This window comes from Agromyces salentinus (genome assembly GCF_009749395.1).
GTDB classification, from domain to species: Bacteria; Actinomycetota; Actinomycetes; order Actinomycetales; family Microbacteriaceae; genus Agromyces; species Agromyces salentinus.
The window spans coordinates 1-54527 of the sequence record NZ_WBIR01000008.1 but is presented as its reverse complement, the minus strand read 5'-3'; the positions used below and the strand labels follow the sequence as shown (position 1 = coordinate 54527).

Annotated in this window: 54 protein-coding genes, 3 tRNA genes and 1 pseudogene (1 of these 58 running past the window's edge); 40 read left to right on the top strand and 18 right to left on the bottom strand. The window is 69.2% G+C overall.

Going from position 1 to position 54527, the window contains the following annotated elements; translation table 11 throughout:
• The 7 genes in view from GQQ95_RS09900 to GQQ95_RS09870 are tightly spaced (each overlapping or abutting the next) and all read left to right on the top strand, a layout consistent with a single transcriptional unit that may run on beyond the window.
• A protein-coding gene (locus GQQ95_RS09900) for an ABC transporter substrate-binding protein (protein WP_157427507.1) crosses the window boundary here: on the top strand, positions 1-741 show its end. The gene continues 900 nt to the left of window position 1, outside the view; only the last 741 of its 1641 coding nucleotides appear in the window; the start codon falls outside the window, past its left edge; it ends in the stop codon at positions 739-741.
• Positions 719-1735, top strand: coding sequence for an ABC transporter permease (locus GQQ95_RS09895; protein ID WP_157427506.1), 1017 nt, complete (start codon positions 719-721; stop codon positions 1733-1735). Before GQQ95_RS09900 ends, GQQ95_RS09895 begins: the two co-directional genes overlap by 23 nt.
• A complete protein-coding gene (locus GQQ95_RS09890) occupies positions 1732-2592 on the top strand; it encodes an ABC transporter permease (RefSeq protein WP_157427505.1) in 861 nt (286 codons plus the stop codon). The genes GQQ95_RS09895 and GQQ95_RS09890 overlap by 4 nt, the downstream gene beginning before the upstream one ends.
• A complete protein-coding gene (locus tag GQQ95_RS09885) occupies positions 2592-4310 on the top strand; it encodes a dipeptide ABC transporter ATP-binding protein (protein WP_157427504.1) in 1719 nt (572 codons plus the stop codon). Before GQQ95_RS09890 ends, GQQ95_RS09885 begins: the two co-directional genes overlap by 1 nt.
• Positions 4307-5755 (top strand): NtaA/DmoA family FMN-dependent monooxygenase, encoded by a 1449-nt coding sequence (locus GQQ95_RS09880; RefSeq protein WP_157427503.1) that lies wholly within the window; start codon positions 4307-4309, stop codon positions 5753-5755. The genes GQQ95_RS09885 and GQQ95_RS09880 overlap by 4 nt, the downstream gene beginning before the upstream one ends.
• Positions 5752-6984, top strand: coding sequence for an acyl-CoA dehydrogenase family protein (locus GQQ95_RS09875; RefSeq protein ID WP_157427502.1), 1233 nt, complete (start codon positions 5752-5754; stop codon positions 6982-6984). The genes GQQ95_RS09880 and GQQ95_RS09875 overlap by 4 nt, the downstream gene beginning before the upstream one ends.
• Positions 6981-8393: an NtaA/DmoA family FMN-dependent monooxygenase gene (locus GQQ95_RS09870; RefSeq protein WP_157427501.1), complete on the top strand. Its 1413-nt coding sequence runs from the start codon at positions 6981-6983 to the stop codon at positions 8391-8393. Before GQQ95_RS09875 ends, GQQ95_RS09870 begins: the two co-directional genes overlap by 4 nt.
• A gap of 63 nt (positions 8394-8456) precedes the next feature.
• On the opposite strand, the gene GQQ95_RS09865 is transcribed toward GQQ95_RS09870, so the two are convergent.
• Entirely contained in the window at positions 8457-8789 is a 333-nt protein-coding gene (locus GQQ95_RS09865) for a DUF3467 domain-containing protein (protein WP_157427500.1), read from the bottom strand.
• A gap of 194 nt (positions 8790-8983) precedes the next feature.
• Here GQQ95_RS09865 and GQQ95_RS09860 point away from each other — a divergent pair, with 194 nt between their 5' ends.
• Complete coding sequence (locus GQQ95_RS09860; RefSeq protein ID WP_157427499.1) at positions 8984-11362, top strand: glycoside hydrolase family 65 protein; 2379 nt, start codon at positions 8984-8986, stop codon at positions 11360-11362.
• A gap of 45 nt (positions 11363-11407) precedes the next feature.
• On the opposite strand, the gene GQQ95_RS09855 is transcribed toward GQQ95_RS09860, so the two are convergent.
• Positions 11408-12256 carry an SDR family oxidoreductase gene (locus GQQ95_RS09855; RefSeq protein WP_246205364.1) on the bottom strand — a complete coding sequence of 283 codons (849 nt, stop codon included), beginning with the start codon at positions 12254-12256 and terminating at the stop codon, positions 11408-11410.
• 175 nt (positions 12257-12431) lie between these two features.
• Here GQQ95_RS09855 and GQQ95_RS09850 point away from each other — a divergent pair, with 175 nt between their 5' ends.
• Both GQQ95_RS09850 and GQQ95_RS09845 read left to right on the top strand, forming a co-directional pair.
• Positions 12432-13607, top strand: coding sequence for an alcohol dehydrogenase catalytic domain-containing protein (locus GQQ95_RS09850; RefSeq protein ID WP_157427498.1), 1176 nt, complete (start codon positions 12432-12434; stop codon positions 13605-13607).
• Positions 13604-14878, top strand: a complete 1275-nt coding sequence (locus GQQ95_RS09845; protein WP_246205362.1) for a cytochrome P450 — start codon at positions 13604-13606, stop codon at positions 14876-14878. The genes GQQ95_RS09850 and GQQ95_RS09845 overlap by 4 nt, the downstream gene beginning before the upstream one ends.
• Positions 14879-14912: 34 nt before the next feature.
• Here the strand turns inward: GQQ95_RS09845 and GQQ95_RS09840 are convergent, their stop codons facing one another.
• Positions 14913-15320, bottom strand: coding sequence for a DUF7882 family protein (locus tag GQQ95_RS09840; protein WP_246205360.1), 408 nt, complete (start codon positions 15318-15320; stop codon positions 14913-14915).
• Between the two features lie 69 nt (positions 15321-15389).
• Positions 15390-15872 carry a YciE/YciF ferroxidase family protein gene (locus GQQ95_RS09835; protein ID WP_157427497.1) on the bottom strand — a complete coding sequence of 161 codons (483 nt, stop codon included), beginning with the start codon at positions 15870-15872 and terminating at the stop codon, positions 15390-15392.
• A 231-nt stretch (positions 15873-16103) separates the two neighbouring features.
• Between GQQ95_RS09835 and GQQ95_RS09830 the strand changes: the two genes are divergently transcribed.
• The 3 genes from GQQ95_RS09830 to GQQ95_RS09820 are packed head-to-tail and all read left to right on the top strand — an operon-like array spanning position 16104 to position 18075.
• A complete protein-coding gene (locus GQQ95_RS09830) occupies positions 16104-16574 on the top strand; it encodes a transporter substrate-binding domain-containing protein (protein ID WP_157427496.1) in 471 nt (156 codons plus the stop codon).
• Positions 16574-17659, top strand: coding sequence for a cation diffusion facilitator family transporter (locus GQQ95_RS09825; RefSeq protein ID WP_157427495.1), 1086 nt, complete (start codon positions 16574-16576; stop codon positions 17657-17659). The genes GQQ95_RS09830 and GQQ95_RS09825 overlap by 1 nt, the downstream gene beginning before the upstream one ends.
• Complete coding sequence (locus GQQ95_RS09820) at positions 17656-18075, top strand: DUF6098 family protein (RefSeq protein ID WP_212275383.1); 420 nt, start codon at positions 17656-17658, stop codon at positions 18073-18075. The genes GQQ95_RS09825 and GQQ95_RS09820 overlap by 4 nt, the downstream gene beginning before the upstream one ends.
• A gap of 69 nt (positions 18076-18144) precedes the next feature.
• On the opposite strand, the gene GQQ95_RS09815 is transcribed toward GQQ95_RS09820, so the two are convergent.
• From GQQ95_RS09815 to GQQ95_RS09805, 3 genes are read right to left on the bottom strand one after another with little or no spacing between them, the layout of a single operon-like run.
• Positions 18145-18663 (bottom strand): tetratricopeptide repeat protein, encoded by a 519-nt coding sequence (locus tag GQQ95_RS09815; RefSeq protein WP_157427494.1) that lies wholly within the window; start codon positions 18661-18663, stop codon positions 18145-18147.
• Entirely contained in the window at positions 18660-19088 is a 429-nt protein-coding gene (locus GQQ95_RS09810) for an arsenate reductase ArsC (RefSeq protein WP_157427493.1), read from the bottom strand. The genes GQQ95_RS09815 and GQQ95_RS09810 overlap by 4 nt, the downstream gene beginning before the upstream one ends.
• A gap of 22 nt (positions 19089-19110) precedes the next feature.
• The gene (locus tag GQQ95_RS09805) at positions 19111-20013 is read right to left on the bottom strand and encodes a metalloregulator ArsR/SmtB family transcription factor (RefSeq protein ID WP_157427492.1); all 903 of its coding nucleotides are present in this window, start codon (positions 20011-20013) and stop codon (positions 19111-19113) included.
• 93 nt (positions 20014-20106) lie between these two features.
• Between GQQ95_RS09805 and GQQ95_RS09800 the strand changes: the two genes are divergently transcribed.
• A complete protein-coding gene (locus tag GQQ95_RS09800; protein ID WP_157427491.1) occupies positions 20107-20817 on the top strand; it encodes an AIM24 family protein in 711 nt (236 codons plus the stop codon).
• Here the strand turns inward: GQQ95_RS09800 and GQQ95_RS09795 are convergent.
• From GQQ95_RS09795 to GQQ95_RS09780, 4 genes are all read right to left on the bottom strand, one after another.
• Positions 20814-21689, bottom strand: coding sequence for a potassium channel family protein (locus GQQ95_RS09795; RefSeq protein WP_157427490.1), 876 nt, complete (start codon positions 21687-21689; stop codon positions 20814-20816). The genes GQQ95_RS09800 and GQQ95_RS09795 overlap by 4 nt on opposite strands.
• Before the next feature lie 599 nt (positions 21690-22288).
• Complete coding sequence (locus GQQ95_RS09790) at positions 22289-22999, bottom strand: PIN domain-containing protein (RefSeq protein WP_170297034.1); 711 nt, start codon at positions 22997-22999, stop codon at positions 22289-22291.
• Positions 23000-23071: 72 nt separating this feature from the next.
• Complete coding sequence (locus tag GQQ95_RS09785) at positions 23072-23527, bottom strand: helix-turn-helix domain-containing protein (RefSeq protein WP_157427488.1); 456 nt, start codon at positions 23525-23527, stop codon at positions 23072-23074.
• A gap of 355 nt (positions 23528-23882) precedes the next feature.
• Positions 23883-24422: a hypothetical protein gene (locus GQQ95_RS09780; RefSeq protein WP_157427487.1), complete on the bottom strand. Its 540-nt coding sequence runs from the start codon at positions 24420-24422 to the stop codon at positions 23883-23885.
• A 796-nt stretch (positions 24423-25218) separates the two neighbouring features.
• Here GQQ95_RS09780 and GQQ95_RS09775 point away from each other — a divergent pair.
• From GQQ95_RS09775 to GQQ95_RS09750, 7 genes are all read left to right on the top strand, one after another.
• Entirely contained in the window at positions 25219-25743 is a 525-nt protein-coding gene (locus GQQ95_RS09775) for a sigma-70 family RNA polymerase sigma factor (RefSeq protein WP_157427486.1), read from the top strand.
• Positions 25740-26396 carry a hypothetical protein gene (locus tag GQQ95_RS09770; protein WP_157427485.1) on the top strand — a complete coding sequence of 219 codons (657 nt, stop codon included), beginning with the start codon at positions 25740-25742 and terminating at the stop codon, positions 26394-26396. Before GQQ95_RS09775 ends, GQQ95_RS09770 begins: the two co-directional genes overlap by 4 nt.
• The gene (locus GQQ95_RS09765) at positions 26386-27393 is read left to right on the top strand and encodes an ImmA/IrrE family metallo-endopeptidase (RefSeq protein WP_157427484.1); all 1008 of its coding nucleotides are present in this window, start codon (positions 26386-26388) and stop codon (positions 27391-27393) included. Before GQQ95_RS09770 ends, GQQ95_RS09765 begins: the two co-directional genes overlap by 11 nt.
• A gap of 80 nt (positions 27394-27473) precedes the next feature.
• Positions 27474-27632 carry a hypothetical protein gene (locus tag GQQ95_RS19335; RefSeq protein WP_164863623.1) on the top strand — a complete coding sequence of 53 codons (159 nt, stop codon included), beginning with the start codon at positions 27474-27476 and terminating at the stop codon, positions 27630-27632.
• Positions 27633-27681: 49 nt separating this feature from the next.
• Positions 27682-27948: a multiubiquitin domain-containing protein gene (locus GQQ95_RS09760; protein WP_157427483.1), complete on the top strand. Its 267-nt coding sequence runs from the start codon at positions 27682-27684 to the stop codon at positions 27946-27948.
• Positions 27923-29125, top strand: coding sequence for a ThiF family adenylyltransferase (locus tag GQQ95_RS09755; protein ID WP_157427482.1), 1203 nt, complete (start codon positions 27923-27925; stop codon positions 29123-29125). Before GQQ95_RS09760 ends, GQQ95_RS09755 begins: the two co-directional genes overlap by 26 nt.
• Positions 29115-29510, top strand: coding sequence for a ubiquitination-like system serine protease family protein (locus GQQ95_RS09750; protein WP_157427481.1), 396 nt, complete (start codon positions 29115-29117; stop codon positions 29508-29510). The genes GQQ95_RS09755 and GQQ95_RS09750 overlap by 11 nt, the downstream gene beginning before the upstream one ends.
• Positions 29511-29678: 168 nt before the next feature.
• Here GQQ95_RS09750 and mobF read toward each other — a convergent pair whose 3' ends face one another.
• The gene (gene mobF, locus GQQ95_RS09745; protein WP_246205359.1) at positions 29679-32363 is read right to left on the bottom strand and encodes a MobF family relaxase; all 2685 of its coding nucleotides are present in this window, start codon (positions 32361-32363) and stop codon (positions 29679-29681) included.
• A 226-nt stretch (positions 32364-32589) separates the two neighbouring features.
• Between mobF and GQQ95_RS09740 the strand changes: the two genes are divergently transcribed.
• The gene (locus GQQ95_RS09740) at positions 32590-33891 is read left to right on the top strand and encodes a hypothetical protein (RefSeq protein WP_157427479.1); all 1302 of its coding nucleotides are present in this window, start codon (positions 32590-32592) and stop codon (positions 33889-33891) included.
• Positions 33892-33997: 106 nt separating this feature from the next.
• Here GQQ95_RS09740 and GQQ95_RS09735 read toward each other — a convergent pair whose 3' ends face one another.
• Positions 33998-35353, bottom strand: coding sequence for a hypothetical protein (locus GQQ95_RS09735; RefSeq protein ID WP_157427478.1), 1356 nt, complete (start codon positions 35351-35353; stop codon positions 33998-34000).
• 140 nt (positions 35354-35493) lie between these two features.
• A complete protein-coding gene (locus GQQ95_RS09730) occupies positions 35494-36231 on the bottom strand; it encodes a hypothetical protein (RefSeq protein WP_157427477.1) in 738 nt (245 codons plus the stop codon).
• 92 nt (positions 36232-36323) lie between these two features.
• On the opposite strand from GQQ95_RS09730, the gene GQQ95_RS09725 reads away from it, so the two are divergent.
• On the top strand, positions 36324-36521 hold the full coding sequence (locus GQQ95_RS09725; protein ID WP_022888509.1) for a hypothetical protein: 198 nt from the start codon (positions 36324-36326) through the stop codon (positions 36519-36521).
• Positions 36521-37750: a tyrosine-type recombinase/integrase gene (locus GQQ95_RS09720; RefSeq protein ID WP_157427476.1), complete on the top strand. Its 1230-nt coding sequence runs from the start codon at positions 36521-36523 to the stop codon at positions 37748-37750. The genes GQQ95_RS09725 and GQQ95_RS09720 overlap by 1 nt, the downstream gene beginning before the upstream one ends.
• 34 nt (positions 37751-37784) lie before the next feature.
• On the opposite strand, the gene GQQ95_RS09715 is transcribed toward GQQ95_RS09720, so the two are convergent.
• The 3 genes from GQQ95_RS09715 to GQQ95_RS09705 all read right to left on the bottom strand — a co-directional run bounded on the left by GQQ95_RS09715 (position 37785) and on the right by GQQ95_RS09705 (position 38132).
• Positions 37785-37860: transfer RNA gene (locus GQQ95_RS09715), tRNA-Phe, on the bottom strand.
• Between the two features lie 68 nt (positions 37861-37928).
• Positions 37929-38002 (bottom strand) — tRNA-Asp (locus GQQ95_RS09710).
• Between the two features lie 57 nt (positions 38003-38059).
• Positions 38060-38132, bottom strand: a tRNA-Glu gene (locus tag GQQ95_RS09705).
• A 218-nt stretch (positions 38133-38350) separates the two neighbouring features.
• Between GQQ95_RS09705 and GQQ95_RS09700 the strand changes: the two genes are divergently transcribed.
• Both GQQ95_RS09700 and GQQ95_RS09695 read left to right on the top strand, forming a co-directional pair.
• On the top strand, positions 38351-39649 hold the full coding sequence (locus GQQ95_RS09700; protein WP_157427475.1) for a M23 family metallopeptidase: 1299 nt from the start codon (positions 38351-38353) through the stop codon (positions 39647-39649).
• Between the two features lie 25 nt (positions 39650-39674).
• Complete coding sequence (locus GQQ95_RS09695; protein ID WP_157427474.1) at positions 39675-40982, top strand: C40 family peptidase; 1308 nt, start codon at positions 39675-39677, stop codon at positions 40980-40982.
• Between the two features lie 117 nt (positions 40983-41099).
• Here the strand turns inward: GQQ95_RS09695 and ppa are convergent, their stop codons facing one another.
• Positions 41100-41585: an inorganic diphosphatase gene (gene ppa / locus GQQ95_RS09690; protein WP_157427473.1), complete on the bottom strand. Its 486-nt coding sequence runs from the start codon at positions 41583-41585 to the stop codon at positions 41100-41102.
• A gap of 90 nt (positions 41586-41675) precedes the next feature.
• Here ppa and tilS point away from each other — a divergent pair, with 90 nt between their 5' ends.
• The 14 genes and pseudogenes from tilS (at position 41676) to GQQ95_RS09620 (ending at position 54431) form a co-directional block, all read left to right on the top strand.
• Positions 41676-42848 (top strand): tRNA lysidine(34) synthetase TilS, encoded by a 1173-nt coding sequence (gene tilS, locus GQQ95_RS09685; protein ID WP_157427472.1) that lies wholly within the window; start codon positions 41676-41678, stop codon positions 42846-42848.
• A gap of 137 nt (positions 42849-42985) precedes the next feature.
• Entirely contained in the window at positions 42986-43537 is a 552-nt protein-coding gene (gene hpt / locus GQQ95_RS09680; RefSeq protein ID WP_157427471.1) for a hypoxanthine phosphoribosyltransferase, read from the top strand.
• 101 nt (positions 43538-43638) lie between these two features.
• On the top strand, positions 43639-45657 hold the full coding sequence (gene ftsH / locus GQQ95_RS09675; protein ID WP_157427470.1) for an ATP-dependent zinc metalloprotease FtsH: 2019 nt from the start codon (positions 43639-43641) through the stop codon (positions 45655-45657).
• Between the two features lie 40 nt (positions 45658-45697).
• Entirely contained in the window at positions 45698-46312 is a 615-nt protein-coding gene (folE, locus tag GQQ95_RS09670; protein ID WP_157427469.1) for a GTP cyclohydrolase I, read from the top strand.
• On the top strand, positions 46309-47127 hold the full coding sequence (folP, locus tag GQQ95_RS09665; protein WP_157427468.1) for a dihydropteroate synthase: 819 nt from the start codon (positions 46309-46311) through the stop codon (positions 47125-47127). The genes folE and folP overlap by 4 nt, the downstream gene beginning before the upstream one ends.
• A complete protein-coding gene (gene folB, locus GQQ95_RS09660; RefSeq protein WP_246205356.1) occupies positions 47120-47491 on the top strand; it encodes a dihydroneopterin aldolase in 372 nt (123 codons plus the stop codon). The genes folP and folB overlap by 8 nt, the downstream gene beginning before the upstream one ends.
• Positions 47488-47976 carry a 2-amino-4-hydroxy-6-hydroxymethyldihydropteridine diphosphokinase gene (folK, locus tag GQQ95_RS09655; protein WP_157427466.1) on the top strand — a complete coding sequence of 163 codons (489 nt, stop codon included), beginning with the start codon at positions 47488-47490 and terminating at the stop codon, positions 47974-47976. The genes folB and folK overlap by 4 nt, the downstream gene beginning before the upstream one ends.
• Positions 47973-48446, top strand: coding sequence for a DUF3180 domain-containing protein (locus GQQ95_RS09650; RefSeq protein ID WP_157427465.1), 474 nt, complete (start codon positions 47973-47975; stop codon positions 48444-48446). Before folK ends, GQQ95_RS09650 begins: the two co-directional genes overlap by 4 nt.
• A 406-nt stretch (positions 48447-48852) precedes the next feature.
• A pseudogene (locus GQQ95_RS19815) lies at positions 48853-49143 on the top strand (PH domain-containing protein); the annotation flags it as partial.
• Entirely contained in the window at positions 49140-51011 is a 1872-nt protein-coding gene (locus GQQ95_RS09640; RefSeq protein WP_157427464.1) for a PH domain-containing protein, read from the top strand. The pseudogene GQQ95_RS19815 and the gene GQQ95_RS09640, both read left to right, overlap by 4 nt.
• Positions 51004-51759, top strand: coding sequence for a Rossmann-like and DUF2520 domain-containing protein (locus tag GQQ95_RS09635; RefSeq protein ID WP_157427463.1), 756 nt, complete (start codon positions 51004-51006; stop codon positions 51757-51759). The genes GQQ95_RS09640 and GQQ95_RS09635 overlap by 8 nt, the downstream gene beginning before the upstream one ends.
• A gap of 5 nt (positions 51760-51764) precedes the next feature.
• Positions 51765-52637 carry a pantoate--beta-alanine ligase gene (gene panC / locus GQQ95_RS09630; RefSeq protein ID WP_157427597.1) on the top strand — a complete coding sequence of 291 codons (873 nt, stop codon included), beginning with the start codon at positions 51765-51767 and terminating at the stop codon, positions 52635-52637.
• 77 nt (positions 52638-52714) lie between these two features.
• A complete protein-coding gene (gene lysS / locus GQQ95_RS09625; RefSeq protein ID WP_157427462.1) occupies positions 52715-54241 on the top strand; it encodes a lysine--tRNA ligase in 1527 nt (508 codons plus the stop codon).
• 40 nt (positions 54242-54281) lie between these two features.
• The gene (locus GQQ95_RS09620) at positions 54282-54431 is read left to right on the top strand and encodes a hypothetical protein (protein WP_157427461.1); all 150 of its coding nucleotides are present in this window, start codon (positions 54282-54284) and stop codon (positions 54429-54431) included.
• The last annotated feature ends 96 nt before the right edge of the window (positions 54432-54527 follow it).

The window sequence follows — 54527 nt, the reverse complement described above, 5'->3', positions numbered from 1 at the left end:
GACGAGAAGGTGCGACAGGCCTTCGCCTACGCCATCGACCGCGAGGAGATCGTCGAGTCCATCGGCCGCGGCGTGATCCCCTACGAGGGCAACGGCGGCGTCAGCCAGACGACCCCCGGCTACAGCCAGAAGGCGGCCGACTGGTACAGCCAGGACGTCGACAAGGCGGCCGAGCTGCTCGACGAGGCCGGGTGGACAGGTGAGGACTCCGACGGCACGCGCACCAAGGACGGCGAGCCGCTCCAGGTGACGCTTCCGTACTTCGCCGGCTCGATCATCAACGCCGACGGCGCTTCGATCCTGCAGGGCGTGCAGGAGCAGGCGGCGAAGTCCGGATTCAAGGTCGACCTGATCCCGGTGCCCCAGGCCGAGGCCTTCGCGGGTGCCTACAGCCAGCCCGACGAGCGCGACATCTACCCCGGCTACTGGACGGCCGTCACGAGCGGCATCCTCCACATCAACTGGGGTGCGGGAGCCGGCGGCGAGCCGAACAACTGGAACGCCTCGTTCACCGACTACCCCGAGCTGCAGGCCATCATCCTCGCGGCGAACTCGGAGCCCGACGTCGACGCGCAGAACGCGCTCTATGAGCAGGCGCAGGAGTACATCGCCGAACACGCACTCGCCATCGGCGTCTACGACCGACTCTCCACGCTGGCCGTGTCGCCGGGGCTCCAGGGCGTCTGGCAGGAGAACGCACAGGGAGGACCGACGTTCTATGACGCTCACTTCGTCCAGTGAGACGGATGCCGCGGTGCCCGGCCGTGAGGCAGGCGCACCGCGGCGGGGCCCGGCGACGCTGAGACTCGTCGCCGGGAAGGCGGTCGGCGCCGTGCTCGTGCTGCTCGGTGCCGCCACCGCGGCCTTCTTCGCCCAGGCCTCCCTGCCGGGGGACCGGGCGACCGTCATCCTCAACATCCGCGCCGGGCAGGCGATCGCACGCACGCCCGAGGAACTCGCGCCCATCAACGCCGAGTACCGCCTGCACGATCCGCTCATCGTGCAGTACCTGACCTACCTGAAGGGACTCGTGGTCGGAGACCTCGGGCTCTCCTACCAGCAGCACCGGCCGGTGATCGCGATCATCGCCGACCAGCTGGGGGCGACCATCGTGCTCACGCTCACCGCCCTCGCGTTCGCGTGGATCATCATGGTCGTCTGGGTCACCCTCACCGCCGGTCGCGGGCCGGTCGTGAACGCGCTCGGAGGGTTCTTCGACACGACGGCCGCGGGCCTGCCGCACTATTGGCTCGGCATCATCCTGCTGCTCGTGTTCGCCCTCACGCTCGGCTGGTTCCCGGTCATCGGCGGCACCGGTGCGGTGGGCATCATCCTGCCGGCCCTGACCCTCGCGATCCCGCTGGCCGGGTTCCTCGGGCAGGCGACGCGCACGGAGTTCGAGCGTTCGCTCGACTCGCCGTTCGTGCTGAGCGCGCGAATGCGGGGCATGAGCGACGTGGGCATCCGCCTGCGGCACGTGCTGCGGCACGCCGTGCTGCCGGCCGTGACGCTCTCGGGATGGGCGCTCGGGGCCACCATCTCGGGTGCCGTCGTCGTCGAGGCCGTGTTCGCGCGCCCCGGGATCGGCCAGGTCCTCGTGACGGCCGTGAGCAGCCAGGACATGCCGGTCGTGATCGGCATCGTCATGCTCGTCGCCGCCTTCTACGTGCTGGCCAACCTGCTGGTCGACATCGCCTACGTGCTCATCGATCCGCGCCTGAGGAGGGCATCATGACCGCGACCGCTGCTCCGCCCGCCGCCCGGCCGACGGCGCCCGCCAGGCTCCGCCGGCAGCCGTGGGACCTCTACGCCGCGCTCGCGGCGACCGCGGTGTTCGCGCTCGCCGCCCTCTGGCCCGACCTGCTGGCAACCCAGGGGGCCTTCACCATGGACCTGGCGAACACCCTGCAGCCACCGTCTGCGGCGCACTGGTTCGGCACCGACGAGGCGGGCCGCGACCTCTATTCCCGGGTCATCCACGGAACGGCGGCATCGCTCGGCATCGGCATCGGCGCCGCGGCGGTGAGCCTCACGCTCGCGGCGGTGCTCGGAGCGCTCGCGGCGCTCGGCAACCGAGCGACCTCGGCGAGCGTCGGCTGGCTCCTCGAGGTGGCGTTCGCCTTCCCGGCACTGCTGCTCTCGCTCCTGCTCATCGCGGTGCTCGGCCCATCGATCCTCACGCTCATCCTCGCGGTCGGCATCGGCACGGCGCCCGGCTACGCGCGCATGGTGCGCGGCCAGATCCTCGGCGCCAAGGACTCGCCCTACGTCGAGGCGGCGATCGCGCTGGGCCACTCGCGGGGCCGCATCCTCCGCCAGCACATCCTGCCCAACTCCCTGCGTCCGCTCGTGGCCGTGTTCGCGCTCTCGATCGGACAGTCGATCGTGTGGGCGTCGAGCCTCTCCTTCCTCGGACTCGGCATCGCGCCGCCGGCACCCGAGTGGGGCGCGCTGCTCGACGCGGGACGCCCGTACATCACCGTGGCCGGCTGGCTCACCGTGATCCCCGGCGTCGTGATCGTGCTGCTCGCGCTCACCACGACCACCCTCGGCCGCCACCTGCAGTCGTTCCTCGAGAAGGGGGAGAAGTGATGACCACCATCGAGACGGAGGTCGCCCGCCGCGACCTCGCATCCGAGATCGACGGGCTTCCCGGCTTCCGGCCGCGACTGAGCGTGGAAGGCCTGTCGGTCGGATTCGCCACGAGCGAGGGCCACCGGCCGATCGTGCACGACGTGTCGTTCGACCTGCATCCGGGTCAGTGCGTCGCGATCGTCGGCGAGTCGGGTTCGGGCAAGTCGGTCACCGCCCGAAGCATCGTCGGACTCGCCGGTCGCGGCGCCCGCGTCGAAGCCGAGGCGATCACGCTCCACGGTCGCGACGTGCGCACGCTCTCGCCTCGACGGTGGCGCGACATCCGCGGCAGGGAGGTCGGATTCATCCTGCAGGATGCGCTCGTCAGCCTCGACCCACTGCGCCCGGTGGGCGCCGAGATCGCCGAGGGCCTGCGCCTGCACGGCTGGGGGGATCGACGCGCTCGTGGGAAGCGGGTCGTCGAGTTGCTGGCCTCCGTCGGCGTGCCGAACCCCGAGCACCGAGCGCGCCAGCGGCCCGACCAGCTCTCGGGCGGGTTGCGTCAGCGAGCCCTGATCGCCTCCGCGCTCGCGCTGGACCCCGACGTGGTCATCGCCGACGAGCCCACGACGGCGCTCGACGTCACGGTGCAGGCACAGGTGCTCGAGCTGCTGGAGGCGTCCAAGCGTCGCGGCGCCTCGATCATCCTCATCAGCCACGATCTCTCGGTCGTCGCCCAGCTGGCCGATCACGTCCTCGTGATGCGGAACGGGCGCGTCGTCGAGCAGGGCGCCGCAGCGCAATTGCTCGGCTCGCCTCGAGAGGAGTACACCAAGGCGCTCATCGCGGCCGTGCCGAGCGAGGACACGCGCGGTGCCGCCCTCAGTCCCGGCGGTCGCCGCCTCCTGGCGGACGCCCCGCCTGCGCCCGAAGTGCTCGATGAGGTGGTGATCGAGGCGCGCGACCTGGTCCGGCGCTTCCGGGCGCCCGACGGTTCGGCGACGACCGCCGTCGGCGGTGTCTCCTTCGACCTGCACCGTGGTGAGACCCTGGGCATCGTCGGCGAGTCCGGGTCAGGGAAGAGTACGACCGGCCGCATCGCGCTGGCCCTGGAACGTGCGGATGCCGGCACCGTCACGCTGCTCGGCAAGCCGTGGTCGGGGGTGCCCGAGTCGGAGCGACGCGCGTTGCGCTCGCGCATCTCGGTGGTGTCGCAGGACCCGCTCTCGAGCTTCGACCCGCGCTGGAACGTCGAGCGCATCCTCCTCGACGCCCTGCCGAGGCAGGCCTTCCCGACGGCAGCCGCCCGCGCGGAGCGCATCCGTGCGCTGCTCGACCAGGTCGGCCTCGCGCACGCCGTGCTCCGGCGCTTCCCGCTCCGGCTGTCGGGCGGACAGCGCCAGAGGGTCGCGATCGCCCGGGCACTCGCCGAAGCCCCCGACATCATCGTGCTCGACGAGGCCGTCTCGGCGCTCGACGTCACGATCCAGGCCCAGATCCTCGACCTGCTCGTCGCGCTCCAGCGACGGCTCGGGCTGAGCTACCTCTTCATCTCGCACGACCTCGGCGTGATCGCGCACCTCTGCCATCGCGTGCTCGTGATGAAGGACGGCGTCGTCGTCGAGTCCGGAACGCCCGACGAGATCTTCCATCGCCCGCAGCAGCCGTACACCCGGCAGCTCATCGATTCCATCCCCGCCTTCGAGCCGAACCGCATCCAGGAGAAGACCGCATGACCATCCCGCTGCACTTCAACGCCTTCGTCATGAACACGAACTCGCACATCCATCACGGCCAGTGGCGTCGACCCGACGCGGGCCAGGTCGACTTCGACGATGTGCGGGTCTGGATCGACCTCGCCAAGAAGCTCGAGGAGGCGAAGTTCGACGCGCTGTTCTTCGCCGACGTCACGGGCGTGTACGGCGATGCCGATGCCGACTTCGACGTCTACATCCGCGAGGGCCTCCAGATCCCCTCGAACGACCCCATCCCGCTCGTCGCGGCACTCGCCGTGCACACCGAGCGCATCGGGCTGGCGCTCACCTCGAACGTGGCGCAGAGCCACCCGTACCAGTTCGCGCGCCAGGTCTCGACGCTCGACCACATCTCGAAGGGCCGGATCGCGTGGAACATCGTGACGGGCCTGCAGGACAACGGCGCCCGGAACTTCGGTTACCCCCGGCTGACCGATCACACCGAGCGCTACGCGTGGGCCGACGAGTACGTCGACGTGGCCTACAAGCTGTGGGAGGGGTCGTGGGACGAGGGCGCACTGCTGAAGGACCGCGAGCGCGGCCTCTACTCCGACCCGACGAAGATCCACAAGATCAACCACGTCTCGGAGCGGTACTCGGTGCAGGGGCCGCACCTGCCGTCGCCGTCGCCGCAGCGCACGCCCGTGCTCTACCAGGCGGGCTCGTCCGCGTCTGGCCGCGCGTTCGCCGCGAAGCACGCCGAGGCGACCTTCATCATCGCGCCGAACCCGGCGCTCGCGAAGGAACTCATCGACGACACGCGCCGCCAGGCCGTCGAGGCCGGTCGACGCCCCGAGGACATCAAGTTCTTCCAGGGCCTGTCGTTCGTGATCGGCGACACCGAGGAGGAGGCGTGGGCCAAGGCGGCCGAGTACGAGAAGTACGTCTCGATCGACGGATATCTCGCCCACTCGGCACTCGTCGACCGGACCGGTCGCGCCTACGACCCCGACACGCCCCTCAAGGACGTCGAGACGAACACCGCGAAGGGCTTCGGCGAGTGGGTCTCCAAGGCGATCACCGACCGGGAGCCGCTCGTGCGCGACGTGGCCCTGCTCATCTCGCGCTCGACGCGCATCGTCGGCACCCCCGAGCAGATCGCGGACGCCCTCGTCGAGTGGCAGGATGCCGGGGTCGACGGCATCAACGTCATCAACTGGGTGATCCCCGGCTCGTTCGTCGAGTTCGCCGACCACGTCCTTCCCGTGCTCCGCGACCGCGGTCTCGCCCAGCGCGAGTACGGCACCGGCACGACGCTCCGCGAGCAGCTCTTCGGTGCGCCGCGGTTGAACGAGCGGCATCCCGCCGCGAATTACCGTGGCGCGTTCGCCGTCGCGGATGCCGGGACCGCCGAGGGCGCAGGGGAAGCCGTCGAGGCCTCGGAGGGGAGCGTCGACGTCGCCCTCGCGCCCGGGGCGAGCCGATGAGCGGCGCGGCGACGGCCACGGGCCTGCCGTCCGTCCGCGAGCGGCTCGCGCCCGTCTTCGAGCGCATCGCCGCGAGCGCACCGCTGCACGAGCGCGCCGACTCGAGGCCCCACGCCGAGACGCGCGAGCTGGCCGCGGCGGGCTTCGGTGCCCTGCGGCTCCCCGTCGCCGCGGGCGGCGCGGGCCTCACGGTCGCCGAGTTCTTCGAGGTGCTCGTCGACCTCGCGGCGGCGGACCCGAACCAGCCGCAGCTCTGGCGCAACCACATCGCGTTCGTCGAGGATCGCCTCGCCGGCGGCACCGAGCGCGACCGCCTCTGGTTGCAGCGCATCGCCGACGGCGCGGTCATCGGTGGCGCCTGGTCCGAGACGGGAACCTCGTCGATCCTCGGCGAGACGCGACTGGAGCGCGTCGACGGCCGGTCGGTGGTGAACGGCACCAAGTACTACAGCAGCGGGTCGATCTACGCGGACTGGGTGGGCGTGCTCGCGCTCGCCGCCGACGGCGCACCCAGGATCGTCCTGGTCGACGCCCGCAGCGACGGGATCGAGCTCGTCGATGACTGGAACGGGTTCGGCCAGCGTTCGACCGGCAGCGGCACCACGAGGTTGCGCGACGTCGCCGTCGACGACGACGACGTCTTCGACTTCACCGACCGGTTCGTCGCGCAGGAGGCCGTCTACCAGCTCGTCCTCGTCGCGGCGCTGGCGGGCATCGCCCGCGCGGTGCGCGTCGACGCGGTCGAGGCCGTGCTCGCCCGCCGGCGCTCCTACCCCCACGGCCTGGCCGAACGGCCGAGGGATGACGCGCAGGTCCAGCAGGTGATCGGCCGGTTGGCCACGGACGCGGCGGTGGCCGAGGCCGCCACCGCACGCGGTGCCGCCGCGATCGATGCGGTCCTGCGGACGATCGAGGCGGGAGAGGACCCGCAGTCGTCCGCGCGGCGGGCCGCGGTCGCGGTCTACGAGGCGCAGGTCGCCGTGACGGATGCCGCGCTCCGGGGCGCGACACTGCTCTTCGACGCCCTCGGGTCCTCGGGCGTGGATCGCTCCAACGCCCTCGACCGGCACTGGCGCAACGCGCGCACGCTCACGTCGCACAATCCGCGCATCTACAAGGAGCGCGTGCTGGGCGACTTCTACCTCAACGGCGGCGACCCGCTGAACATCTACGCACCGGCAGACGCACCCGCACCCGCGGGGATCGCGTCGCCCCTGGAGGCGGCATGACCGAGAAGAAGCAGTTGATCCTGAACCTGTTCGAGATGGCGTGCATCAGCCACATCTCGCACGGGCTCTGGCCGTTGCCCGGCAACAACCGGCATCGCTTCGACGAGCTCGAGTACTGGCTCGAGTTGGCGGAGATCCTCGAGGACGGCGGGTTCGACGCGGTGTTCCTCGCCGACGTGGTCGGCGCATACGACGTGTTCCGCGGCGGCCCCGAGACGGCGCTGCGGGAGGGGCTGCAGAGCCCCAACCTCGACCCGTTGCTGTTGGTGCCGGCCATGGCGGCGGTGACGAAGCGGCTCGGGTTCGGCGTGACCTTCTCCACGACGTACGAGCCGCCCTTCGCGTTCGCGCGGCGCGCGTCGACGCTGGATCACCTCACGAAGGGCCGGTTCGGATGGAACATCGTGACGAGCTACCTGCCGAACGCGGCGCGCAACTTCGGCCTCGACGGCGAGATCCCGCACGACCGTCGGTACGAGCTCGCCGATGAGTACCTCGACGTGCTCTACAAGCTGTGGGAGGGCTCGTGGGATGACGACGCCGTGGTGTTCGACCGCGAGCAGCGGATCGCGACCGACCCGTCGAAGGTGCGCTACATCGATCATGCGGGGCCGACGCATCGGGTCGCGGGCCCGCATCTCGTGCATCCGTCGCGGCAGCGCACGCCGGTGCTGTTCCAGGCGACGGGGTCGCCCGCAGGCACCGAGTTCGCCGGTCGACATGCCGAGCTCGTCTTCACCGGCGGCCGCACGACCGAGGAGTTCCGCGCCAACAAGGGCGCGATGCAGGATGCCGCGGTCCGGAACGGTCGTCGCCCCGACGACGTGAAGTTCATCGCGAGCGCCGTCGTGGTCGTCGGGCGCACCGAGGAGGAGGCGGCCGACAAGTGGCGCCTGTACGAGCAGTACGCGAGCGTCGACGGCTACCTCGCCCATGCGAGCCTGCCGATCGACCTGACGAAGCTGCCGCGGGAGCTCACGGTCCGACAGGCGTTGACCCAGGCGGGCAAGGACCTCGATCGCGTTCCGATGCTGCCCCTCGACGTGCCGGTCGGGACCCTGCTCGACGGGCTCCGCGGCGGGCGCCGCGAGCGCTTCCACGTCGTGGGGACGCCGAGGGTGGTCGCCGACGAGATCGAGCGGTGGCTCGACGAGGACGGTGTCGACGGAATCAACCTGCGGCAGTACCACTCGTTCGACACGGCGCAGGACTTCGCCGAACTCGTCGTGCCCGAACTCCGGCGGCGCGGACGGCTCGGCGACGCGCCGGCGACCTCGCTGCGCGACCGGCTGTTCGGGCGAGGGGACCGGCTGCCCGACACGCACTTCGGCGCGCGGTACCGCGGTGGCGCGAACCTCGGCTCCGGTGTCGCCGATCTCGCGCCCGCGACCAGGACGGATGCCGCCTAGCCGTCTTCCCCAGCCGGGGCGGGTGTTCGCGAGGGCGGATGCCGCGGCATCCGCCCTTCCGGACTACGGCGCGGAGTGCCCGCCGAACAGGGGCTTCTCGGGCGGCTTGCGCCCGGTCTCCTGCTCCCAGGCCTCGAGCTGCTGGGTGAGCGCCTTGGCGAGCTCGAACACCTGCTCGGGTGGGATCCGGATGCGGCTCACGATCTGCCCGGGCACGGCGACCGCGCGCGTGCCGTCGGGGTCCTCGACCTGCGCCGGCGGCTGGGTGAGGGCGACGTAGTCCATCACGAAGACGTTCGGGGTGTGCCAGACCCGGGCGAAATCGGCGAAGACGCCCTGCGCCCGGTCGGCGGGAAGGTCGATCTGGAAGCGACGTGGAAGGTGGTCGTCGGTCATGGTGCCCCTTCGAGTTCGGATGCCGCGGCTGATCATCGCGCCGGACGCCGGTGTCACGACGATACACGCGCCCCCGGCGAGCGGCGCCGTCTTGCACGGATCCGAACGAGTCGTCAACGGATCGATCGCAGGGCGCCGCGCTGGTAGACGTGGAAGCACCCCCTGACCGTCCACCCGCCGCTGAGGAGCACCGCATGAGCAGTTCACTCTCGTTCGATCTCGACCCCTGGAGCATCGGGCTCAGCGGTGTCGATCCCGACGAGCTGGAGCGGCGCGAGTCGGTCTTCGCGGTGTCGAACGGCCACGTCGGCTGGCGGGGCACGCTCGACGAGGGCGAGCCCTGCGGCATCCCCGGTACCTACCTGAACGGCGTGTTCGAGCGGCATCCGATGCCCTACGCGGAGGAGGGCTACGGCTACCCCGACTCGGGGCAGAGCGTCGTGAACGTGCCCGACGGCAAGCTGATCCGGCTGCTCGTCGACGACGAGCCGTTCGACGTGCGGCGCGGCGACCTGCACCGGCACGAGCAGCGCCTCGACTTCCGGGCGGGCACGTTGCACCGCGAGCTCGACTGGACCTCGCCGGCCGGGCGACGGGTGCGCGTGACCTCGACGCGGCTCGTGTCCTTCGAGCACCGGTCGGTCGGTGCCGTGCGGTACCGGGTCGAGGCAGTCGACGCGGAGGTCACCGTGACCATCCAGTCGGAGCTGGTGGCCAACATCGACCACCTCGGGGTGCATCACGACCCGCGGGTCAAGGAGACGCTCGAGGATCCGTTCGTCCCGCTCGCGCACGCCGGGCTCGGCACGAGCGCGACCCTCGTGCACCGCACGCGGCACAGCGACCTGGGCCTGGCGGTCTCGATGGACCACCTGGTCGAGGCTGCGCCGGAGTGCGACGTGCGCACCGACGTGTCCGAGGACCTCGGGCGCACGACCGTCACCGCTCGCCTCGCGGCCGGGGAGGCGGTCGAGGTCGTGAAGGCGGTGGGCCACGAATGGTCGGCGTCGGACTCGGCCTCGCCCTCCGCACTGCGGGACCGCGCCGAGGCGGCCGTGGCCGAGGCCCTCCGCGGTGGGTGGAGCGAGCTCGCCGACGGGCAGCGCCGACGACTCGACGAGTTCTGGGCGTGCGCCGATGTCGAGGTCGAGGGCGACCCGCGCCTGCAGCAGGCGGTGCGGTTCGCGCTGTTCCACGTCTTCCAGGCGGCCGCGAGGCTCGAGGTCCGCTCCGTCCCGGGCAAGGGCCTCACGGGAGCCGGGTACGAGGGTCACACGTTCTGGGACTCCGAGGGCTTCGTCCTCCCGCTGCTCACCTACACGGCACCGGATGCCGCGCGCCAGGCGCTGCTCTGGCGGCGGTCCACCCTCGACCTCGCCCGCGAGCGTGCCGCGCACCTCGGACTCTCCGGAGCCGCCTACCCGTGGCGCACCGTCGACGGGCAGGAGAGCTCGGGCTACTGGCCGGCGAGCACCGCGGCCTTCCACGTGAACGCGGACATCGCGGCGGCGGTCGCCCTGCACGCCGCGGTCACCGGCGACCAGCGCTTCGAGGAGGAGTGCGCGCTGCCCGTCCTCGTGGAGACGGCCAGGCTCTGGATGTCGCTCGGGCACACCGACGACCACGGGACGTTCCACCTCGACGGCGTGACCGGGCCCGACGAGTACACCGCGGTCGTCGACGACAACACGTTCACGAACCTCATGGCGCAGCGCAACCTGCGCGCGGCCGCCGACGCGGCCCGCCGCCACGCCGAGGCGGCGCGGGGCCTCGGCGTCACCGTCGAGGAGATCGGCGGGTGGGAGGTCACGGCGGATGTCGTGGCGGTGCCGTTCTCCGAGGAGCTCGGCGTGCACGAGCAGTCGGCGGGATTCACCAGGCGGGAGCGGTGGGACTTCGAGGGCACCGAGCCGGAGCAGTATCCGCTGCAGGAGCACTTCCCGTACTTCGACCTGTACCGCAAGCAGGTGGTGAAGCAGGCGGACCTCGTGCTGGCGCTCGTCTTCGCGCACGACGCGTTCACCTTCGAGGAGAAGGCTCGGGCGTTCCGCTACTACGAGGAGCTGACGGTGCGCGACTCGTCGCTCTCGGCCGCGGCCCAGGCCGTCATCGCCGCCGAGGTCGGGCACCTCGACCTCGCCGTCGACTACCTCGCCGAGGTCGCGACGCTCGACCTGGACGACCTGCGCGAGGACACCGCGGAGGGACTGCACATGGCCTCGCTCGCCGGCATCTGGATGGCCCTGGTGGCCGGCTTCGGCGGCATGCGCCACGGCGCCGACGGCCTGTGGTTCGCGCCGCGGCTGGCGGCACCGATGACCGGCCTTCGCTTCGGCGTCAAGGTCGGCGGCCGCACCCTGCGGCTCGAGGTGCGGCCGGATGCCACGACCTATCGCCTCGCGGAGGGTCCAACCCTGCGGGTGCACCACTTCGGCGAGCCGCTCGACCTCGAGGCCGGCGTCGAGGTCGTCGCCCCCACGCCGGCCCCCGTCGATGCCGGTCCGCGGCCGACGCAGCCTCGTGGACGGACCCCGCGCACGGTCGAGGTCGCGCTGGCGTCGATCTCGGACTGACCCGGCCCGCGGCGCGGACGGCCGTTCCGCCGCGCGACCCGGCGGTCAAAGGATCGGCTTGCCGCCGGTCACCGCGATCCGCGCGCCCGAGATGTAGCTGCCCTCGTCGGAGGCGAGGAGCACGTACACCGGGGCGAGCTCGGCCGGCTGCCCCGGCCGCCCCATCGGCACCTGCTCGCCGAAGCTCTCGACCTTCTCCGGCGGCATCGTCGAGGGGATCAGCGGCGTCCACACGGGGCCGGGGGCCACGCTGTTCGCCCGGATGCCGCGTTCGGCCAGCGACTGCGCCATGGATGCCGTCATGTTCGCGATGCCGGCCTTCGTCGCCGCGTACGGGATGAGCGTGGGTGACGGCATGTCCGAGTTCACCGACGACGACCCGATGATCGACGCCCCCTCGTGCATGTGCGGGAGGGCGGCCTTCACGAGGTGGAAGAAGGCGCTGAGGTTGACGGCGAGGGTGCGATCCCATTCCTCGTCGGGCACCTCCTCGAGCGTGGGGTGGTCCATCTGGAAGGCGGCGTTGCTGACCAGGACGTCGATGCGGCCGAACTCCTCGACGGCCCTCCTGATGACCTCTCGGCAGTGCGCCGGGTCGGCGAGGTCGCCGGATACGGCGACCGCCCGCCGGCCGGCTTCCTCGACGAGGCGGCACGTCTCCTTCGCATCCTCGTGCTCGTCGAGGTAGCTCACGAGCACGTCGGCGCCCTCCCGCGCGTACGCGATGGCGACGGCCTTGCCGATGCCGCTGTCGGCGCCGGTGATGACGGCGAACTTGCCCTCGAGCCGGCCGGAGCCGCGGTAGCTCTCCTCGCCGTGGTCGGGCTTCGGGGTCATCTCCTGCTCGGATCCGGGGAACTCCTGCTGCTGGGCGGGCTGGTTCACGATCGTCATTCCTTTCGTTCGGTCATTCCATTCCACGGATCGCTCCGAGCCCCGACAACCGGCTTGACAGACGGCCCGTGTGCGCGCAGTGCCGAGGTCGGGCGGCCGGCGACAGGGTCCGGCCGGCCGGCGCCGACTGTCAACCCCCTTGCCTGCGCCGCGGGTGCTCGGAGAGGTTCGAAGCATGAGAGCACTCACCTGGCAGGCGACCGGCAAGGTCAGCGTCGAAGCAGTACCGGACCCCCGCATCGAAGAGCCCACGGACGTGATCATCCGGGTGACGTCGACGGCGATCTGCGGGTCGGACCTCCACCTCTACAACGTGCTCGGGCCGTTCCTGGCCAAGGGCGACATCCTCGGCCACGAGCCGATGGGCGTGGTCGTGGAGGTCGGTTCCGGCGTCGCGACCCTCGCGGTCGGCGACCGGGTCGTCGTCCCGTTCGTGATCGCCTGCGGCGACTGTCACATGTGCCGCATCGGCCTGACGACGCAGTGCGAGACCACGCAGAACCGGGACACCGGCACGGGCGCCGACCTGTACGGCTACACCGAGCTCTACGGATCGGTGCCCGGCGGCCAGGCCGAGTACCTGCGGGTGCGTCGGGCCGACGTGAACGCGATGAAGGTCGGCCAGGAGCTGCCCGACGAGCGGTACCTCTTCCTCAGCGACATCCTGCCGACCGCATGGCAGGGCGTCCAGTACGCGGACCTGCCAGACGGCGGCACGCTCGGCGTGCTCGGGCTCGGGCCCGTGGGGCAGTTCGTCGCGCGCATCGGACGCCACCTCGGCCACCGCGTGCTCGCCGTGGACCCGGTCCCGGAGCGACGGGCGATGGCCGAGCGGCACGGCATCGAGACCTTCGACCTCGAGGACGACCTGCTCGACCGGCTCCGGGACGAGACCGCCGGCCGCGGACCGGACAGCGTGGTCGACGCGGTCGGCATGGAGGCGCACGGCAACCCGGGCATCGAGTTCGTGCAGAAGGCCGTGGGCATCCTGCCCGACGGCGTCGCGAAGCCGATGATGCAGAAGGCCGGCGTCGACCGGCTCGCGGCCCTGCACTTCGGCATCGACCTCGTGCGCCGCGGCGGGACCCTCTCGCTGAGCGGCGTCTACGCCGGCGCCGCGGACCCGATGCCGTTCATCACGATGTTCGACAAGCAGATCGCGCTCCGCATGGGGCAGTGCAACGTGCATCGCTGGCGGGACGACCTGCTCCCGCTCGTCGAGGATTCCGCCGACCCGCTCGGCGTCGAGGACCTCGTGACCCACCGGGTGCCGCTGGATCGCGCACCCGAGATGTACGAGACGTTCAAGAAGAAGGACGACGGATGCATCAAGGTGGTGCTCGAACCGTGACGCAGACGATGCGCCGGCCGTCGGAGGCCGGCATCCCGCGTTCTGGTGCGCTGGACGACGGTCCCGGGTTCCTGCTCGACGGGTACACCTTCGGGCAGCGCCGCTTCCGGAAGCTGGGCACCGACGCCTTCACCACCCGGCTCGCCGGGCGGCCGGCGACGGTCGTGTACGGAGCGGACGCCGCCCGCATCTTCTACGAGGGCGACCGGTTCTCGCGCGAACGGGCGATGCCGACCTCCGTGCAGCACCTGCTCCAGGACGAGGGCAGCGTGCAGACGCTGGAGGGAGCCGCGCATCACCACCGCAAGACGATGTTCATGCAGATGCTGCGGCCCGAGGCCGTCGCCGGACTGACCCGCATCTTCGATGCCGAGTGGACCGCGGCGACGGTCCGGCACGCCGACACCACCCGGTCGCTCTACGACGTCGCCGTGGAGACGCTGACCCGTGCGGCCGTCGCGTGGTGCGGCATCCCGGAGGAAGCCGTCGACGTCCGGCAACTGGCCGGCGACCTCGCGGCCATGGTCGACCGGGCGGCGAGCTTCGGACCGCCGAACTGGGCCGCCCGCGCCCGGCGACGCCGGGCCGAGGCATCCGCTCGGTCCCTCATCGAGCGCGTGCGCCGTGGCGAGCTCTCCATCGCGGATGAAACCCCCGTCCGCCGCATCGCGACGGAGACCGACGCCGACGGCGGGCTCCTGCCCGTCGAGGTCGCCGCCGTCGAGCTGCTCAACGTGCTGCGACCCATCGTGGCGGTGAGCCGGTACCTCGTGTTCGGCGCCCATGCGCTGCACCACCACCCGGCCTGGGCCCGCGGCGTCGCGGCCGATGACGAGGCCGCCGTGCGGTTCGCGAACGAGGTTCGGCGACGCTACCCGTTCTTCCCCGTGATGGGCGGCACCGTGCAACGCGCGTTCGACTGGCGGAGCCGCACGTTCCAGCCCGGGGAGTGGGTCGTCCTCGACCTCTACGCGACGAACCACGATGCCCGCGCCTGGTCGGCACCCGAGCGGTTCAACCCCGACCGGTTCACGGGGTGGAACGGCGACCCGAACACGCTCGTGCCGCAGGGTGCTGGCGAGGTCGCGACGGGCCATCGGTGTCCCGGCGAGGCGGCGACGATCGCCCTGACCGCCGAGTTCGTGCAGCGCGTCGCCGCCGAGGCGCCCTTCACCGTGCCGCCGCAGGACCTGCGCATCGGCCTGCGGCGGATGCCGGCGCTGCCGCGCGACCGGTTCCGCGTCAGGTTCGCCGGCCCGGGCGCAGCCTGATCGTCGTCGGCCGCTCGGCCGGGCCCGAAGGCGCTCAGTCGGCCGTGCGGCCGGAGTCCGCCTCGTCGTCCTGCACGTCGACGCCCTGCACGTCGACACCCACCTGCACCGGCTGGTCGGCCTCCATGGGGATCTCGCTCGTGTCCAGCTGCTCGGGTACGAGCAGGATGCCGCCGGTCGTGTTGGCCGAGCGCATCAGCTCCTCGATCCACTTGCGGCTGAGCTCGGGCGCCTCGGGCTCGTCGAAGACGAAGCGCAGCGGGATGGTCGCGTGCACCCAGAGCGTGCTGCGGCCGCGCGGCTGGTCTTCCGTGTGCTGCCAGGACAGCGTGAAGGACTCGCCGCGCCGCAACTTGGTGATGACGGCGACCTTCAGGTGGGCGAGCGCACGATCCTCGATGCCGATCGGGGTTCCCGAGTCGCCGTAATAGAGCGTGCCCATCACGCCAGCTTACGGAATTCGCGGGCCGGCGGGGCCATCTGAGGGACAAGCGGCCCCGTCAGGCCGCGCTCAGGCGAGGATCTTCTCGAGTGTCGAGCGCAGCTCCTCACTGGTGTGCACCTCCTGGTCGAGGTTGGCCTGGAGCAGCGAGACCACGTCGGTGAGTCCGTGCGCGGTCGCGGGCAGGATGAGGCCCTCATAGGCGGAGATCTCGTAGTGCTCGTTGCCGAGCGCGCTCGAGACGGCGACCTGGTCGCGCAGCTTGGGCGCGCTCCGCTCGAGGAGCGAGGCGGCCTGCTTCGAGATGCCCTTGGTGCTCGGCGACGGCGCCGTCGACTCCTTGAAGCCGAGCAGCGTGAAGGCCTGCTGGAGGTTGGCGATCTGCTCCTCCGTCTCGGATGCGTGGTGCCGGAACAGCTTCTTCACCTCGGCGCTCTTCGCGGCCTTCGCGAGCTCGCCGAGCGCGGCGAGCGAGTCGTGCTCCATCGTCATCGCGGTTCGCAGCTGGAAGCGGAGGAGTTCCTCGGGTGTCGTGAGCGTCTGCTGGACCATGTGCCATCCTTCGGTCGTCGTCCCGCCGGTGCGGGCGCCCGCGAGTGCGGGACTCGACCATGCTCACGCCGACGGACGGTTCTCGGAAAGGGGGTTGACGGGGCTGGGCATCCGCCCCGATGCTCGTGCGAAGCACATGCCGGATCCGGTATCGACGCCCGTGTCTGAGCGAGCACGGAGTCCTTGTCAAGCCCGGCGCGGTGCCCCGGGCGCCCGCGTTATGGTCCCGGTATGGGACATCGCCGACGGCTCACCGTGCCACTGGCCATCGGGATCGTGCTCGGCCTCGCCGGGTGCGGCCTCCAGGTCCCGGCCGACCCGAACGGCACCCTCGAGCGCGTGTCCGACGGCACCCTCCGGGCGGGCGCGTCGCCCGACCGATCCCTCATCGAGGTGCGCGGTGACGAGGTCTCCGGTGCCGAGGCCGACGTCGTGGAGGCCTTCGCCTCCTCGCTCGACGCCCGCGTCGAGTGGACCGTCGGCAGCGAGGAGCAGCTCGTCACCGGGCTCGAGGAGGGCGACCTGGACCTCGTCGTCGGCGGGATCACCGACGAGACGCCGTGGATCGACCGCGCGGGCGTGACGCGCGGTTTCGCGGACATGCCCGGTGCCGACGGTCGCAACGTCGTGATGCTCGTGCCGCTCGGCGAGAACCGGTTCCTGAGCACCCTCGAGACCTTCCTCGACGAGGAGCTGGGCTGATGTCCCGGTTCGGTCGCACCGACCTGCCCGACGAGCAGGCGACGGATCTCCGCAAGGCCGTGAAGATCGAGGTCTTCACGATCTGCTACACGACGGTGACGATCCTCGTCGTCGCGCTCGTGCTCGGCAACTCACAGGCGATGAAGACCGCCTGGGTCGAGGACATCCTCTCGCTGACGCCGCAGGTCGCGTTCCTCGTCGCCCTCGTCTTCGTCCGCCGCAAGCCAACCAGGAACTTCCCGTACGGACTGCATCGCGCGATGAGCGTCGGGCACCTGGTGGCCGGCGTCGCGCTCTTCGTGGTCGGCGCCACGCTCGCGTACGAGGCGATCAGCGGCTTCCTGAGCGGCGACCACCCGACGATCGGCACGATCGTGCTCTTCGGGTCCTCCGTCTGGCTCGGCTGGGTCATGGTCGCGGTCATGGCGCTCATCGCGATCGGGCCGCCGTTCTACGGTCGGTACAAGCTCAAGCTCGCGAAGCCCCTCCACAACAAGCTGCTCTACGCCGACGCCGACATGGCGACCGCGGACTGGCACACGAACGCCGCGTCGATCGTCGGCGTGCTCGGCATCGGCGTCGGGCTGTGGTGGCTCGACTCCGCGGCAGCGCTGTTCATCTCGGTCGGCATCGTCTGGGACGGCGTGCGGAACACGCGCACGGCCATCCTCGGCCTGATCGACAAGCGCGCCACCACGTACGACGAGAAGGCGGTGCATCCGCTCATCGCCGAGGCCGCCACGATGCTCCGCGGCCTGCCCTGGGTGGCGGATGCCGCGGTGCGGATGCGCGACCTCGGCCAGGTCTTCCACGTCGAGGCCTACGTCGTGCCCGTCGACCCGCGGACGCCGGTGTCGGCGTACGAGTCCGCGGCGCGTGCCATCGCCGCCCTCGACTGGAAGGTGCAGGACACCGACGTCATCCCGGTGAGCGTCCTCCCGCCCGAGGCGGACCCCGGGTTCGGGCGAGAAGCCGGTCGGGGGTCGAGGGCGGGCGCGTCCGGCGCCGGCCCGGCCGCGGCATCCGAGCGGGGGTCGGACGCATCGGCCGGCGCGACATCCGATCGCCTGAAGGGGGAACGATGACCCGATCCGACGACGTCGTCTCGACGCTCGACGAGCTGCATCGGCGACTCGGCGACCGGCGGCTCTACGTGCGCTACTCGGAGGGCCCCGATCACGACCTGTCGGGCGGCTCGGTCGACACCGAGAGCGGGCTCGAGCTGCCCGGGCTCTCGGTCAACCCGCTTGACCCCGAGCCGTGGTGGACCAGGCCGGTGGAGGACTGGCTCGCACGCCAGCTCTGCCAGTACAAGCACCTGCGCGATCGCAACCAGGACCGACGGGCCTGGCTCGTGCACGGTTCCGTCGTCGGTCGCGGGCCGGACTGCGAGCCGCTCCTGACGGATGTCTCGTTCGTCGGCGTGCTCGACGACGGGGTGCTCGGGGAGGCGGAGCAGCGCTACCGGGAGCACTTCGACGCGGGCAACGAGCCGGAGTGACGGCCTGACGGTCGATCAGGTCGGTGCGGCGCCACCCGTCGTGGCGGCGCCGTGGCGGATGCCGCGGTCCTAGGCCTCGGCGTCCTGCGGCTCGGCGTCGAGCGAGGCGAGGTACTCGGCGTTGCCGCGCATGGCCGGCTTGTAGCGCTCGAGGTCCTCGGCCTGCACGTGGTCGGCGAGCAGCGTCAGGAGGCTCCCGAGGGCGGTGCTCGCCCGGCCCGACGCGTGCAGCGTCAGGGCTTCGAACGCACCGAGCGCGACCGAGTCGGGGAACTCGGCCCGCGCCCGGGCGAAGACCGACAGGGACTCGTCGTACCGGCCGAGGTTGCGGAGGGTGCTGCCGTACTGCAGGAAGCACCGGCGGCGCAGGTCGCCCTCGAGGCCCTCGGCCATCGCCCGTTCGTAGAACCCCAGGGCGGTCGCCTCCTCGCCCGCGGTGTCGTACGCGCCGCCCATCTCGTAGAGGACCCGGGCGTCGTGCGGATGGGCTTCCGCGATCGGCTCGAGCGCGGCGATGGTCGGGGCCATGTCGTCGCGGTCGCGAGCCGCGAAGATGCGGTCGAGTTCGTCGTGCAGAGCGGTGCTCATGGTGCGTTCTCCGGGTCGCGCGCGGGCAGCAGTTCGCCGAGCAGTTCCTCGACGCGGCGGCGGATCTCGTCGCGGATGGGCCGAACGGCCTCGATGCCCTGGCCGGCCGGGTCGTCGAGCTCCCAGTCCTCGTAGCGCTTGCCCGGGAAGATGGGGCAGGCGTCGCCGCACCCCATCGTGATGACCACGTCGGACTCCTTGACCGCGTCGACGGTGAGGACCTTCGGGGTGTTGCCGGTGATGTCGATGCCCTCTTCGGCCATCGCGTCGACCGCCACGGGGTTGATCCGATCCTTCGGCTCGGACCCCGCCGAGCGCACCTCGACGCGACCGGCCCCGAGTTCGCGGAGGTAGCCGGCGGCCATCTGGGAACGGCCGGCATTGTGGACGCAGACGAACAGGATGGAGGGTGCCGGGGTGGTCATGGACAAAATCATAGACCGACGTCTATGGTTTGGCGACCTGCAGGTCCGTCAGCAACTCCCGGACCCGCCGTTCGATGTCGTCACGGATCGCCCGAACCTCGCCGAGCGGCTTGCCCACCGGGTCCGCGAGGTCCCAGTCGAGGTACCGGCGGCCCGGATGGACCGGGCACGCGTCGCCGCATCCCATCGTGACCACGACGTCCGCCGCGCGGACGACCTCATCGGTCAGGGGCTTCGGATACTCGCCGGCCAACGGAACCCCGATCTCATCCAGCGCGGTCAGCACGGAGCCTCGCACCTCGCCGGCCGGATCGGATCCGGCCGTGCGGACGCGCACCCGGTCACCGGCGAGGTGCCGGAGGATGGCGGAGGCCATCTGCGACCGTCCGGCGTTCTGCACGCAGACGAACAGCACCGTCGGAACCGTGGAGTTCGATGACGGCACGGGGCGGGCCAGCGCATCGAGCCGATCGGCCGCGAACTGCGCTGCCAGCGACGGCAGGCGGGGTCCGGCGGACGGGCGCTCCGCGAGCAGGTCGTAGCTCTCGCGCACGTATCGCTCGATCGTCTCCCGACTGAAGACACCGCGATACCGGTCGCCGAGATCGCGCACGACGCGTTCGAGGACGGGGTCGGCCGGGGCGGCGGGTCCGGGACTGCGGAGGAGTTCGGCGAGTCGATCGGCGTGACCCTCGTCGAGCGAGTACCAGGTTCGACGGCCGTCGGGCTGCCGGTGAACGAGGCCCTGCTCGAGCAGCGCCTTCATGTGGTGGCTCACGGTCGGTTGGCGCAGGCCCAGCTCCTCGGCGAGGCGTCCGACGAGCACTCGACCGTCGGGCGATTCGAGGATGCTGCGCAGGATGCGGGCGCGTGTGGGATCGGCGACGAGCCGCAACTCGCGCGCGGCATCCGGCTTCACATCCATAGACCGCAGTCTATCCAAGCGGGGATTCCAGCACAGGCCGGATGCCGCGCCACTGCCCTCGGCTTCGACAGGTTGCCCGACTAGAGTGCCGCCATGAAGCCAGTCATCGCCGGAACGACCATGCCCATCCTCGAGATCGCGCTCGACGCCGGGGAATCGATCGTCGCCGAGGGCGGCGATGTCGCCTGGCTCACGCCGGGCCTGCAACTCGACACCTCGACCGCGCACGGCACCGGTGGCCAGGGCGGATTCATGAGCGGCCTCAAGCGCGTCCTCGGCGGCGCCCAGCTCTTCCTCACCCGGTACACCGCACCGAGCGGCGGCATGGTCGCCTTCGCCGCCCAGCTTCCCGGCACCATCCGCGAGGTGCACATCGACGCGGCCGACACGTTCATGATCCAGTCCGGCTCGTACACGGCGAGCACCACCGACGTCGAGGTCTCGGTCGCGCTGCAGAAGAAGCTCGGAGCCGGCATCTTCGGCGGCGCGGGCGTCGTCTTCCAGAAGCTGTCGGGCTCGGGCACCGCGTGGGTGCAGCTCGCCGGTGAGATCACCGAGTACGAACTGAAGGCGGGGGAGTCGCTCCTCATCCACCCCGGGCACCTGGCCATGTTCCGCGCCGAGATGCCCCTGGAGTTCGCGAGCATCAAGGGCATCAAGAACAAGTTCTTCGGCGACTCGCTCTTCCTCGCCGAACTGCACGGTCCGGGTCACGTCTGGCTGCAGTCGATGAACCCGGCCAAGCTCGCCGCGGCGATCGAGCCCTACCTTCCCGACCGCAGCTCGGACAACAGCCGGCCCTAGGCCGGTGGCCGCTCGTCGCCTGCCATGGCCTCGGGACCGTCCAGCAGACGCCTGATCGACACGAGGTTGGCTTCGGATCGGCTGAGGAGCGCACGTATCTCGTCGAGCGATGCGGCCGGTGTCCCGAGTGGTGCGCCGGCGGCGAGGTCGGCAGGTGGCGCTGCGTCCGTCGCACTCGGAGCGGCGGATGCCTCGGCCGCGACATCCGCGGCGCCGTCGTCCTTTCGCGGTGAGAGGAAGAGGTTCGCGAGATATCCGGTGAACGTGCCGAAGATGCCGACGCCGACGACGATGATCACGGCTCCCGCGAGGCGGCCCGGGTTGGTGACCGGGTAGTGGTCGCCGTACCCCACGGTCGAGATCGTCACGATCGTGTACCACAGGGCGTCCGAGGCGGTGGTGATGTTCGCGCCGGGTGCCTGCTCCTCGAGGTAGAGCATCGTGAGGCTCCCGAACTGCAGCACCAGGACGCCCATGAGCAGGAGGGCGTACAGGGCACTCCCGGCCCTGTCCCTGATGAGGGTGCGCCAGATCGTGCGCGGACCGAGGTCGCGCATCAGGCGCACCACCCGGACGACCCGGAACAGTCGCAGGACCTTCAGCTCAGCGAACGGAAGGCTCGCCAGGAGGTCCGCCCACCCGAAGTGCCGGAAGAAGTAGGCGCCACGTCGCGGCGCCGTCGTCAGCCGGTACGCGAAGTCCGCGAGGAAGATGACGCTGAAGAGCAGGTTCATGACCCGGAGGACGGTGATCAGCGCCGCATCGTCGACCACGGTCAGCATGAGGACGAGGTTCACGATCGAGAGGATCGACAGCGCCCCGATGAAGATCTCGTAGCCCGTGCTCTTCAGTTCGCTGCGCACCTTCGTCATGCCGAGGATTCTGGCACGCGACAGGCGTTGCCCTGCGGCCGCCACGGCGTCGGCGCTCGGCGGAATCGCCCGCTGAAACAAGAAAACCCCCGGTTACCCGGGGGTTTTGATGGTGGCTCCGACCGGCATCGATCCGGTGACCTTTCGATTTTCAGTGAGCCTGGGCGGTTTTCGCTCAGTTCTTATGGACGTGATATCGCGCTGATCAGGGATTCTTCGAAACGGTCTCAGTTGGTTTCAGTTGGTTTTCGCGCATTTAATGGCACATTAATGGCACAAGATCTGGCGCCCGTCTGGCCTGGACGCGGTGAATCGCTAGCTCGGAGCGATGCCCAGAACTCGGTTCATTTCTTCGAGCATCGTCCCCATCGCGATTCACAACTGCTCCAGAACGACGTGTCCCGGGCGCAATCGTGGATCGCCCTTCTCGGCGCCGATTCTGTTCGGTTTCGTCGCCGAGCGTCGTCACGCGGTGTTGAGCGCATCGAGGCAGCTCAGACCGTTTGGCAGCGCGTGAGTAGCTCCATGTACGTGATTTGGAGACGCGACCTGCTCGCGTCGACGTGGCGCTCACCGCGCGCAGTTGGCAAGCAAGAGGTCTACGGAGCTGGCGTCCGGGAGGGCTCTTCCGTGGCGTCTGCCTCGAGGGAAGCTGAGGCAGCATTAGTGGTCTGCCCCTCACTGGTAGGCGCATCGGCCATGGCAACGCTGTCCTGGTGGCGGATGCCGGAGAGCTCACGTAGTACATCTTCGATGATGTCGGCGAACTCCAGGGCGCCGGCGTCTCGGAGCGCTTCGCCCAGCCGTTTCGGCGCAGGTCTACCGACATTGGCGTGGCGCTGTTCCATCTGAGTCCAGTACTCAACCTGCCGCCTCGTGACCGCTGCAACGGCTTGGGGGTCGTTCTCCGCGACGAGGGTGAACAGCTCATCGGGGGTGTAGAGATCGAAAGGCAGGCTTTCGGCGACCGGTGCGAAGTCCTTCATGTTGTCGGTGACGAGGATCTTCACCTGGGCGTGCGTCGCGGCGTGAACGACGTGCCAGTCCTTCTCGTCGGGCATGCCCTCAATCTCGCCGCCAGGCCAATCGTCGATGATGTCGTGGAGGGCGCCCTCGATTGATTTGCCGATCTGGCGGATGACACCGCCGTCGGCCGCGGGAATCTGCTCGCGAAGGTTCGCCAGTGCCTCGATGACGCAGTCCTGCGAGGAGACAACAGCGAACCTGTTGCATTCCTGGGCCAGCATGAGGGTCCAATCCCGCAGCGTCTTGCTGTAGAGCACGTTCGCATCGACGAAGACCAAATCCATATGCATGAGAATAGCCCCCGGCGTTGACACGCCGGGGGCCCGGGATACTCAGTCGCGACCTCGACGAGTGGATCAGTCGAGGTCGAGATCCATGTCGATCTGTCGTAGCTCTTCGAAAGCCTTCCGGCGAGCATCGTCGCGTTGCTCTCTCAGGGCGAGGACATCGTGGGCATTGAGCCTGTGGTGACTGCCCACCTTGGTCGAGGGCAGCTCTTTCGACTCGATGAGCTTCATGAGGGTGGGGCGCGAGACGCCGAGGATTCCTGCCGCGGTCGACGTCGTGAGCTCTTCAGGAAGAGCGCGCATCGACACGTTTCCTTGGGTCATGCCCTTGAGCGCAAAGATCAGCGCATCGGAGAGTTCCTTGGGAAGCGGTATCGCTTCACCGTCCTCGAGCTGTAGGGAGAGGCTGACCGGCTTACGGTCGTGTGCCTCGGCGACGACTGCGCGGGCTTCTGCTTGGACCTTCTCGTCGAACACGAGTTGCTCGTCGGATGCGCCGGAGCGTGCGAGAAGTGTGACGTTCATGGTGTGCTCTCTGGCTACTTATGGCTACTTATGGCTACTTATGGCTACTTTATGGTTGCTGAGTGAGTTGCGCTTGTATCTGCAAACTCGTCCTGAGCCGAAGATACGACGTTGCAGATATAAATGCAACCCTACGAGGCGGTGACTGCGAATCGTCTGGATAGCATGGCCCTGAATCTGGTCAAGATACGGGTCGACCGGCTGCGTTACCCGTGCGCAATGAGGGATCCGCATGTGGGCGCTGTACGAATGCGGTTGCGGGTCAATGCCGCTTGTTCTCAGTGCAGTCCGACGCTGAGTAGGTCTGCGTGAGCGTCACGTGTCACACCTATGCGAGCCGCGCCGCTCGCCGTGGTTACGAGACTGCAGTTGCGTCCCGCTCGGCGCGCTCTGCCTTCTTGCGTTTGTTCCGCTTCACGCCCTTGTAGATCAGCACGCCGCCAACGACCCCAACCACCGTCACAGTGACGCCGATGAGCATCTTCTGACCGTTGGTCAGCCCCGCCTCAGTGCCCCCCTCGGAAGTATCCTCGGCGAACTTTTGGGCCTTCTCAGCCATCACGCCCGCCCAGTACTGCTCGGCCTCGAGCTTGTCTGCCGCTCGCTTGACCGCCTTCTCAGCTTTAATCGCGGCAGACACCTCCGCGATCTTCTCAGGGGTCGCACCGAGCTCGTCGATAACGCTCTCGTTCCAGCTATTCCAGCCCCAGTTGCGGTGTGCCCAGCCGCCGTAGCCGTTTTCCTTATCGATAGCGGCGCCGAACATTGCTCCCTTGTCGGTGATGCCGTACGCGCCCGGCTCACCATGGGTGAGCCCCTTCTCGAGCAGTAGGCGATTGACCACCTCTGCGGATGCATGAATCCTGTGACCGATTTCAGTTGCGGTAATTCCCATATGTGCGCCCTCCCCGTACGAGTGCAGAGAATTCATCATAGGGGCGGCGGCTCTCTAGGGCATGTGCCCGCCAACTCGCTCCTCAGCGGCTCAGGCCTGCATCCAGCGTCTTCCCGGGGGTGCCGGTCTCTAGACCGCGCACGGACTCACGTGCAGCCGCTGTCGCCCTCGCGAGCCCGCGATCGGCGCGATCTCGACCCATCGCGGCGGCGAATTGCGCACGCGCATCGTCTGCATCCGCCGCCACAAAGTGCACGCGGTTCACGGAGACCTGGCCGTGCGCGATTCGCGCATGTCGGCCCATGGTCGACATGGATGACATCCATGTCGACGCCGAGCGCGACGAGACCGTCGCGTTGCGCAGGTCAGCTCTTGTTCATTGGACGACACGCGTTCACAACCGATCGTCACGCATTCGGTGTTGCAGTCCTCCCGTCATCGTGCATTTCACCCTGCGGGCGTTACGTACACAACGCGCTCCAGGTTGGGGCTCGGACCGCTCCGCGCGTCGGAAAGGTAAGGTGAGGGATCCGCTCACGCGCGAGCGGGCTGGTCGCTCGGCGCGGTCCGCGACACCGATGTAGCGCGCATGCCGAGTCAGGCTCTGCCCGTGAGCGAGTTCGGACAGTGGCCTAGTGCGGACACGGTGCCATCTGCGTGTCGCGCGCGTAGAAGAGCGAGTTCCGAAAGAATTGGCCTGGGTGCTACTTACATCTCGGGCGCCTGTCCCGACTACACCGTGGAGAGAACATTCGATGGCTGATTCGGCTGGGTCGAGCGGGAAGTAGAAGCACTCGTGGATATTGGGCCGCTGTATCAGCAGCACAAGGACACGCTTCACCGCGTGGCCGCGTCGATTCTGCGTGAAGTTGGCCTGCAGGGTGAAAAGGACGACGTTGTGAGCGAAGCGATGCTTTCCGTCGCGAGCAACCCGCCCACGGAGGAAATCCGCAACTGGGAGGCGTTCCTCGTGCGAGTCGTGAAGAACAAGGCATACGACCGCATTCGCGCGGCAGAGGTCCGGCACTTTGGTCGCACACTGGATATGGACCACGACGACCACGCGGAGCTCGGCGATGACGCCATCGCAGATACCGATGAAAAACTAGACGGGGCTCGCGCTGGAGCACATATGTGGGACAGCATGGCCGTGCTCGACGAACGCGAACGTCAGGTCATCCGAGAGGTTATTCAGAACCAGAGACCACAGGGTGAAGTGGCAGACGAGCTCGGCGTGAGCCGCCCTCGAGTGAACCAGATTTTGAAGGCGGCGTTGCAGAAGCTTCGCGAAGAGCTTGAACGGAAGGGAGTGACCAGATGAATGAGGACGAGTTCGACCGGCTCCTCGCCGAACTGGTCGCTCACCCGAACGATCGACGCACACTGGTACGCGAATCGGGTGCGAACGCCGAGGAGATGGCACGCCTTGATGCCTTGATGTTCACCGCCGACGCGGCGTGGCTCGCAACGCAGGGGGCACCGCCACTGGATGAGGATCCAGTAGCTGCCTTGCTTGGGCTCGTCCCTGACAAGGAGTGCTCCTTGGACCCGCGGTCATTCGCGCGGGCCCGGCAACGCGCAAGGATCGCCCCGAGCGCGCTCGCGCAGCGGCTGAAGTTGCGCGGCTGGGACCATTCCACAGCGGATGTCGTCCGATGGCAGAGTTCGGCCACTGACGTTCCCCCAGCACTCGTGCAGGCAATCGCCGATGAGTTGGCGGTCGCAGTAGACGCGCTCATCCAACCGCTGGGTGCCGCGACAGATCGCTTCGAAGCGATTCGGGAAGCGCCGGCATTCAAGGACATCGTTGCGCGTTGGGCTCAGGTCAGGCACATCGCTTTCGCAGTCGCGCGGGCGGAGCTCGATAGCCGAATGGCAGCGACGGTCTACCGTGGACAAGTGCCTGACACCGACCAGGTCCTCAGTGCGCTGGACGCCCTCGTTCGAACAGTCGAAGACGAACGTGAACATTGACGACTGCGTTCGTCTGTCCGTAGAGGCAGTACCCGCAGACGTCCGTGCTGGTTTTCCTAGCAACCCCCTCGCAACCCTCACATCTCAGCTTGACCTCGTGGTCAGACCCGCCGCGGACCTGAGCCAGTCGCGCGAGGACGGCGGATTTTGCGATGGAATGTCCTTCTTGGACGACGGCGTTGTTCTGTACCGTCCTACAGGGAACCGGCGAGAAAACTTCACTCTCGCTCACGAGCTCGGACACTGGGTGGTCGCTCGACTCGACCCGGTGCTGGACTGGCTGGCTGACAACGACAGCGACGGCAGAGTGCTCGAGACGATCTGCGACCGGTTTGCAAGAGAGTTGCTGCTCCCGGCGCAGATCGCCGCGGAACTTGTCGGGCCCGGCCCGGTCCGCGCGCACCACATCCTCGACCTCTATGACACCACCCAGGCCAGCCACCCCGTTTGCATGATCGCCGTCGCCGAACGACTGCGCGGGATGGGTGCAATCGCTCTCATCGACCGGTTCACCGGCGAGGTCACCGATGCCAGCGTCCGCCCCGACCCGGACCGCGGATGGCCGGAAACGATCCCCTGGCGTGGCCAACGCCTTCCCGAAGGACACCACCTCCTCGGGTTGCCGGAGGGGACGACCCGCACGGAGCGCATCAGGTGGCGTGGGCGGTGGAGCGAGGAGGACTTCTACGTCGACGTTGTCGTCGCTCGCACGAAGATCGTGTGCGTCTTCGCGGACACCGACCTCTGGACACCGGGGACGGGCGCGCCGCTCATCGACCGTTCCTTCGACACTCGATTGCAACTGCGGGGCTATTGCTGCGGCACCGACTTCCAGGTGCGGGGATACCCCTGCCCCACATGTCGGAACCCTAACTGCCCCAAGTGCGGGCTCTGCAAGTGCGAACGGGCCGCCGCATCCGACCAACCATGCAACGAGTGCGGCCTGCTGTACAGCCCCGCCCTCCTCGCAGACGGCATCTGCGTCGACTGCCGCTGAGTCGCTTACACCTGACGGCGCTGCCTCGACTACACAGTGGAGGCACTCCTGAAGCCGCCTCCGGCGAGGAGGTGAGAGGCATGGCGAAGAACACCGGACGCGGTCATCGCACCGGCGCCGTACGTGGCCGGAGCGAGTTCCAGCACAACGGAAGCTGGTTCAAGCGGGACACCGCAACGGGTCGCATCATGAACGGCAGCCCCAAACAGCACAAGGGCGTACGCAACGAGAAGAACTGACCGGAGCGGCCGCGAACCCGCGGCCGCTCCCCTACAAAGAGAGCAGCACATGCAGAACCCCAGCGACCACTCAAACGGTCCCAAGAGTCCCGAGATCATCGTCAACGGCACCCCCTACGACGTGCCGGACGACATCGTCAGCTACGCGGAGGCGATCTCGCTGGCGTACCCCGAACCGCCAGCACCAGACACCCGCTTCACAGTGACGTTCTACAACGCGCACAAGCCGAAGGAAGGCACTCTCACCGCAGGCGGCACGGTCGAGGTGAAGAAGAAGGGCACCGTCTTCAATGTCAAGGCAACTATTAAGTCGTAGTGACGATCTGCGGCGCCTCGTCGACGGTGGCTTCGAGATTCAGTTCGTCTCGAACATGCTGACGATCGGCGTGCCCTATGTGAATACGGTCGGTCAGGTCGCACGGGGCCGCCTGATCACCACCCTCGAGTCCGCCGGCGACAGGACGGCGAACCCCGTCGGCGACCACACCGTCTTCTTCGTCGGCGCCACCAACGCCCCGGGGGACCTGCCCTGCGACAGCAGTGGTCAACCGCTCGCAGCTCTGATGCACCAACAGAGCGCTGTCGAACTGGGGTCAGACCTGGTCGCAAGCTGCGGTTTCTCCCACAAGCCGCCCGCCGGGTACGCCGACTATTACGAGAAGCTGACGACTTACGCGACTATTCTCCTCACCGAAGTTCACCGGCTGGACCCGAACGTCCGGGTGGAGACGTTCGCGCCGATGGCCAGCGAAGGTGACGAATCTGTTCATCGGTACTTTGACTCCGCTACCAGCCGGGCACGGATCGGCGCGGCCACCGACAAGACGCGAAACCAACGGATCGCCATCATCGGCCTCGGCGGCACGGGCTCCTACATCCTCGACGCGGTCATCAAGACTCACGTTGCCGAGATCCATCTGTTTGACGGTGACCGCTTTCACCCGCATAACGCGTTCCGCGCACCCGGTGCCACACCGCTGGAGCAGCTCCTGGAAGCCCCTTCCAAAGTCAGCCACCACCACCGCACGACCAGCGCCCTCCATAAGCATGTGATCCCGCACCCTGAGAACATCACGCCAGACAACGTCGCGCTGCTTCAGGAGTTCGATTTCGTCTTCATCGCCATCGACTCCGGCCCCCACAAGCGAGTGATCATCGATCACCTCATAGCCTTCGGCGTCTCCTTCGTGGACACGGGTATGGGCGTCGACCAGGTCGGAAGCTCACTCGGTGGCCTCATCCGCACCACGCGCATCAACCTTGCCCTCGACTCCATGGAGTGGGTGGACGCGAACCTCTCGTTCGCTGAAGGTGACGACATCTACGAGCAGAACATCCAGGTCGTCGAACTCAACATGCTCGGCGCTGCCCACGCCGTCATCGCCTGGAAGAAGGCTCTCGGCTTCTACCGCGACTACGGCGATGAGGTCAGCAGCACGTACACTCTCGACGGTAATCGGCTGATGAACGAGGCCCGTGTCGATGCGCACTGAGATCTTCGCGCCTGTGGTCCTGGAGTACATTCCCCGCACGCTCGAGCCGCACACTTTCTACATCAGCGAGGTTTACGGCACCACCGCGCACCTGTGTGCGTGCGGGTGCAGGACGAAAGTATTTCTCCCCCTGAGCCCCGCCGAGTGGCGCGTCAAGTTTGACGAAGCCGGCATTACGGTGCGGCCATCCGTGGGCAACTGGGAGTTTCCGTGCCGGTCTCACTACTTCATCACTCAAAACGCCGTTCAGTGGGCAGCCGCATGGGATCAGGTGCGCGTGGAAGACGGCCGACGCAAAGACGGCCATGACCTGGACAAGTACTTCGACGCGCGTAAGCGCCGCAAGTTCTGGCGACGGCTACGCGGCAGGCTTCTAGGCCGGTAAGTACTTACGGTCCGCGCTGACAAGGAGCGCCATCGAACCCTCACTCAGCACATCCAACCCAAGGCCCGGCGTGAGGCACGCCCTAGGTCCGAGCGCGGGCGACTGCCGTCCCGACAACGCCCGTGCAGTCCGTCGACGATCCTGGCCGGTCAGGGCCTGTTCACCCATTCATCGCCTCAGTCCAGTTTCTGACGCCGCGTTCGGCCCAGAGTCTCGCCCGAATCGTGGCCCCACCCATCGCTTCCGGTGGTGTAGCTCCTCAGAACCGGTGGCGAGTTCGCGCACGGCCTCGCGCGCGGCCGCCGTCGCATTCGCGAGCCCGCGATCGGCGCGGTCGCGTTCCATCGCGAGAACAAATTGCGCCCGCGCATCATCAGCATCCGCTGCCACCAGATGCAGACGGTTGAAGCCTCGCCCACGGGTCATCCCCACGTTGACGCTCGCCGTACCCATCCCATCGCCGACCACTGTGTGGGACTCTGTCGCTGTGGCTCCCTGCACCCCATATGCAGTCGCCGCGTACGCGAGATGCGTGTGCTCGGCGATGTACTCGGCCGGCAGCCGTACCGTGCGCTGATTGCCCGCGCTGGAATTCTCTGTGGCCCACACCGTGCCATCTTCCCCGACGCTCCGAACGACCCATACCTGCCGATTCGCGACCCGCACACCAGAGTCATTGCGTCGAGTTTGGATCACATCGCCGCGCCCGATGCTCAGCCCATCGCTCCCGATCGCCGTGCGGCTGTCATCGACATCGCCCGCACGCACCCGCTCCTCGCGAATCCGCGCATTCAGCTCGCGCGCCTCGTCGTTCGTCGCAACGGTCATCGCGCAACCCTCGCGCCACTCGCGCGCAAGCGCCTCGAGCTGCGCATCCGGGCTCTCGTGAATCTCAACGAGACTGAGCGCGCACAGCCGATCGAAGACCCCCTCCGCATGGTCCCCGCGCCGCATCTGCACGGTGAGCACGGCGTACTCGGGGTCGACGAATCGGTGCACCGTCATCATCTGATGCACGCGGGGGAGCAGTTGCGCGGCCATGTCGAGCACGCCGCCGCGACCGACGGCGGCGAGCTGCGCGCGGTCGCCGACGAGGGCGACGTTGGCGAGGCGCTCGTCGGCGATGGTCAGGAGCGCGAGCGCGGTGTCTTGGTCGAGCATGCCGGCCTCGTCGACGACGATCCGCTCGCCGAGGCTGAGCCGAGCGGATGCCGCGGGGCCGGCGTACGCGGCATCCGTGTCCGGGTCGCGGTCGCCAATGGCGAGTCGCGACCACACGCCATCGCGATTCCACCGCCACCCGTACTCGTGCACGAGCTTGGCGACGCTGTCGGCCGCAACCCCGAGCTCCTGGTGCGCAACGTCGGCTGCTTTCTTCGTCGGCGTGACCACACGGGTCTTGCGACCCAGCATTGCCGAGGCCTTGATCGCGGCGGCAAGCATCGTCGTCTTGCCCGCGCCGGCCGCACCCTCCACAACGACGAGCGATTGAGTGGATGCCACGGCCGAGGCCGCGCGCGCCTGTGCCGGGTCGAGTCGGAGCCGCTGTGCAATCCGCGACAGGTCCGGCGCGCGCACCTGCGGCTGCTCGGCCGGGGTCGTGAGCAGATTGCGCAGCCGAGTCTCGACGGCGATGACGTGCACGCTCGTCAGGTGCGCGACGTGCTCAGGACTCGGCCGATCGGGCGGCAGCACTGACAGGCAGTTCTCCTCGGCGAGCTCTGTGGCGAGCGTGACGAACTCCCGCAGCGGCGTCGAGTCGGACCGCACGCCGGCCTCGGTGACGAGGTGCGAAACGTGCTCCTGGATGTCGTGCACCGTCCACGTCGACGCGGCGGCCGCGCAGCGATCGAGCGCGCGGGACGCGACGTCCTGCATGCTCAGCTCATCGAGCGCGACGGACCGTTGCGCCCGCACGCGCTTGAGATCAGGTCGATAGCCGGATGCCTCGAGCTCGCGTCGCCACGCATCCTCGCTGCCGAGCTGGGTCGGCTTCTTGTGCGGTCGCTCGTGATCCCACGCCATCGCGGTTAGTCGCGACATCGCGGCTGGCCGGGGTTCCTGGCCCGGATGTGCCGCGCGCCAGTCCTTCTCGAAGTGTGCCAGGTTGCGCGCAACCTGCTCGGCACGCTTGCTCATCGCGGCGTTGAACCGCTGCAGTTCGGTGACTTCGGCTGTCACTGGATCGAGCGTGAGACCGCGCGCGTCGAGCGCGGCCGCGAGCCGCGGGTGCGCCGCGATCACGGCCGTGCCGAGCGCGCGAATCGCGCCTTGCTGTCGGAACAGGGCCGCCGTGTCGAGACCGCGCCACGCGGTATCCGCCCACACTCGAGTGCCGATCTGGAAGTGGATGTGCCGGTGCGGGTCGCCGGCCCGCGAGGTCTTGTGCGAGACCGCGACCGTCTCGAGATGCTCGACCGGCACCACCCGCTGCGCCCCGCGCGGGCCGACACGCGTGACCGAGTGCTGGCCGAGCCAGACGCGGATTTCGGCGGTGGCATCGCGCTGAGCCGCATCGAGGGCGACGGATACCTCGGGGTGCAGCGCCGCGGCGATCGAGAGCGACTTCGGTGCGTTGACGACCATTTCCGCGAACCGCGGGGAACCATGGCGCGCGTCGCCGGCCTGGCGGGGCGTCCCCATCGATTCGCCAGTGAGTGGGTTGATCCAGTCGACCCACTGCGCGTACTGACCGGGCGTGAGGGAGCCATCGCCGATCATGTCGCCGTTGCCGTCGACGACGGCGAACTCGGCCAGCGTCGTCCCGCCCTTGAGGTAGTAGTCGTCGGCCCGGGAGCGATCGGACTCGAGGTATCGGCGCGCGTCGGCCCCGGAACCCCGGTACAGGATCACTCCACCCTTCATCGCCTTCCTCCGAGTTGACTCAGGTTCTTGCAACTACCTACGGTAGCATACGTTCATTCAGGTTGGCGCTGATGGCGCCGGTGAAGTCGGACTGGGGCAGTAGTTGAGTTAATTGCGAGGAGCACTTCCGACGGCGTCCGGAGAGCGCCTGGGCTGCGTGAGCTGAAGTGTGGCACTTGGCCATTGATCGAATATCGCTGCACCGTCAGGCAAGATGATCGGCATGGAAGCAGGCTCCGGAATGTCGATGCGTGATGGCTTGAAGGAGCTGCTGCGGGAGCAGATCACTCAGAGCTACCTGGACTCGCCCGATTTCAACGGCGTCGACGCGACTCTGCTCGTCGGGGCGGCCAAAGACTTGCCCGTCGATGCCGAGGAACTGGTTGTGGAGCTCGTGACGGAGGGTGCCGCGTATGCGAACTTCGGGCACGAAATGACCAACCCGCACATCATGGGCTTTTCTCACCAGGGCGAGGAGGCAAACTACGCCGAGGTCATCAGGCGCGGTAGCGTGACCGGCGCGGTTCTGTATCCGACGAAGAAAACCCTCGCCGAGGTGGGAGCAGGTTCGCGCTATCCGAGAGCGCCGTACTCCGCATCGCTTGCACTCGTGGCGGGGCAACTCGACTCAGTCTTCTTCCAAGCCGAAGTCTTGGCGAAGTACCGGGAAGACCCGCGTTATGACTACACGCTCGACATCGGTGGCGAAATCCGCGCGCGCGAGGGCACACCCCTAGACACTTACCTCACGACCTTCAGCATCGGGTTTCACCCCGACCCGAAGGAGGACGAGATCGTTGTCGGAGTGCCCCTACGGTACCTGCATGATCTGTCGGCCAACGAGCAGTCGTACTGGAGGTCGTTCGAGCACGACCATCAAGACTGGGTTCTGCACCCCGACTGGGTTCGACCGCACCTCATGGGTGAGTTTCCCGAACGTCTGAGCCCCTACAGCGCGCTGTTAGAGGAGATGAAGCTCGTAAACGAGATCTGCGATGCGATCGGATGGCCTCGTCTTTACCGGAACCTCTATGCCCGAGCGAACCGCCCGACCGATTTCGGGTATCCAATCCGGCCGACAAAGCGTGAGCTGAACAACTTCATCGAGCAACTCAACAAGATGCTGATCGACAACATGCGCAACGAGTTCTTCGCTCGGGCGAGGGTGGATGCGACTGAGGAGCGTCGTGATGGCGAGGGCAACGTCTACAAGGCGCAGCGAGGGACAATCGCGATGCTCAAGGACTTCATGGAGGAGACAGTTCGGGTTGGTCCAGATGGGGCTGTCTCCCACGCAGATGCCACTCTTCGCCTGATTCGTAAGAAGCGCTCAGCGGTTGCTCACGACATCAAGGACAACGAGTACGATCCCGCCGTCTGGCGGGAACAGACGATGCTCGTGAAGGACGCCTATCGAACGGTTCTCACGATCCGCCAGTTGCTACAGTCCCACCCAAAGGCGGCGTCCATAAAGGTGCCGCGCCTGCTGGAAGAACAGGCTATATGGCCCTTCTGAGGCTCCGTGACCTCGGATTTGAGCTCATACTCAATGGCTGCCTCGCCGATAAGTCGGTTTCGCGTCGACTTCGACTCTCGCGCATGAACGACCGGACGGAGTCCGCTCATAAAGGTGAGGCTCGTCGAACCTCCGTCGCGACGACGTCATGTACGAGCTGCTCCAGCTCCCATAGAAAGTCAGGAGAGCCTGGTCGATCAGCGACGGTTCGGATCGCCCAAACGTACCAGGGCTTGGCCAACTGATCGGCGTTGTCGGGAAGGAATCGCCCGTAGTGCGCAGTGGCCGTGCGCCGTCCGTAGGCGGCTCGAATGAAGGTATACAGATCTCCTCCTGGCCAATCTCGCTGCGGAAGTGAGGACTGACGGACGAGTTCGAACACGCGTGGTGCGGCCTGAGACGTGGTCGCGCCGTCCGGCCACGGCGTCCCGTCGGGCAGTCGGACGGCTTGCTGGGATTCAATGCAGTTGATGGCAATGGTCTCAAGCACGCTCCAAAGCTTGAAGTAGCGCGAATCGGTATCACCGTCGCGCCGGGCGTCGAGGTACAGGCTGACATAGAGGGCGCTTTTGGGATCGGTATCGAGTGCTTCAGCCGTCGCTAGGAAATCGACTTGATTCTCCCCGGCAATCGGACCGCCGACGAGGTTTCCCCGGTACGGCATTCGGAATGTTCGCATCTTCGAGCTCATGGGGGGCCCTTCGCGTTCGATCACGATCATCACCAGGCGCGGGGCTGCGTGCCGTAGAAATGCAATTGCGCTCATGTAGCGCTCAGCGTCGGCCAGTGAGTTTCGCTCCGCGTCCGCCCAATCCGCTGCCCACACTTCGGGGAACTCGATCATGGCGAAGTCGTTCCGTCTCATGTTGGTACTCCAACCTTCGTGGTCGACTCGCGATGGCCAGCCGAGCGTCTCCAGCGCCTGGTTCACAGCGTCACGTAGATCGGATTCGTGAAGTGTCAGATCTAGCGCGTGAACCGATCCATGCTGAAAGTGGAGCGTTCGGGTGACGAGAAGGTTCTCGACGATGTACACAACTCGGTGACGCGCGAGCCCTTCCGCTTGTAGTCCCATCGGCTGCCGATAGCGGGAATCCCTTTTGTCGGTGATCTCGACATAGCGGGCCACTATCTCGTCACGACCGACGGGCTCTGGGGAGCCGAGAATGGACATGGCTACGGTCTCGAGACGTTCGATCTGCCCTTCCCCGCCAATTGCTGTCACCCACACGACAGTTTCTCGGTCGACCTCGATTCCGGGATGCGCCGCAGTGCCGCATCCGGTGCCGTCGAGCTCTACGGGGAGCGTCGAAAGCCACATGATCTCCGTGTCGTCCGCGCCATCGATGACAACCTGCACGACCTGGCCTGCCCATCGCACCGCTCCAACGATTCGTACATCAAACGGTTGCCCTGAAGTCAGGGCGACTGGTTCAATGTCCGCGCGGATATCGTTCGTCATGTCTCGTACCTTTCGCTGCATCTTCGAAACTTGCCGGCCCGCTGGAAGGGATTTAATTGGTCCTAGAGCGGGCGCTGGGCTTTCGGTCACTTCTGAAGCGTTGTCGCCCAGTGGGACACGGGCTCGTGGCTCTCGGGATGTTATCCAGCTCGGCCCCGGCGCCCCGGCGGCAGTAGGCCGCGTTCGCGCGCCTTCGTGATCCAACCCTGAGCGGTAGACAGGGCCACCCCATTGACCTGCGCCATCGTCGCGCTCGGGTTCGTATCGCCCTGCTGCGTGAGCCGGCCGTGCTGCAGCGCGACCAGCTCGTAGAAGTCGGCAACCTTCTTCGGGTCGCCGAGAGGCTTGAGCAGATCCCGTTCGCTGACCTTCCGCCCAGACGGCAGCACGATCTTGCCGCCTGTGATCGTCTCGGTGCGCTTCATCGCGAAGAGGCGCTTGTTGATCGAGGCCTCGATGCGAGCCGTCGGCAGCTCCCGGAGGAGCTGGCTCGTGATCGGGTCGCCCGGGCGCCACGGCAGGTAGATCACGCCGGTGATGCGGATCTCCTCGGGCACGGCGAAGAGTTGCCGCTGCAGGCGGATCATCACTCGTGTGTGCGTGGCCTCGTGCTCGAGGTAGCGCCAGCGGCCGCCGGCCGTCTCGTTCTGGCCGGAGTCAGCCGGCGAGCCCTGATCGTCGTAGCCGAGCACCTGATCGATCTGCGCGCTCGCGTCGTCGTTGCGCTCGCCGGGGAACCGGCTGGGCAGGTACCAACCTTCGGGCAGGTCATCCGCGACGAGCAGGCCGTCATAGGACTGGTCACCAGGGCGGGGCGTCGAGTCGGGCATGTGTCGAGTGTAACCACTCAACTCAGGTACTTGCCGGAACATGCGCATTGGTGGTAGTCTCAGATACTTGCAAATAGCCGCGCTTGCGCTGGCATGCACGAGATGCCAGCACGGCGGTGCAACAGCCGAAGGGGTGCATCATGGTCGACGTCGCGCTGAGGGTCGAGTATCTGAGCAGAGTCGAGGCAGCCGAGCGATGCCGCATCCCGGTCTCGAGCTTCGACAAGCTGCGCCATGACGGACTCATCCCCGAGCCCGACGCCCGCATGGGCAAGCACCTGCTCTGGAGCGCCGACACGATCGACGACCTGCTCGCCCGGGGCGGCACGGAGCACTGATGGCCGGGCGGCCGAACCGCGATACCCCGAGCCGTGTCGATCCGCGCACGGGTCGGCCGCTGCCCGAGGGCATCCGGTGGCGCGCCGATCGGCAGCGGTACCAGATCCGCGTCGTCGGCCCGAGTGTCGATGGGGGAGCGGCTGAGCGATCCCGCACGTTCCTGACGCTCGCCGAGGCCAAGCGCGAGCTCGCGAAGGCGGTGGCCGGTCGCAACCCGAACGGGTCGATGACCCTCGAGCAGTGGCACGAGAAGTACTGGCCGGCCATCACGTCATCCGTCCGCCCGGCGACCGGGCGCAGCTATGGCGTGGCCTGGCGGCTCCGGGTGAAGCCGAGCCTGGGCCGGCACCGGCTTGAAGACATCACCTCGCCGATGATCGAGTCGGCGATGGTCGCGTGGTCGGGCGGAGCATCCGCCAAGAACGACGCGCTCGCCGTGCTCTCGCGACTGCTCGACGGCGCGCGCCGCTCGCGGTTCATCGACTACAACCCGGCCCGCGAGGTCAAGCGGCCGAGCATGCGCGACTCGATCTCGCCGGTCTCGAGAGCGCTCACGCTCGAGCAGATCCAGACGCTACTCGACCTCGTTCCCGAGGGCGCCTACCGCGGGTACCTCGCGGCGCTCGTCTACACCGGCATGCGAGCGGGGGAGGCGACCGCACTGCGCGTCGGCGACGTCGACTTCGAGCGCGGCATCATCCGGGTCAGTCGATCGCTGAGCCCTGGCCAGCGCGGCGAGCTGATCGAGCAGTCGCCCAAGAGCCACAAGTCCCGGGACGTCCCGCTGATCGACGCGTTGCGCCCATATGCCGAAAAAGCGGCGAGAGGCAAGCAATCGAACGACCTGCTCTTCGCCGGACCCGACGGCGGTCGGCTCACGAATCACAACGCACGCCGCGGCGCCGACTGGGAGACGCTTCGCGAGGCGATCGGCCGACCCGACCTGCGCATCCACGACCTCCGGCACACGTTCGCGACGATTCTGTTCGATGCCGGCGCCAGCGCACCCGACGTGCAGGCGACACTCGGGCACTCGAGCCTGCAGGTCACCGAGCGGTACTCGCGCGCCCGCGAGGGTGTCGCACTCCGTGCCGGCGCAGCCCTGAACGACGCGCTCAAGGGCGCAGCCGGCGAACCACCGAAACGAACCAGGCGGCGGGCCCCGGCCGACCTTAATGGCACATTAATGGCACAGCCTCGCGAGCGCCCCGACGGAATTGCCCGTTGAAACAAGAAAACCCCCGGTTACCCGGGGGTTTTGATGGTGGCTCCGACCGGCATCGATCCGGTGACCTTTCGATTTTCAGTCGAACGCTCTACCAACTGAGCTACAGAGCCTCGAGGTGAAACACCTCGAATAAGGAGAAAGCCCCTTCTCTCGTAAGGGAAAGGGCTTGTCGCCTGAGCGACCCTGACGGGACTTGAACCCGCGACCTCCGCCGTGACAGGGCGGCACGCTAACCAACTGCGCTACAGGGCCTCGATAGATGCTTGCGCACCCGAGTTTTCAATTGTACTTGACTTGACCTTCGTGGAGTGACCCCAACGGGATTCGAACCCGTGCTGCCGCCGTGAAAGGGCGGTGTCCTAGGCCACTAAACGATGGGGCCGGAGGTCTTGCCTGGGGCATGACCGCCGAGAAGCAAGCATACGGGTCGATTCGCAGAATGGCAAAACGAGGCGATCCGAGGGTTCGGGCGCCGGTCGCGGCATCCGCCACACGCCCCGGAATTGCCCGAATCGCCGCGGGAACCCTGCCTAGGGTGAGCGTGCCACCCTGCATGGAAGATCGAGGAGCAACGGGCTGAGCACGCCTGCACGGAGACTCATGACACGCACCACCACCACCCGCACTTCGCAGACCAGGACCCGACGCGTCGTCGCGTCGATCGCGGTGATCGCCGCGACCCTGGCGGGGGTGGTGCTGCAGCCGGTCTCGAGCCCGCAGGCGGCGTTCGCGGCCGACTATCCGACGTGGGACGAGCTCCAGGCCGCGAAGGCCAATACCGAGGCGGGCGCCGCCGCGGTGAAGGAGGTCACCGCGCTCATCGGCCAGCTCGAGGACAACGTGGCCGCCACCCGTGCGGAGGCCGAACGGCGCACCGACGAGCTCCTGGCCGCTCAGCAGGCCTTCGACGACGCGGTGCTCCGCGCCGACCAGATCCAGGCGCAGGCCGATGCCGCCGCCGCCGAAGCCGCCGCCGCCGAGGAGAACGCGGGGCAGGTCGCGGCGCAGCTCTACCGCTCGGGAACGGCGGACGTGGGCGTGAGCCTCTTCCTCGATTCGGGTGACTCCGCCGCGACGGAGGCGCTGCTCGGCAAGCTCGGCAGCATGGAGAAGATGGTCGAGCGCACCGCGGCCATCTACGACGAGGCGAACGAGAAGGCGAACGCGGCCACGTCGCTCGCCGGTCAGGCCGACGTCGCGAGGGCCGAGCGCGAGAAGCTCCGCATCGCAGCGGAAGAGGCGCTCATCGCCGCTCAGGAGGCGCAGGCCGCTGCCGAAGCCGCGCTCGCCGAGTCCCAGGCGAAGAAGATCGAGCTCGAGCAGCAGCTGAAGTTCCTGAAGGACACCGAGGCGAAGACGAGCGCCGCCTACGAGGAGGGCGAGCGGAAGCGCAAGGAAGAGGAGGAGCGCCGCCGCAAGGAGGAGGAGCGCCGCCGGCAGGAGGCCCTGAGCCAGGGCAGCCCCGGCACGGTGGCCGGCTCGGGATGGGCACTGCCTGCCGGCGGCTACATCTCCGGCAACTTCGGCCCGCGCGCCTCGATCTGCACCTCGGGCGGCTGCTCGAACAGCTTCCACTACGCCGTCGACCTCGCCACCGGATGCGACGCGCCGATCTTCGCGGCCAACAGTGGCGTCGTCCGGTACGCCGGGTGGTCGGGCACGTACGGCAACTACGTGCAGATCGACCACGGCGGCGGCGTCTGGACCGGGTACGCGCACATCCGCGAGGGCGGCACGTTCGTCGGCACCGGCCAGTGGGTCGAGTCGGGGCAGAACATCGCGGCCAGCGGCACGACCGGCGCCTCCACGGGCTGCCACCTTCACTACGAGGTGTACATCGGGGGTGGACGCATCGACCCCATCCCCTTCATGGCGGAACGGGGAGTGAACCTTGGTTGACAATCGAACGCGCCCGATTTCGCGCGTGAAGCCGGCGACCGTGTTCTCCACGGTCGCGGTGGGCGCCGTCGCGGCATCCGTCGCCGCCGCGGGCGGACCCGCCATGGCCGATCCCGACTACCCGTCGTGGAGCGAGATCGAACAGGCGAAGCAGAACGAGCAGACCAAGCAGGCCGAGATCGATCGCGTCGGCGCCCTGCTGGTCGGCCTGCAGACGGCAGCGGATGCCGCGGCCGAGGCTTCGATGCGCGCCGATGAGGCGTGGCGCGTGGCCATCGACGAGCGCGACCGGGCGGCCGAGCGCGAGGAGCGGCTCGGCAAGCAGGCGGACGAGGCCGACGCCGTCGCCGAGATCTCGAAGATGCGCGCCGGGCTGCTCGCCGCGCACCTCGCGAAGACGGCGGGCGCCGACCTGTCGGCCGAGCTCGTGTTCTCGAGCGAGGACGCGACCGCGCTGCTGCAGCAGCTCGGCATGGCCGATCGCCTCGGCGCGCAGGCGAACGAGGTGTACGAGCAGGCGACGGTCGACCGCAACACGGCCGAGTCGCTGCGAGCCCAGGCAGCGGATGCCGCCGCGGAGCGCGAGCGTCTCGCGGCCCTCGCCGAGACGCGAGCGGATGAGGCCACGGCCGCCGCCGATGCGGCGAGTGCCGCCGTCGCGAGCCAGCAGCAGCGCTCCGAGGAGCTGTACGCCCAGCTCGCGAGCCTGCAGGGCACGACGGCGAAGCTCGAGCGCGATCGCGCGGAGGGCCAGGCCCGGGAGGCGGCGGAGGCCGCGGCCGCGGCACGTGCAGCTGCCGAAGCGGCCGCCGCCGCGGCGGCCGCGGAGGCGGCGGCGGAAGCGGCCGAGGAGGCTGCCGGCGGTTCGGGCGGCGACTCGGGCGGCTCGGGTGGTTCGGACGGCGGCGGCGGCGGCTGGGCCCCGGCGCCCCCTCCGCCCCCGGCACCTGCGCCGCCGAACGCGGGCGCGGTCGAGTCCGCCATCTGGTTCGCGAGCCAGCAGCTCGGCGAGCCGTACGTGCTCGGCGGCTCGGGCCCCGGTGTCTGGGACTGCTCGGGGCTGACCAGGGAGGCCTACGGCTACGCCGGCATCGGCATCGGCACCCACTCGGCGACGAACCAGTACTACACGCTCGCCGGGCAGGGCAAGGCGGTGCCGCTCTCGGACATCCAGCGCGGAGACCTGCTGTTCTGGGGTGGTGGCGGCGACTACTACCACGTGGCGATCTACCTCGGCGGCGGCCGCATCCTCGAGGCGCCCCGCGAGGGCGTGCCCGTGCGCGAGTACTTCATCTGGGGCTCACCGGCCGCGGCGGCCCGCCCCGCCGCCTGAGCCCCACAGCCTGAGCCGCATCGTCGGAGCCTCGGCCGGGAACGCCGAAGGGGCGAGCCCGCAGGCCCGCCCCCTCGCGTGACGGATGCCGCGGCATCCGCTCGGATCATGCCCTGATCAGTGGCCGGGGAACTTCTCGATCGCCTTCTGGATGAGCGACTCCGCTTCGGCGGCGTCGGCCCAGCCCTCGGTCTTGACCCACTTGCCGGGCTCGAGGTCCTTGTAGTGCTCGAAGAAGTGCTCGATCTCCTTGCGCGTGTACTCGGGGATGTCGCCGAGGTCCTGGATGTGGTTCCAGCGGGGGTCGCCGGCGGGCACCGCGATGACCTTGGCGTCGCCGCCGCCGTCGTCGGTCATGTGGAAGACGCCGACGGGGCGCACCTTGACGCCCACGCCCGGGAACAGCGGGTAGTCGAGCAGCACGAGCACGTCGAGCGGGTCGCCGTCGTCGCCGAGCGTGTTCTCGAAGTAGCCGTAGTCGGTCGGGTAGACGAAGGTCGTGTAGAGCACGCGGTCGAGGAAGACCCGGCCGGTCTCGTGGTCGACCTCGTACTTGTTGCGGCTCCCCTTGGGGATCTCGATGACGGCGGCGTACTCGCCCATGTGGGTTCTCCTTGGTTGTGGAAGCACGGTCTGAAGCGTGCGCCGGCACGGGCCTCGGGCCTGTCGCGATCGGCGGAATAAGGTTACTTGATGGCCTCTGCAACCGAACCGGACGAATCCACGGATGCCGCGGCCGAGCGACGCCCGCGCCTGACACCGCCGATCGCCGACGTGCGGCGGGCCGTGCGGGCCGTCCTGCCCGCAGCTCCCTCGCCGGCCGGCGCCTCAGTGTCTGCCGGATTCGGAGAACCGGCGCGACACGCCGGATCGCCCTCCTCTGAGGCCGGCGTGTCGCAAGAATCTCCGAATCCGGCAGACAGCGCGAACGCACCGCTCGTGCTCGTCGCGCTCTCGGGCGGCGCCGACTCGCTCGCGCTCGCCGCGGCCACGGCGTTCGAGGCGCCGCGGGCGGGCCTCCGGGCCGGCGCGGTGATCGTCGACCACGGGCTGCAGGCCGGCTCGGACGAGGTGGCCGAGCGGGCCGCGGCCCAGGCGCGCGCGCTCGGGCTCGACCCGGTGCTCGTGCAGCGCGTCGAGGTCGCGGGCGAGGGCGGGCCCGAGGCATCCGCTCGCCGTGCCCGCTACGCCGCGCTCGACGAGGCGGCGAGGGCGACGGATGCCGCGTGCGTGCTGCTCGGGCACACCCTCGACGACCAGGCCGAGACCGTGCTGCTGGGGCTCGCCCGCGGCTCGGGGGCTGCGAGCCTCGCGGGCATGCCGGCGCGCGCCGGGCGCTACGCGCGGCCCCTGCTCGGCATCCGCCGGGCCACCACCAGGCAGGCCTGCGAGGACGCGGGCCTCGAGCCCTGGGACGACCCGCACAACGCCGACTCCGCGTACGCCCGGGTGCGCGTCCGCGAGCGGGTGCTGCCCGTGCTCGAGGCCGAGCTCGGCCCTGGCATCGCCGAGGCGCTCGTGCGCACCGCCGAGCAGCTGCGTGAAGACGACGACGCGTTCGAGGCGCAGATCGAGGAGTTCATCGAGGAGATCTGCGAACCCGCCGAGGCCGGCATCGCGATCACGGTCGGCGCCCTGTCGGCGAACCCGGCGGCGCTGCGGCAGCGCATCATCCGCCACGTCGTCGGCAGCGAGTTCGGCGTCTCGCTCTCACGGGCGCAGACCCTCGAGGTCGCACGGCTCGTGACCGACTGGCACGGGCAGGGACCGCTCGAGCTGCCCGCCGGCGTGCGCGTGACCCGCTCGGGCCGGCACCTCGTCTTCTCGACGACCGGATCGACCGAGGTGCTGCCGCACGATCACTGAGCACGACCACTGAGCACGATCGCTGAGCAGGATCGCTGAGCACGGTCCCCGGGCACGGGCGATTAGGCTCGTGGCATCCGTTCGCCGCGCACCCACGGCCGACGTGGCCCCGACCGCCCCGCACAGGAGGAGCAGCAATGTACGCGAACGAGATCGAAGCCGACCTCACCGAGGTGCTCGTCACCGAAGCCGAGATCCACGCCAAGCTCGCCGAACTCGCGCGCCGCATCGAGGCCGACTACGAGGGCAAGGACCTGCTGCTCGTCGGCGTGCTGAAGGGCGCGGTCATGGTCATGGCCGACCTCGCGCGAGAGCTCCGGTCGCACCTCAGCATGGACTGGATGGCCGTCTCCAGCTACGGCGCGGGCACGAAGTCGTCGGGCGTCGTGAAGATCCTGAAGGACCTCGACACCGACCTCACCGGCCGCCACGTGCTCATCGCCGAGGACATCATCGACTCGGGCCTCACGCTGTCGTGGCTGCTCGAGAACCTCGAGTCCCGCGGTGCGGCATCCGTCGAGATCTGCGCGCTGCTCCGCAAGCCGGATGCCGCGAAGGTCGAGGTCTCCGTGAAGTACCTCGGCTTCGACATCCCGAACCAGTTCGTCGTCGGCTACGGCCTCGACTACGCCGAGCGGTACCGCAACCTGCGCGACGTGGCGATCCTCGCACCGCACGTCTACTCCTGACGTCGCTTCCTGACGTCGCCCGGGCACGTCGCAACGCGCAGCACAGCCCACAGCGAACACTCGGCCGACGGTCGGCGGACGCGGGGTAGCCTGTGAGCACCATGAACATCAAGAAGATCCTGCGCGGGCCGATCATCTACATCCTGTTGGCGATCGTCGCCGTCTGGATCGGATCGAGCCTGATCACCGCCTCCGGTTTCAAGGAGGTGTCCACGCAGCAGGGTCTCGAGTTCCTGCAGGACGGCAAGGTGTCCGAGGCGAAGATCGTCGACGGCGAGAACCGCGTCGACCTGACCCTCACCAAGGCCGACGAGGAGTTCGGCGACCAGGTGCAGTTCTACTACGTCACGCCCCGCGGCGAAGACGTCGTGAACGCGGTCGACGCGGCGAACCCGAAGGACGGCTACAACGACGAGGTGCCCCAGCCGAACTGGTTCCTCTCGATGCTCGGCATCCTCCTGCCGCTCGTGCTCATCGGCCTCTTCTTCTGGATCATGCTCTCGGGCATGCAGGGCGGCGGCAACAAGGTCATGCAGTTCGGCAAGTCCAAGGCCAAGCTCGTCACGAAGGAAACCCCCAAGGTCACCTTCGAGGACGTGGCCGGCTCCAACGAGGCCATCGAGGAACTCGAGGAGATCAAGGACTTCCTGAAGGAGCCCGCCAAGTTCCAGGCCGTGGGTGCCCGCATCCCCAAGGGCGTGCTGCTCTACGGCCCTCCCGGTACCGGCAAGACCCTGCTCGCCCGCGCCGTCGCGGGTGAGGCGGGCGTGCCGTTCTACTCGATCTCGGGCTCCGACTTCGTCGAGATGTTCGTCGGCGTCGGCGCCTCCCGCGTGCGCGACCTCTTCGAGCAGGCCAAGCAGAACGCGCCCGCGATCATCTTCATCGACGAGATCGATGCGGTCGGTCGCCACCGCGGCGCCGGCCTCGGCGGCGGGCACGACGAGCGCGAGCAGACGCTGAACCAGCTCCTCGTCGAGATGGACGGCTTCGACCCCAAGACGAACGTCATCCTCATCGCGGCCACGAACCGCCCCGACATCCTCGACCCGGCGCTCCTGCGTCCCGGCCGCTTCGACCGTCAGATCGGCGTCGACGCTCCCGACCTCAAGGGTCGCCAGCGCATCCTCGAGGTGCACTCCAAGGGCAAGCCGCTCGCCAACGGCGTCGACCTCGAGGTGCTCGCCCGCAAGACGCCCGGATTCACGGGCGCCGACCTGGCGAACGTGCTCAACGAGGCCGCCCTGCTCACGGCACGCTCGAACGCGCAGCTGATCGACAACCGCGCACTCGACGAAGCCGTCGACCGCGTGATCGCCGGTCCCCAGCGGCGCAGCCGCGTCATGAAGGACAAGGAGAAGCTCATCACGGCCTACCACGAGGGCGGACACGCACTCGCGGCGGCGGCGATGAACTACACCGACCCCGTGACGAAGATCACGATCCTCCCGCGCGGCCGGGCACTCGGCTACACCATGGTGATGCCGCTCGAAGACAAGTACTCGATCAGCCGCAACGAGCTGCTCGACCAGCTCACGTACGCGATGGGCGGCCGCGTGGCCGAGGAGATCGTGTTCCACGACCCGTCCACGGGCGCCTCGAACGACATCGAGAAGGCCACGTCGACGGCCCGCAAGATGGTCACCGAATTCGGCATGAGTGCGACCGTCGGCGCCGTGAAGCTCGGCCAGTCGCAGGGCGAGGTCTTCCTCGGCCGCGACATGGGTCACCAGCGCGACTACTCCGAGGAGATCGCGATGCGCGTCGACGGCGAGGTGCGCACGCTCATCGAGCAGGCGCACGACGAGGCGTGGGAGGTGCTCAACGACAACCGCGACATCCTCGACAGGCTGGCGGCCGAGCTGCTCGAGCACGAGACGCTCGACCACAACCAGATCGCCGAGATCTTCAAGGACGTGAAGAAGCTGCCGGAGCGGCCGCTGTGGCTCTCGAGCGACAAGCGCCCGGTCTCTGACATCCCGCCGATCTCGTTCCCGACCGACAAGGCGCCGATCGACCCGGGCGCGGTCGACGGCGGCATCGACTCGAGCGACACCCCGGTCGAGGAGCCCACGCCCGCGCGTGCGCCCCGACAGAACCCGCGCCCGGCGACGGCGTAACCCGCCGCCGGCCTCCGCCGCCGACCTGAGAGGGCCTGCCATGGCCGGTATCGACACGGAACGCATCGAACGCGCCGTGCACGAGATCCTCCTCGCGATCGGGGAGGATCCCGCCCGGGAGGGGCTCGCGCGAACCCCGAAGCGCGTGGCCGAGGCGTATGCCGAGTTCTTCGGAGGGCTCGGCGTCGATCCGCTGAGCCATCTCGCGGACGCGGTCCCGATCGGTTCGTCCCAGGCGGGCGAGCCGGCGACCTCCGACGCGGTGGTCCTCAGGGACCTCGCCTTCCGATCCGTGTGCGAGCACCACCTCCTGCCGTTCGTCGGCACCGCGCACGTCGCCTACCTCCCGGGCGACCGGGTCGTGGGACTCGGGCGCATCCCGGCGGTCGTCGATACGCTGGCGGCCCGTCCGCAGCTGCAGGAACGGCTCGCCGAGGAGATCGCCGACGCGCTCGAGGCCGGGCTCGAGCCGAGGGGCGTGCTCGTCATCCTCGACGCCCAGCATCGCTGCGTCACGACCCGCGGGTCCCGCCAGGAACGCAGCTCCACCATCACCGTCGTCGGCCGTGGAGCACTGTCCGAGCCCGTGGCGCGCGCCGAGATCATCGCGCTCATCGGCGGGGCCGCGGCATCCGACTCGATCGGTCCGGCATGAGCGTCGCCGAACCGACGCTCGTCATGGGCGTCGTCAACGTGACGCCCGACTCGTTCAGCGACGGCGGCGCCTGGTTCGACGCCGAGAGCGCGATCGCGCATGGGCTCGAGCTCGTCCAGGCGGGCGCCGACATCCTCGACGTGGGCGGCGAGTCCACGCGTCCCGGGGCGGCGCGGGTCGAACCGGCCGAGGAATTGCGGCGGGTGGTGCCCGTCGTCCGCGAGCTCGCGGCCCGGGGCATCCGCGTGAGCGTCGACACGATGCGGGCCGCGACGGCCGCGGCATCCGTCGACGCCGGCGCCGAGATCATCAACGACGTCTCCGCAGGCCTCGCCGACCCCGCGATGGTCCCGACCGTCGCCGAGACCGGTGCCCACTACGTCGCCATGCACTGGCGAGGCCACTCCGATCGCATGGACTCGCTCACCGAGTACTCGGATATCGCCGCCGACGTGCGCGACGAGCTCGCGATGCGGGTCGACGCCCTGACGGCCGCCGGGGTACCGGCCGAACGCATCATCCTCGACCCGGGCCTCGGCTTCTCCAAGACCGGCGAGCAGAACTGGGAGGTGCTTGGCCGACTCGACGTGCTGCTCGCCCTCGGCCTGCCCGTGCTCGTCGGGGCCTCGCGCAAGCGGTTCATCGGCTCGCTGCTGCCCGAGGGCGCGACGATGGCCGAGCGCGACCTGCCGACCGCCGTCATCAGCGCCCTTTCCGCGCAGGCCGGTGCCTGGGGCGTGCGCGTGCACGACGTGGCATCCACGCGTCGAGCGCTCGACGTCGTGCGGGCGTGGCAGAGTGGAAGCCGTGGCTGACACGCGCGATCGCATCACCCTGACCGGGCTCCGGGTCCGGGCGCATCACGGCGTCTTCGAGTTCGAGCGGGAGCAGGGGCAGGAGTTCGTCATCGACGTCTCCGTGGTCGTCGACCTGCGGGCCGCGGCATCCGACGACGACCTCGCGAAGACCGTGCACTACGGTGAGCTCGCCGAAGCCGTGGTCGCAGCCGTCGAGCGCGACCCGGTCGACCTCATCGAGACGCTCGCCGAGCGCGTCGCCGACGTCGCACTCGGATTCCCGGGAACCATCGAGGCCGCCGTCACGGTGCACAAGCCGCAGGCGCCGATCACGGTCCCGTTCGCGGATGTCGCGGTGTCGATCGTGCGGGGGCGCGCATGAGCCGCGCCGTCATCGCGTTCGGGGCGAACCTCGGCGATCGCGAGGCCACCGTCGCGGGCGCCGTGCGCGACCTCGCCGAGCTGCCGGGCGTCGAGCTCGTAGCGATCTCGCCGATCTACGAGAGCCCGGCGATGACCGACACGGGGGTCGACCACGATGCCCCCGGGTACCTCAACGGCGTCGTCGTGCTCGAGACCACGGGCCACACGCCGCACCAGCTCCTGGCGGCCCTGCACGAGATCGAGGCCTCGCACGGTCGGCAGCGCCTGAAGCACTGGGGCGACCGCACCCTCGACCTCGACCTCATCGACGTCGACGGGCTCGTGATCGACGACACCGGGCTGCAGCTCCCGCATCCGCGGGCCTGGCAGCGGGCGTTCGTGCTGCAGCCGTGGCTCGACGTCGATCCCGAGGCCGTGATCCCCGGTCGTGGCCGCGTGGCGGACCTGCGCCGCGACGCCCACGACGAGGTAACCCGGCGATGAGGCGCACGCATCCGAGCGCCGTCGTGATCGCGGTGATCGTCGGCCTCGCCGTCGGCTACCTCCTCGACCTGGCCGTCGTGTCCTCGGGCGGCAAGGCGATCGTGCCGCCCATCTCGCTGTCGATCACGCTCGTGGGCGTCGCGGTGCTCGTCGTGGCGCTCGCCTGGCCCATCCGACGGGCCGTGAAGGAGCACTCGACCAAGCACCTCGATCCGTTCCGGGCGATGCGCATCGCGGTGCTCGCCAAGGCGAGCAGCCTGAGCGGCGCCCTGCTCTTCGGCCTCGCGCTCGGCATCACCCTCTTCCTGCTCACGCGGACGGTGCTGCCGTCCACGTCGACCGTCTGGCTCGCCGTCGCCTCCGCCATCGGAGCCGTGCTGCTGCTCGTGGGCGGACTCGTCGCCGAGTACTTCTGCACCCTCCCGCCCGACGACACCGACACCGAGAAGGAAGAACACGCGCATGCCTGAGCCCGAGGCGACGACGCCCGACGCCGCGAGGCAGCCTGCCGCCGCGAGGCAGCCCGACCCGGGGCAGCCCGACGCGGGGGTGCCCGACCCGGGGGTGCCCGTGCACGGGGCATCCGCGCCCGCTGCCGGGGAGCCCGTGGCCGTACCGACGGCCGCCGCACCGCCCGCTCCCGCGACGTCCGTGCTCGAGGTGGAGGCCGACGCCGCCGACGGCATCGCCGCCGGGCCCGGTGATGACGAGGGCTGGCAGCGCGTCTCGCCCAAGTACGTCGTCGTCGAGGTCGTGGGCTCGCTCATCGGCACGGTGCTGTTCGTCGCCGCGTTCCTCGCGGCCTACTTCCTCTTCGACTGGTGGTGGGCGATGTGGGCGGCCATCGCCGTCGGCGTCATCTCGCTCGTGACGATCGCCTTCGAACCGCGACGCGTGCGCTCGATCGCCTACCGGCTGCGCGACGACGACCTGCTGTTCCGGCGCGGCATCATGTTCCAGCGCCAGGTCGCCGTGCCCTACGGGCGCATGCAGCTCGTCGACGTCACGCGGGGCCCCGTCGCTCGCGCACTCGGGCTCGCCGACCTCAAGTTCGTCACGGCGGCGGCCGCGACGGCCGTCTCGGTGCCCGGCCTGCCCATCGAGGACGCCGAGCACCTGCGCGACGAGCTCGTCGCGCTGGCCGAGTCGCGACGGGCGGGACTGTGACCGCTCCGGTCGCCCCGAAGACGGTCACCGCGCTCGCCGACGGCGAGTGGCACCGTCTCCATCCGGCGAGCCCGCTCCTGCGCGGCGGCCTCGTGTTCATCGCCGTGCTCGGCTTCATCATCGCGAACCTCCGCGAGCGCATCGTCGACATGTTCGTCGTCGGATTCGTGCCCGAGATCGGCGACGAGGTCGAGGAGCGTCACGGCGACTGGCGCGACGACTGGGCCAACGACCCGGTCGGCACGATCGTGCTCAGCGGCCAGCTCGGCTGGGCGCTCCTGGCGGTCGCGGTCGTCGTGATCGGCGTCGTCCTCGGGTTCTGGCTCTCCTGGCGCATGCACACGTTCCGCATCACGAACGAGTCGGTCGAGGTGCGCAGCGGCATCCTGTTCCGGTCGCACCGATCGGCGCGACTCGACCGGGTGCAGGGCGTCAACCTCAGCCGCCCGCTGTTCGCGCGACTGTTCGGCACCGCCAAGCTCGAGGTCTCCGTGGCCGGCCAGTCGGGCAACGTGCAGCTGTCGTACCTCGGGTCCGCGCTGGCCGACGGCCTGCGCGCCGACATCCTGCGCCTCGCCTCGGGTGCCCGCGCCGATCGGGCGAGCAGCTCGGCGGGCGATGGGATGCCCCGGGTCCCGAACGCGCCGACGGCCTCGGTGGCCACGAGCGCGACGGATGTCGCAGGCCCGACGGATGCCGCGAGTGCGACGGATGCCCCAGGTGTGGCGGATGCCGCGGCCGCGACGGGCCCCGCGGGCACGACCGTGCCCGCGGCATCCGCCCACGGCCCGGTCTCGGCGGTCATCGGCCGCCGCGTCGACGAGTTCCTCGCGCCGGAACTCGACCCCACGCTCGCGCCGCCGGAGTCGGTCGTGCACCTCTCGCTCGGCCGCGTGGTCGCGTCGACGCTCCTCGGCGGCACGATGATCTCGATCCTGGTGTTCGTCGGCATCATCATCGCGGGCATCGCGATGGGGCAGGAATGGGTGCTCTTCTCCTTCGTCCCGGCGGTCATCGGTCTCGTGGGCTACCTCTGGTCGCGCATCACCAAGTCGCTGCGGTACTCGATCGCGGGCACGCCCGACGGCGTGCGCATCGGCTACGGGCTGCTGTCCACGGCGAACCAGACGATCCCGCCGGGGCGCGTCCACGCCGTGGCGGTGACGCAGTGGATCCTCTGGCGCCCGTTCGGCTGGTGGACGATCAAGGTCAACCTGGCCGGGCAGTCGATCAGCGCCTCGGGGGAGTCGGCGCAGCGCACGATCGTGCTGCCGGTGGGCAGTGCCGACGACGTACGCCGGGTGCTCGCGCTGCTGCTGCCCGAGGCGATCGACGCCGAGTCGGCCGCGATCGGCGCCGGACTCACCGGGCGCGGCCCGGGCGACGGCTTCACGGCCACGCCGCGCCGCGCCGCCTGGCTGCATCCCTTCTCCTGGCGTCGCATCGGCTGGGCCGCCGAGTCGGGCGTCGTCCTGTTCCGCACCGGCGCCCTCTCGCGATCCCTCGTGCTCATGCCGCTCGCGCGCATGCAGTCCGTGGCGATCGCCCGGGGGCCGGTCGCACGCATGCTCGACGTCGCCTCGATCCGGGTGCACACCGTGATGGGGCCGGTCATGGTGTACCTCCCCGTCGTCCCGACCGCCGAGGCGCGCGCGCTCTTCGAGCGGCTCTCCGCCGACGCCGTCACCCTGGCTGCGGCCGACCAGACGCATCACTGGGGCGCGCCGACGGCCGCATCCGAGCCTCTCGTCGCATCGGCGGTCACGCCGACGGCGGCCGAGTCTGCCGAGGCGCCGGTCGGCACGCCGGCACCGGCACCGGCACCGGAACCGGAAGCGGAGCCAGGCCCAGGAGCGCCCCGTGGCTGAGCGGCCCGGCCGGCTCGGCGTCGGCACCATCGGCGCCGGTCGCGTCGGCGCCGTGCTCGCCTCGGCGCTCGCGGGCGCCGGCCACGGGCTGACGGGCATCGCCGCGGTGTCCGATTCGAGCCGGGAGCGGGCGGCCGCCATGCTGCCCTCGGTCCCGGTGCTCACCGTGCCGCAGATCGTCGAGCGCAGCGAGCTCGTGCTGCTCGCCGTGCCCGAGGCCGAGCTCGCCGGGCTCGTGGCCGGGCTCGCGGACGCTCGGGTCTGGCAGCCGGGGCAGCTCGTCCTGCACACGAACGCCCACCACGGCACAGCCGTGCTCGACCCGGCACGCCGGGCCGGTGCCATCCCGCTCGCGGTGCATCCGGCCATGACCTTCACCGGCACGAGCATCGACCTCGCCAGGCTGCCCGGCACGTGGTTCGCCGTCACGGCGCCGGCGCCGGTCCTGCCGATCGGGCAGGCGCTCGTCGTCGAGATGGGCGGGGAGCCGTTCGTCGTCGCCGAGGGCGACCGCGCCGCGTACGGCGAGGCGATCGACACCGCCGTCTCGTTCTCGAGCGCGATCGTCGACCAGGCGAGCGGCCTCCTCGACGGCATCGGCGTCGCGCGGGCGGGAGCGGTGCTCGCGCCGCTCGTGCGCAGCGCCGTCGAGAACGCGCTCGCTCGCCACGACCCCGGGCCGCGGCTCGACGGTGCGAGTACGATCGACGAGGCCGACGACGATCGGCCGCTGGGAGGTGCCACGTGACCGAGGTGGCGACGAGCGTCCGCACGCTGAACACCATCGCCGACGTCCGTGCGGCGCTCGACGAACGACGCCGGGCCGGGGCATCCGTCGCCCTCGTGCCGACCATGGGCGCGCTGCACGAGGGGCACCTCGCGCTGGTGCGCCGGGCCCGCGAGCTCGCCGACGTGGTCGTCGTCTCGATCTTCGTGAACCCGCTGCAGTTCGGCCCCAGCGAAGACCTCGACCGCTACCCGCGCACCCTCGAGGCGGATGTCGCGGCGCTCGCCGACCTCGGGGTCGAGTTCGTCTTCGCCCCCGACGTGTCCGAGATGTACCCGCGCGGCTCGGCCCCGGGCACGACGGTGAGCGCCGGGCCCGTCGGCGCCCGCTACGAGGGCGCCTCGCGCCCCGGGCACTTCGACGGCATGCTCACCGTCGTCGCCAAGCTCTTCTCCATCGCGCAGCCCGACGTCGCGGTGTTCGGCCAGAAGGACGCCCAGCAGGTGTTCCTCGTGTCGCGCATGGTCGCCGACCTCGACCTGCGCGTGCGCGTCGAGGTGGTCCCGACCGTGCGAGAGGGCGACGGGCTCGCCCTCTCCAGCCGCAACCGCTTCCTCGGCGAGCACGACCGCGCCGCGGCGCTCGTGCTCGCGGAGTCGCTCGATGCCGCGGCCGCCGCAGCCGACGAGGGCGCCTCCGAACTGCTCGCCGAGGGCGTCGCCGCGTTCGGCGACCACGACGGCGTCGAGCTCGACTACCTCGTCGTCGTCGACCCCGACACGTTCCTCCCGGTCGACGACGCGTTCCGCGGCCGGGCGCTGGCCCTCGTCGCGGCGCGGGTCGGCTCGACGCGGCTCATCGACAACGCGTTCGTCGACGTCGGTCCCGGGCCCGAGTAGCCCACCGGCCCGCGGAGCGTCCGCCCAGCCCGGCTGGGTAGGCTGGTCGGGCACGTGCCCCGCGACGAGAGAGAACGATGGCCGAGACCCAGACGGATGCCGCCCAGGCCGCAGACGAGCCCACCGCTGCCGAGATCTCCGAGCAGAAGGCCGTGCGGCTCGCCAAGCGCGAGCGCCTGATCGCGGCATCCGACGACCTGGGTGGCGGCGCGTACCCGGTGCGCCTGCCGATCACCGCGACCATCCCGCAGGTGCGCGACCGGTTCGTGGGCCTCGGCGTCGACGAGGCGAGCGGCGAGCAGGTGGGGCTCGCGGGCCGCGTGGTGTTCTCCCGCAACACCGGCAAGCTCTGCTTCGCGACCCTGCAGTCGGGCGACGGCAGCCGCATCCAGGCGATGGTCTCCCTCGCCGAGGTGGGCGAGCAGTCCCTCGCCGACTGGAAGGAGCTCGTCGACCTCGGCGACCACGTCTTCGTCGCCGGCGAGGTCATCACGAGCCGCCGGGGCGAGCTCTCCATCATGGTCAAGGAGTGGCGCATCGCCTCGAAGGCGATCCTGCCCCTGCCGAACCTGCACAACGACCTCAGCGAAGAGACCCGCGTCCGCAGCCGGTACCTCGACCTCATCGCCCGCGAGCAGTCGCGCAAGAACGTGCTCGACCGCGCGAAGACGAACGCGAGCCTCCGGCGCACCTTCGCGAGCCTCGGCTTCGTCGAGGTCGAGACGCCCATGCTGCAGGTCATGCACGGCGGGGCATCCGCTCGCCCCTTCGTGACGCACTCGAACGCGTTCGACACCGAGCTCTACCTGCGCATCGCGCCCGAGCTCTACCTCAAGCGCGCAGTCGTGGGCGGCATCGAGCGCGTGTTCGAGATCAACCGCAACTTCCGCAACGAGGGCGCGGACTCCACGCACAGCCCCGAGTTCGCGATGCTCGAGGCCTACGAGGCGTACGGCGACTACACGACGATGGCCGACCTCACGCAGCGACTGATCCAGGACGCCGCGCTCGAGACGAGCGGCTCGCACGTCGTGACCTGGGCCGACGGCACGAAGTTCGACCTCGGCGGCGAGTGGGACCGCATCTCGATGTACGGCACCCTCTCCGAGGCGGTCGGCGAGCAGATCACGGCCGAGACCCCCATCGAGCGGCTCAAGGAGCTCGCCGACGAGGCGGGCGTCGAGGTCGAGCACCCGCTGCCCGGCAAGTACGTCGAAGAGCTCTGGGAGCACCACATCAAGGGCGGCCTCGTGCGGCCCACGTTCGTGATGGACTTCCCGCTCGACACCTCGCCCCTCGTGCGTGCGCATCGCAGCACGCCGGGCGTCGTCGAGAAGTGGGACCTCTACGTGCGCGGCTTCGAGCTCGCCACGGGCTACTCGGAGCTCGTCGACCCCGTCGTGCAGCGCGAGCGCTTCGTCGAGCAGGCGAAGCTCGCCGCGGGCGGCGACCCCGAGGCCATGCGCCTCGACGAGGAGTTCCTCCGCGCGCTCGAGTTCGGCATGCCGCCCTCGGGCGGCATGGGCATGGGCATCGACCGGCTGCTCATGGCGCTCACGGGCCTCGGCATCCGCGAGACCATCCTCTTCCCGCTGGTCAAGTGAGCCCGGCCTCGAGCCCGGCGAATCGGAACGGATGCCCCACATGAACGACTACCTCCCCAAGGGCGAACTCGAGCCGGAGAAGGACCCGAAGCGCCCGTCGAACGCGCGCCTCGGTATCTGGATCGTCGTCGGCGCTGTCGGCCTCTACCTCGTCGGTTCGGGCGTCTGGGGTCTCGTCACCGCGGGATAGGTTCGCCCGGCCGGCTGGCCGGCTGGCCGGCTGGCCAGCCGCCCAGCCGGCCAGCCGCCCAGCCGCCCAGCCGCCCAGCCGCCCAGCCGCCCAGCC

What these genes read in the sequence shown, in the direction of transcription:
- folK (WP_157427466.1), top strand. Translation starts at nt 47,488, where the DNA reads ATGAGCCGCGCCGTCATCGCGTTCGGGGCGAACCTCGGCGATCGCGAG.
- GQQ95_RS09795 (WP_157427490.1), bottom strand. Translation starts at nt 21,689, where the DNA reads ATGACGAAGGTGCGCAGCGAACTGAAGAGCACGGGCTACGAGATCTTC.
- GQQ95_RS09830 (WP_157427496.1), top strand. Translation starts at nt 16,104, where the DNA reads ATGGGACATCGCCGACGGCTCACCGTGCCACTGGCCATCGGGATCGTG.
- GQQ95_RS09735 (WP_157427478.1), bottom strand. Translation starts at nt 35,353, where the DNA reads ATGACGAACGATATCCGCGCGGACATTGAACCAGTCGCCCTGACTTCA.
- GQQ95_RS09890 (WP_157427505.1), top strand. Translation starts at nt 1,732, where the DNA reads ATGACCGCGACCGCTGCTCCGCCCGCCGCCCGGCCGACGGCGCCCGCC.
- GQQ95_RS09805 (WP_157427492.1), bottom strand. Translation starts at nt 20,013, where the DNA reads ATGGATGTGAAGCCGGATGCCGCGCGCGAGTTGCGGCTCGTCGCCGAT.
- GQQ95_RS09750 (WP_157427481.1), top strand. Translation starts at nt 29,115, where the DNA reads ATGCGCACTGAGATCTTCGCGCCTGTGGTCCTGGAGTACATTCCCCGC.
- ppa (WP_157427473.1), bottom strand. Translation starts at nt 41,585, where the DNA reads ATGGGCGAGTACGCCGCCGTCATCGAGATCCCCAAGGGGAGCCGCAAC.
- tilS (WP_157427472.1), top strand. Translation starts at nt 41,676, where the DNA reads ATGGCCTCTGCAACCGAACCGGACGAATCCACGGATGCCGCGGCCGAG.
- hpt (WP_157427471.1), top strand. Translation starts at nt 42,986, where the DNA reads ATGTACGCGAACGAGATCGAAGCCGACCTCACCGAGGTGCTCGTCACC.
- GQQ95_RS09780 (WP_157427487.1), bottom strand. Translation starts at nt 24,422, where the DNA reads ATGGGAATTACCGCAACTGAAATCGGTCACAGGATTCATGCATCCGCA.
- ftsH (WP_157427470.1), top strand. Translation starts at nt 43,639, where the DNA reads ATGAACATCAAGAAGATCCTGCGCGGGCCGATCATCTACATCCTGTTG.
- GQQ95_RS09720 (WP_157427476.1), top strand. Translation starts at nt 36,521, where the DNA reads ATGGCCGGGCGGCCGAACCGCGATACCCCGAGCCGTGTCGATCCGCGC.
- GQQ95_RS09650 (WP_157427465.1), top strand. Translation starts at nt 47,973, where the DNA reads ATGAGGCGCACGCATCCGAGCGCCGTCGTGATCGCGGTGATCGTCGGC.
- GQQ95_RS09880 (WP_157427503.1), top strand. Translation starts at nt 4,307, where the DNA reads ATGACCATCCCGCTGCACTTCAACGCCTTCGTCATGAACACGAACTCG.
- folE (WP_157427469.1), top strand. Translation starts at nt 45,698, where the DNA reads ATGGCCGGTATCGACACGGAACGCATCGAACGCGCCGTGCACGAGATC.
- GQQ95_RS09790 (WP_170297034.1), bottom strand. Translation starts at nt 22,999, where the DNA reads ATGGATTTGGTCTTCGTCGATGCGAACGTGCTCTACAGCAAGACGCTG.
- GQQ95_RS09740 (WP_157427479.1), top strand. Translation starts at nt 32,590, where the DNA reads ATGATCGGCATGGAAGCAGGCTCCGGAATGTCGATGCGTGATGGCTTG.
- GQQ95_RS09855 (WP_246205364.1), bottom strand. Translation starts at nt 12,256, where the DNA reads ATGACGATCGTGAACCAGCCCGCCCAGCAGCAGGAGTTCCCCGGATCC.
- GQQ95_RS09725 (WP_022888509.1), top strand. Translation starts at nt 36,324, where the DNA reads ATGGTCGACGTCGCGCTGAGGGTCGAGTATCTGAGCAGAGTCGAGGCA.
- GQQ95_RS09730 (WP_157427477.1), bottom strand. Translation starts at nt 36,231, where the DNA reads ATGCGCATGTTCCGGCAAGTACCTGAGTTGAGTGGTTACACTCGACAC.
- GQQ95_RS09620 (WP_157427461.1), top strand. Translation starts at nt 54,282, where the DNA reads ATGAACGACTACCTCCCCAAGGGCGAACTCGAGCCGGAGAAGGACCCG.
- GQQ95_RS09755 (WP_157427482.1), top strand. Translation starts at nt 27,923, where the DNA reads ATGTCAAGGCAACTATTAAGTCGTAGTGACGATCTGCGGCGCCTCGTC.
- GQQ95_RS09810 (WP_157427493.1), bottom strand. Translation starts at nt 19,088, where the DNA reads ATGACCACCCCGGCACCCTCCATCCTGTTCGTCTGCGTCCACAATGCC.
- GQQ95_RS09895 (WP_157427506.1), top strand. Translation starts at nt 719, where the DNA reads ATGACGCTCACTTCGTCCAGTGAGACGGATGCCGCGGTGCCCGGCCGT.
- GQQ95_RS09870 (WP_157427501.1), top strand. Translation starts at nt 6,981, where the DNA reads ATGACCGAGAAGAAGCAGTTGATCCTGAACCTGTTCGAGATGGCGTGC.
- GQQ95_RS09820 (WP_212275383.1), top strand. Translation starts at nt 17,656, where the DNA reads ATGACCCGATCCGACGACGTCGTCTCGACGCTCGACGAGCTGCATCGG.
- GQQ95_RS09700 (WP_157427475.1), top strand. Translation starts at nt 38,351, where the DNA reads ATGACACGCACCACCACCACCCGCACTTCGCAGACCAGGACCCGACGC.
- GQQ95_RS09850 (WP_157427498.1), top strand. Translation starts at nt 12,432, where the DNA reads ATGAGAGCACTCACCTGGCAGGCGACCGGCAAGGTCAGCGTCGAAGCA.
- GQQ95_RS09840 (WP_246205360.1), bottom strand. Translation starts at nt 15,320, where the DNA reads ATGGGCACGCTCTATTACGGCGACTCGGGAACCCCGATCGGCATCGAG.
- GQQ95_RS09785 (WP_157427488.1), bottom strand. Translation starts at nt 23,527, where the DNA reads ATGAACGTCACACTTCTCGCACGCTCCGGCGCATCCGACGAGCAACTC.
- lysS (WP_157427462.1), top strand. Translation starts at nt 52,715, where the DNA reads ATGGCCGAGACCCAGACGGATGCCGCCCAGGCCGCAGACGAGCCCACC.
- GQQ95_RS09860 (WP_157427499.1), top strand. Translation starts at nt 8,984, where the DNA reads ATGAGCAGTTCACTCTCGTTCGATCTCGACCCCTGGAGCATCGGGCTC.
- GQQ95_RS09825 (WP_157427495.1), top strand. Translation starts at nt 16,574, where the DNA reads ATGTCCCGGTTCGGTCGCACCGACCTGCCCGACGAGCAGGCGACGGAT.
- folP (WP_157427468.1), top strand. Translation starts at nt 46,309, where the DNA reads ATGAGCGTCGCCGAACCGACGCTCGTCATGGGCGTCGTCAACGTGACG.
- GQQ95_RS09835 (WP_157427497.1), bottom strand. Translation starts at nt 15,872, where the DNA reads ATGGTCCAGCAGACGCTCACGACACCCGAGGAACTCCTCCGCTTCCAG.
- GQQ95_RS09760 (WP_157427483.1), top strand. Translation starts at nt 27,682, where the DNA reads ATGCAGAACCCCAGCGACCACTCAAACGGTCCCAAGAGTCCCGAGATC.
- GQQ95_RS09875 (WP_157427502.1), top strand. Translation starts at nt 5,752, where the DNA reads ATGAGCGGCGCGGCGACGGCCACGGGCCTGCCGTCCGTCCGCGAGCGG.
- GQQ95_RS09770 (WP_157427485.1), top strand. Translation starts at nt 25,740, where the DNA reads ATGAATGAGGACGAGTTCGACCGGCTCCTCGCCGAACTGGTCGCTCAC.
- GQQ95_RS09885 (WP_157427504.1), top strand. Translation starts at nt 2,592, where the DNA reads ATGACCACCATCGAGACGGAGGTCGCCCGCCGCGACCTCGCATCCGAG.
- GQQ95_RS19335 (WP_164863623.1), top strand. Translation starts at nt 27,474, where the DNA reads ATGGCGAAGAACACCGGACGCGGTCATCGCACCGGCGCCGTACGTGGC.
- GQQ95_RS09865 (WP_157427500.1), bottom strand. Translation starts at nt 8,789, where the DNA reads ATGACCGACGACCACCTTCCACGTCGCTTCCAGATCGACCTTCCCGCC.
- GQQ95_RS09800 (WP_157427491.1), top strand. Translation starts at nt 20,107, where the DNA reads ATGAAGCCAGTCATCGCCGGAACGACCATGCCCATCCTCGAGATCGCG.
- GQQ95_RS09815 (WP_157427494.1), bottom strand. Translation starts at nt 18,663, where the DNA reads ATGAGCACCGCTCTGCACGACGAACTCGACCGCATCTTCGCGGCTCGC.